The organism is Rhodococcus sp. NPDC003383, assembly GCF_053589115.1.
On sequence record NZ_JBSFRG010000009.1, the window covers coordinates 115,344 to 172,529 of the forward strand.

The 57,186-nt window shown below is 68.6% G+C and carries 52 protein-coding genes and 1 pseudogene (2 of these 53 running past the window's edge); 26 read left to right on the forward strand and 27 right to left on the reverse strand.

The window, feature by feature from the left end:
- Positions 1–605 carry the 3' end of an FAD-dependent oxidoreductase gene (locus tag ACWDTS_RS10850; protein WP_450118157.1) on the forward strand. Its footprint begins 1,024 nt before the window's first position, so the window shows 605 of its 1,629 coding nt (coding positions 1,025–1,629); its start codon lies off the left edge, out of view; the stop codon is at positions 603–605.
- Complete coding sequence (locus ACWDTS_RS10855) at positions 602–2,185, forward strand: class I adenylate-forming enzyme family protein (RefSeq protein ID WP_450108744.1); 1,584 nt, start codon at positions 602–604, stop codon at positions 2,183–2,185. Before ACWDTS_RS10850 ends, ACWDTS_RS10855 begins: the two co-directional genes overlap by 4 nt.
- A 47-nt stretch (positions 2,186–2,232) precedes the next feature.
- On the opposite strand, the gene ACWDTS_RS10860 is transcribed toward ACWDTS_RS10855, so the two are convergent.
- Positions 2,233–4,029, reverse strand: a complete 1,797-nt coding sequence (locus ACWDTS_RS10860) for an NAD(P)-binding domain-containing protein (RefSeq protein WP_450108743.1) — start codon at positions 4,027–4,029, stop codon at positions 2,233–2,235.
- 199 nt (positions 4,030–4,228) lie between these two features.
- Here ACWDTS_RS10860 and ACWDTS_RS10865 point away from each other — a divergent pair, with 199 nt between their 5' ends.
- Entirely contained in the window at positions 4,229–5,677 is a 1,449-nt protein-coding gene (locus ACWDTS_RS10865) for an alpha/beta hydrolase fold domain-containing protein (RefSeq protein ID WP_450118158.1), read from the forward strand.
- On the opposite strand, the gene ACWDTS_RS10870 is transcribed toward ACWDTS_RS10865, so the two are convergent.
- Both ACWDTS_RS10870 and ACWDTS_RS10875 read right to left on the reverse strand, forming a co-directional pair.
- The gene (locus ACWDTS_RS10870; RefSeq protein ID WP_450118159.1) at positions 5,674–6,633 is read right to left on the reverse strand and encodes an enoyl-CoA hydratase/isomerase family protein; all 960 of its coding nucleotides are present in this window, start codon (positions 6,631–6,633) and stop codon (positions 5,674–5,676) included. The two genes, ACWDTS_RS10865 and ACWDTS_RS10870, sit on opposite strands and share 4 nt — an antisense overlap.
- A 219-nt stretch (positions 6,634–6,852) precedes the next feature.
- Positions 6,853–8,451, reverse strand: a pseudogene (locus ACWDTS_RS10875) (bifunctional 3-(3-hydroxy-phenyl)propionate/3-hydroxycinnamic acid hydroxylase); the annotation flags it as partial.
- 175 nt (positions 8,452–8,626) lie between these two features.
- Here ACWDTS_RS10875 and ACWDTS_RS10880 point away from each other — a divergent pair.
- Positions 8,627–9,328, forward strand: coding sequence for an IclR family transcriptional regulator (locus ACWDTS_RS10880; protein ID WP_450108740.1), 702 nt, complete (start codon positions 8,627–8,629; stop codon positions 9,326–9,328).
- Between the two features lie 18 nt (positions 9,329–9,346).
- On the opposite strand, the gene ACWDTS_RS10885 is transcribed toward ACWDTS_RS10880, so the two are convergent.
- The 9 genes from ACWDTS_RS10885 to ACWDTS_RS10925 all read right to left on the reverse strand — a co-directional run bounded on the left by ACWDTS_RS10885 (position 9,347) and on the right by ACWDTS_RS10925 (position 18,904).
- Entirely contained in the window at positions 9,347–10,201 is an 855-nt protein-coding gene (locus tag ACWDTS_RS10885) for an alpha/beta fold hydrolase (protein WP_450108739.1), read from the reverse strand.
- Positions 10,198–11,154: a 3-carboxyethylcatechol 2,3-dioxygenase gene (locus tag ACWDTS_RS10890; RefSeq protein WP_450108738.1), complete on the reverse strand. Its 957-nt coding sequence runs from the start codon at positions 11,152–11,154 to the stop codon at positions 10,198–10,200. Before ACWDTS_RS10890 ends, ACWDTS_RS10885 begins: the two co-directional genes overlap by 4 nt.
- A gap of 172 nt (positions 11,155–11,326) precedes the next feature.
- On the reverse strand, positions 11,327–12,469 hold the full coding sequence (locus ACWDTS_RS10895; RefSeq protein ID WP_450118160.1) for a CoA transferase: 1,143 nt from the start codon (positions 12,467–12,469) through the stop codon (positions 11,327–11,329).
- Positions 12,466–13,701 (reverse strand): acetyl-CoA C-acetyltransferase, encoded by a 1,236-nt coding sequence (locus ACWDTS_RS10900; RefSeq protein WP_450118161.1) that lies wholly within the window; start codon positions 13,699–13,701, stop codon positions 12,466–12,468. Before ACWDTS_RS10900 ends, ACWDTS_RS10895 begins: the two co-directional genes overlap by 4 nt.
- The gene (locus ACWDTS_RS10905) at positions 13,694–15,397 is read right to left on the reverse strand and encodes an AMP-binding protein (protein WP_450118162.1); all 1,704 of its coding nucleotides are present in this window, start codon (positions 15,395–15,397) and stop codon (positions 13,694–13,696) included. Before ACWDTS_RS10905 ends, ACWDTS_RS10900 begins: the two co-directional genes overlap by 8 nt.
- Positions 15,394–16,269 carry an alpha/beta fold hydrolase gene (locus ACWDTS_RS10910; RefSeq protein WP_450118163.1) on the reverse strand — a complete coding sequence of 292 codons (876 nt, stop codon included), beginning with the start codon at positions 16,267–16,269 and terminating at the stop codon, positions 15,394–15,396. The genes ACWDTS_RS10905 and ACWDTS_RS10910 overlap by 4 nt, the downstream gene beginning before the upstream one ends.
- Complete coding sequence (locus ACWDTS_RS10915; protein WP_450118164.1) at positions 16,266–17,009, reverse strand: hypothetical protein; 744 nt, start codon at positions 17,007–17,009, stop codon at positions 16,266–16,268. Before ACWDTS_RS10915 ends, ACWDTS_RS10910 begins: the two co-directional genes overlap by 4 nt.
- On the reverse strand, positions 17,009–18,202 hold the full coding sequence (locus tag ACWDTS_RS10920) for an acyl-CoA dehydrogenase family protein (protein WP_450108732.1): 1,194 nt from the start codon (positions 18,200–18,202) through the stop codon (positions 17,009–17,011). The genes ACWDTS_RS10915 and ACWDTS_RS10920 overlap by 1 nt, the downstream gene beginning before the upstream one ends.
- A gap of 99 nt (positions 18,203–18,301) precedes the next feature.
- Entirely contained in the window at positions 18,302–18,904 is a 603-nt protein-coding gene (locus tag ACWDTS_RS10925) for a TetR/AcrR family transcriptional regulator (protein WP_450108731.1), read from the reverse strand.
- A gap of 143 nt (positions 18,905–19,047) precedes the next feature.
- Here ACWDTS_RS10925 and ACWDTS_RS10930 point away from each other — a divergent pair, with 143 nt between their 5' ends.
- Positions 19,048–19,581 (forward strand): nuclear transport factor 2 family protein, encoded by a 534-nt coding sequence (locus ACWDTS_RS10930; protein WP_450118195.1) that lies wholly within the window; start codon positions 19,048–19,050, stop codon positions 19,579–19,581.
- 50 nt (positions 19,582–19,631) lie between these two features.
- On the opposite strand, the gene ACWDTS_RS10935 is transcribed toward ACWDTS_RS10930, so the two are convergent.
- Entirely contained in the window at positions 19,632–20,168 is a 537-nt protein-coding gene (locus ACWDTS_RS10935; RefSeq protein ID WP_450118165.1) for a DinB family protein, read from the reverse strand.
- 116 nt (positions 20,169–20,284) lie between these two features.
- Between ACWDTS_RS10935 and ACWDTS_RS10940 the strand changes: the two genes are divergently transcribed.
- Positions 20,285–21,109 (forward strand): alpha/beta fold hydrolase, encoded by an 825-nt coding sequence (locus ACWDTS_RS10940; RefSeq protein ID WP_450118166.1) that lies wholly within the window; start codon positions 20,285–20,287, stop codon positions 21,107–21,109.
- A 9-nt stretch (positions 21,110–21,118) separates the two neighbouring features.
- Here ACWDTS_RS10940 and ACWDTS_RS10945 read toward each other — a convergent pair whose 3' ends face one another.
- A complete protein-coding gene (locus tag ACWDTS_RS10945; protein WP_450108728.1) occupies positions 21,119–21,301 on the reverse strand; it encodes a hypothetical protein in 183 nt (60 codons plus the stop codon).
- 61 nt (positions 21,302–21,362) lie between these two features.
- Complete coding sequence (locus ACWDTS_RS10950; RefSeq protein WP_450118167.1) at positions 21,363–21,842, reverse strand: TspO/MBR family protein; 480 nt, start codon at positions 21,840–21,842, stop codon at positions 21,363–21,365.
- Positions 21,843–22,011: 169 nt separating this feature from the next.
- Here ACWDTS_RS10950 and ACWDTS_RS10955 point away from each other — a divergent pair, with 169 nt between their 5' ends.
- The gene (locus tag ACWDTS_RS10955) at positions 22,012–23,016 is read left to right on the forward strand and encodes an MBL fold metallo-hydrolase (RefSeq protein WP_450118168.1); all 1,005 of its coding nucleotides are present in this window, start codon (positions 22,012–22,014) and stop codon (positions 23,014–23,016) included.
- A gap of 53 nt (positions 23,017–23,069) precedes the next feature.
- Here ACWDTS_RS10955 and ACWDTS_RS10960 read toward each other — a convergent pair whose 3' ends face one another.
- The 3 genes from ACWDTS_RS10960 to ACWDTS_RS10970 all read right to left on the reverse strand — a co-directional run bounded on the left by ACWDTS_RS10960 (position 23,070) and on the right by ACWDTS_RS10970 (position 26,326).
- Positions 23,070–24,179, reverse strand: a complete 1,110-nt coding sequence (locus ACWDTS_RS10960; protein WP_450118169.1) for a lipid II:glycine glycyltransferase FemX — start codon at positions 24,177–24,179, stop codon at positions 23,070–23,072.
- A gap of 361 nt (positions 24,180–24,540) precedes the next feature.
- Complete coding sequence (locus ACWDTS_RS10965) at positions 24,541–25,632, reverse strand: DUF475 domain-containing protein (RefSeq protein WP_450118170.1); 1,092 nt, start codon at positions 25,630–25,632, stop codon at positions 24,541–24,543.
- A gap of 118 nt (positions 25,633–25,750) precedes the next feature.
- Positions 25,751–26,326 carry a TerD family protein gene (locus tag ACWDTS_RS10970; protein WP_197251073.1) on the reverse strand — a complete coding sequence of 192 codons (576 nt, stop codon included), beginning with the start codon at positions 26,324–26,326 and terminating at the stop codon, positions 25,751–25,753.
- A gap of 228 nt (positions 26,327–26,554) precedes the next feature.
- Between ACWDTS_RS10970 and ACWDTS_RS10975 the strand changes: the two genes are divergently transcribed.
- From ACWDTS_RS10975 to ACWDTS_RS11035, 13 genes are all read left to right on the forward strand, one after another.
- A complete protein-coding gene (locus tag ACWDTS_RS10975) occupies positions 26,555–27,676 on the forward strand; it encodes a hypothetical protein (protein ID WP_450118196.1) in 1,122 nt (373 codons plus the stop codon).
- On the forward strand, positions 27,673–28,863 hold the full coding sequence (locus tag ACWDTS_RS10980; protein WP_450118171.1) for an HpcH/HpaI aldolase/citrate lyase family protein: 1,191 nt from the start codon (positions 27,673–27,675) through the stop codon (positions 28,861–28,863). The genes ACWDTS_RS10975 and ACWDTS_RS10980 overlap by 4 nt, the downstream gene beginning before the upstream one ends.
- The gene (locus tag ACWDTS_RS10985) at positions 28,860–30,176 is read left to right on the forward strand and encodes a phosphoribosyltransferase family protein (RefSeq protein ID WP_450108722.1); all 1,317 of its coding nucleotides are present in this window, start codon (positions 28,860–28,862) and stop codon (positions 30,174–30,176) included. The genes ACWDTS_RS10980 and ACWDTS_RS10985 overlap by 4 nt, the downstream gene beginning before the upstream one ends.
- Positions 30,173–31,279, forward strand: a complete 1,107-nt coding sequence (locus ACWDTS_RS10990; protein WP_450118172.1) for a cysteine protease StiP family protein — start codon at positions 30,173–30,175, stop codon at positions 31,277–31,279. Before ACWDTS_RS10985 ends, ACWDTS_RS10990 begins: the two co-directional genes overlap by 4 nt.
- Before the next feature lie 56 nt (positions 31,280–31,335).
- Complete coding sequence (locus tag ACWDTS_RS10995) at positions 31,336–32,112, forward strand: HAD family hydrolase (RefSeq protein WP_450118197.1); 777 nt, start codon at positions 31,336–31,338, stop codon at positions 32,110–32,112.
- A gap of 71 nt (positions 32,113–32,183) precedes the next feature.
- On the forward strand, positions 32,184–33,536 hold the full coding sequence (locus tag ACWDTS_RS11000) for a TerD family protein (RefSeq protein ID WP_450118173.1): 1,353 nt from the start codon (positions 32,184–32,186) through the stop codon (positions 33,534–33,536).
- Positions 33,537–33,539: 3 nt separating this feature from the next.
- Positions 33,540–35,051: a TerD family protein gene (locus ACWDTS_RS11005; RefSeq protein WP_450118174.1), complete on the forward strand. Its 1,512-nt coding sequence runs from the start codon at positions 33,540–33,542 to the stop codon at positions 35,049–35,051.
- Between the two features lie 88 nt (positions 35,052–35,139).
- Positions 35,140–36,753 (forward strand): AMP-binding protein, encoded by a 1,614-nt coding sequence (locus ACWDTS_RS11010; protein ID WP_450118175.1) that lies wholly within the window; start codon positions 35,140–35,142, stop codon positions 36,751–36,753.
- Entirely contained in the window at positions 36,750–37,811 is a 1,062-nt protein-coding gene (locus tag ACWDTS_RS11015) for an MBL fold metallo-hydrolase (RefSeq protein ID WP_450118176.1), read from the forward strand. Before ACWDTS_RS11010 ends, ACWDTS_RS11015 begins: the two co-directional genes overlap by 4 nt.
- Position 37,812: 1 nt before the next feature.
- Positions 37,813–38,574, forward strand: coding sequence for a crotonase/enoyl-CoA hydratase family protein (locus ACWDTS_RS11020; protein ID WP_197251068.1), 762 nt, complete (start codon positions 37,813–37,815; stop codon positions 38,572–38,574).
- Positions 38,571–39,350: an enoyl-CoA hydratase/isomerase family protein gene (locus tag ACWDTS_RS11025; RefSeq protein ID WP_450108716.1), complete on the forward strand. Its 780-nt coding sequence runs from the start codon at positions 38,571–38,573 to the stop codon at positions 39,348–39,350. The genes ACWDTS_RS11020 and ACWDTS_RS11025 overlap by 4 nt, the downstream gene beginning before the upstream one ends.
- Before the next feature lie 17 nt (positions 39,351–39,367).
- The gene (locus ACWDTS_RS11030) at positions 39,368–40,243 is read left to right on the forward strand and encodes a LysR family transcriptional regulator (protein WP_450108715.1); all 876 of its coding nucleotides are present in this window, start codon (positions 39,368–39,370) and stop codon (positions 40,241–40,243) included.
- Between the two features lie 6 nt (positions 40,244–40,249).
- Positions 40,250–41,128 (forward strand): LysR family transcriptional regulator, encoded by an 879-nt coding sequence (locus ACWDTS_RS11035; RefSeq protein ID WP_450118177.1) that lies wholly within the window; start codon positions 40,250–40,252, stop codon positions 41,126–41,128.
- A 19-nt stretch (positions 41,129–41,147) separates the two neighbouring features.
- Here the strand turns inward: ACWDTS_RS11035 and ACWDTS_RS11040 are convergent, their stop codons facing one another.
- Together ACWDTS_RS11040 and fabG are read right to left on the reverse strand one after the other, a co-directional pair.
- Complete coding sequence (locus ACWDTS_RS11040; RefSeq protein WP_450118178.1) at positions 41,148–42,359, reverse strand: acetyl-CoA C-acetyltransferase; 1,212 nt, start codon at positions 42,357–42,359, stop codon at positions 41,148–41,150.
- Positions 42,360–42,402: 43 nt separating this feature from the next.
- Complete coding sequence (gene fabG / locus ACWDTS_RS11045) at positions 42,403–43,143, reverse strand: 3-oxoacyl-ACP reductase FabG (protein ID WP_197251682.1); 741 nt, start codon at positions 43,141–43,143, stop codon at positions 42,403–42,405.
- Between the two features lie 202 nt (positions 43,144–43,345).
- Between fabG and ACWDTS_RS11050 the strand changes: the two genes are divergently transcribed.
- Positions 43,346–44,542, forward strand: coding sequence for an acyl-CoA dehydrogenase family protein (locus ACWDTS_RS11050; RefSeq protein WP_197251683.1), 1,197 nt, complete (start codon positions 43,346–43,348; stop codon positions 44,540–44,542).
- 213 nt (positions 44,543–44,755) lie between these two features.
- On the opposite strand, the gene ACWDTS_RS11055 is transcribed toward ACWDTS_RS11050, so the two are convergent.
- Both ACWDTS_RS11055 and ACWDTS_RS11060 read right to left on the reverse strand, forming a co-directional pair.
- On the reverse strand, positions 44,756–45,589 hold the full coding sequence (locus ACWDTS_RS11055) for a methyltransferase domain-containing protein (RefSeq protein WP_450118179.1): 834 nt from the start codon (positions 45,587–45,589) through the stop codon (positions 44,756–44,758).
- Positions 45,590–45,612: 23 nt separating this feature from the next.
- Positions 45,613–46,263 (reverse strand): ATP-binding cassette domain-containing protein, encoded by a 651-nt coding sequence (locus ACWDTS_RS11060; RefSeq protein WP_450118180.1) that lies wholly within the window; start codon positions 46,261–46,263, stop codon positions 45,613–45,615.
- Between ACWDTS_RS11060 and ACWDTS_RS11065 the strand changes: the two genes are divergently transcribed.
- Both ACWDTS_RS11065 and ACWDTS_RS11070 read left to right on the forward strand, forming a co-directional pair.
- Positions 46,249–47,286, forward strand: a complete 1,038-nt coding sequence (locus tag ACWDTS_RS11065) for an ABC transporter substrate-binding protein (RefSeq protein ID WP_450118181.1) — start codon at positions 46,249–46,251, stop codon at positions 47,284–47,286. The two genes, ACWDTS_RS11060 and ACWDTS_RS11065, sit on opposite strands and share 15 nt — an antisense overlap.
- On the forward strand, positions 47,283–48,077 hold the full coding sequence (locus ACWDTS_RS11070) for an ABC transporter permease (RefSeq protein WP_450118182.1): 795 nt from the start codon (positions 47,283–47,285) through the stop codon (positions 48,075–48,077). The genes ACWDTS_RS11065 and ACWDTS_RS11070 overlap by 4 nt, the downstream gene beginning before the upstream one ends.
- Here ACWDTS_RS11070 and ACWDTS_RS11075 read toward each other — a convergent pair.
- The 5 genes from ACWDTS_RS11075 to ACWDTS_RS11095 all read right to left on the reverse strand — a co-directional run bounded on the left by ACWDTS_RS11075 (position 48,040) and on the right by ACWDTS_RS11095 (position 54,159).
- Positions 48,040–48,819, reverse strand: a complete 780-nt coding sequence (locus tag ACWDTS_RS11075; RefSeq protein WP_450118183.1) for a hypothetical protein — start codon at positions 48,817–48,819, stop codon at positions 48,040–48,042. The genes ACWDTS_RS11070 and ACWDTS_RS11075 overlap by 38 nt on opposite strands.
- Positions 48,820–49,045: 226 nt before the next feature.
- A complete protein-coding gene (locus ACWDTS_RS11080) occupies positions 49,046–50,683 on the reverse strand; it encodes a class I adenylate-forming enzyme family protein (protein ID WP_450108708.1) in 1,638 nt (545 codons plus the stop codon).
- Positions 50,684–50,720: 37 nt separating this feature from the next.
- Complete coding sequence (locus ACWDTS_RS11085) at positions 50,721–51,485, reverse strand: SDR family NAD(P)-dependent oxidoreductase (protein WP_197251686.1); 765 nt, start codon at positions 51,483–51,485, stop codon at positions 50,721–50,723.
- Positions 51,486–51,519: 34 nt separating this feature from the next.
- A complete protein-coding gene (locus ACWDTS_RS11090) occupies positions 51,520–52,650 on the reverse strand; it encodes a thiolase family protein (RefSeq protein ID WP_450118184.1) in 1,131 nt (376 codons plus the stop codon).
- A gap of 174 nt (positions 52,651–52,824) precedes the next feature.
- A complete protein-coding gene (locus ACWDTS_RS11095) occupies positions 52,825–54,159 on the reverse strand; it encodes an MFS transporter (protein WP_450108706.1) in 1,335 nt (444 codons plus the stop codon).
- Between the two features lie 338 nt (positions 54,160–54,497).
- Here ACWDTS_RS11095 and ACWDTS_RS11100 point away from each other — a divergent pair, with 338 nt between their 5' ends.
- The 3 genes in view from ACWDTS_RS11100 to ACWDTS_RS11110 are tightly spaced (at most 34 nt apart) and all read left to right on the forward strand, a layout consistent with a single transcriptional unit that may run on beyond the window.
- Complete coding sequence (locus tag ACWDTS_RS11100; protein WP_450118185.1) at positions 54,498–55,742, forward strand: CoA transferase; 1,245 nt, start codon at positions 54,498–54,500, stop codon at positions 55,740–55,742.
- Positions 55,739–56,932, forward strand: coding sequence for an acyl-CoA dehydrogenase family protein (locus ACWDTS_RS11105; protein ID WP_450118186.1), 1,194 nt, complete (start codon positions 55,739–55,741; stop codon positions 56,930–56,932). Before ACWDTS_RS11100 ends, ACWDTS_RS11105 begins: the two co-directional genes overlap by 4 nt.
- A gap of 34 nt (positions 56,933–56,966) precedes the next feature.
- A protein-coding gene (locus tag ACWDTS_RS11110) for an acyl-CoA dehydrogenase family protein (protein ID WP_450108703.1) crosses the window boundary here: on the forward strand, positions 56,967–57,186 show its start. 938 nt of this gene lie beyond the right edge of the window; the window shows 220 of its 1,158 coding nt (coding positions 1–220); the start codon lies at positions 56,967–56,969; its stop codon lies off the right edge, out of view.

The window sequence follows — 57,186 nt, forward strand, 5'->3', positions numbered from 1 at the left end:
AGGCCGTGAGCTACAACGCCGTCGTGGGGGCCTTCCATCAGGAGGACGTCACCGCGTTCCGCTATGCCAACCTGCCCGCGTGGCTGATCTTCGACCACACCTATCTGACCACCTACGGATCGGCGGGCCGCCCCTACACGGGCACCACTCCTCCGTGGCTGGTGGAGGGCCCCACACTGCGCGATCTCGCGCTGGCACTCGGAATTCCGGGAGACGAGCTCGAGCGCACGGTCGAGCAGTGGAACAAGAATGTCGCCGCCGGGAAGGACCCGCAATTCGCGCGGGGTGAGAGCGCCCACGACCGGTGGTGGGGCGACCCGTACAAGAAGGGCAGCATCGAGGGCACGCTCGGTCCGATCACGGACGGGCCGTTCTACGCCATGGAGCTGACGAGCGGTGTCATCGGCACGAAGGGCGGGCCCAAGGTGAACGAGCATGCCCAGGTGATCGATCTGGACGGCAACGTCATCACCGGGTTGTACGCGGCCGGCAACGTCTCTTCCCCGACCGGCGCCTCCTACGGCGGTCCCGGTGGCACACTCGGTCCCGGCATGACGTTCGCCTGGATCGCCGGGCGGCACGCAGTCGGTGGGGAGAAGGAGTGAGTGTGTACACCTCGATAGTCGACGCGTGGCGCGCGCGGGTCGCCGCCGGTCCGAACCGCGCGGCGATCCGCTACTTCGACGGCACCATCGATGCCGCGACCCTCGACGCGCACTCCGACGCGCTGGCCGCCGAACTGCAGGCGCGGGGCGTGCGCCCCGACGACCGGATCGGGATCTACCTGCAGAACATCCCGTACTACCCGCTGACACTGCTGGCGGTGTGGAAGGCCGGAGCGATCGCGGTGCCGCTCAACCCGATGTATCGGGGCGAGGAACTGCGCCGGCTGATCGAGGACTCGGGCACGACCGGGATCGTCGTCACCCGCGGCACCGATGCCGCGACGCGCAGTGCCCTGTCCGGGACACACGTGCGATGGCTGATCTCGGCGTCCTCACGGGATTTCCAGACCCGCAACGACTCTCGCGTGTTCACCGAGCCCGATCCTGCGCCCTCTCCCGACGGCGATCTGGCCACCGTCCTGGTCGAACGACGCGGACAACGGCCGGATCCGGCCGAGCGGAACCTCGACGACATCGCCTTCATCACCTACACCTCGGGCACGACGGGTCCGCCCAAGGGCGCCCTCAACACCCATCGCAATTTCCTCTGCTCGGTCGCGGGTTACAGCGAGTGGGTCCGGCTGGCCCCCGGCGACGTGTCCTACGCGATCGCTCCGATGTTCCACATCACCGGGCTCTCGCTCAACGCCGGGATCGCGCTGCTGAACGACGCGACGTTGAGCATGGGCGGACGGTTCGAGGCGTCGGTGGTGCTCGACCTGTTCCGCGAGCACGGGGTCACCACGACCGTGGGGTCCATCACCGCTTTCAACGCGTTCTTCGGCGTCCCCGACGCCGGCGCCGACCATTTCGCGAGCGCCAAGTTCGTCTACTCCGGTGGCGCGCCGATCCCACCGGCGACGATCGAGGCCTTCCGCGATCGGTTCGGCGTCTACCTGCACAACATCTGGGGCATGACAGAGACGACCGGCGGAGGTATCGCGGTGCCACCGGGTGTCGCCGCTCCCGTCCACGGTCCCAGTGGAACGCTCTCGGTCGGAGTGCCCACGCGAGGTGTCGAGGTCTTCACGGTCGACGCGCAGGGACGGCGCCAGTCCCCGGGCGAGGAAGGCGAACTCGTCGTCACCGCACCGCAGGTGATCCCCGGCTACTGGCAGAACGAAGAGGCAACGGCGAGAACACTTCCGGGTGGGCACCTGCACACCGGCGACGTCGCCGTCATCGACGACGAGGGATGGGTCTATCTCGTCGACCGGATCAAGGATCAGATCAACACGTCCGGGTACAAGGTGTGGCCGCGCGAGGTCGAAGACGCGTTGTGCGAACATCCTTCGGTCCTCGAGGCGGCGGTCGTGGGTGCGCCCGACGACTACCGTGGCGAGGCGGTCGTCGCATACGTCGCACTTCGCGAGGGCGGTACCGCCGAGCCCGACGAACTGATCGCATTCGCCGGCGACCGCCTCGCCGCGTACAAGCGACCCCGCGAGGTCCACGTACTCGACGCGCTCCCCAAGACGATGACCGGCAAGATCCAGCGAAACGTCCTGCGCAACAGGTAGACCCGGGTCACCGCCTGCCCGGGCCCATCGAGCCCGGGCAGGATGGACTACCTCGCGCGGCTCTCCGGATCCACCGGCTCGATGCCTTCCTCGATCGCCTTGATCAACAGCGCCGTGAAGCGAGAGTAGAAGCGCGCCATGCGGATGAATCCGGTGCCGAACCAGAGTCCCGGCTGGGCCGAACGGCGCCAGGTGTTCGCGTACTCACCGTCGGCTGCACGACCGTAGGCTTTGTCGATCTTGGCGGCCGCCGAACCGAGGACCGGCCCGATATGACCCCAGAACTGGTGGTAACCGGTCGCGAAGACGATCAGGGCGACGTCGTGCATCTCCGACCCGTCGGTGAACACAACCGTTGTGCCGTCCTTGATCTCCTTCAGTTCGACGCCCTGCTTCAGGTGGATCCGCCCGTCGGCGATCAGCTGGGAGGCCCCGATGTCGATCTGATAGCTGTCCTTGCCCGACATGTGCGCACCGATGATGCCCGTGCCGTCCGGGCCCCAATTGAGCTTGAACCCACGGGCTTCGAGTGCATTCAGAAGTTCGCTGTCGGCTTCCTTGGCCAGCTGCACGAGTTCCTTGTTGAGCTCGTCCACCCGTTCGTTGGGGAGGGCGTAGGTCATCTGGTCCGCGAAGTCCGGCGACAGCGTCATGTCCTCGGTGAACAGTGTCGACCAGAACCTGTGGTAGGTCGGATAGGTCACGACGTAGGTCGACGTGCGCTGCACCATCGTGACGTCGGCGTCGTGTTCCCAGAGATCGTGGGCGATTTCGTGGCCGCTGACCCCGGACCCGACGACGAGGACCTTCTTGCCTGCGTAGCAGGCACCGTCCTGGAATTCGTCGGAGTGCACCGCGACACCGCGGTACTCCTGGAGTCCCGCGATCTCGGGGATCCGCGGCGCGCCGAACATGCCTCCCGCCACGATGAAGTGGCGCGGGTGCAGCTCGCGGATCGAGCCGTCGCCCATCTGCACGCGGATCGTCCACCGTTCCGTGGCCTCGTCGTAGTGGCCACCCAGGAACGTCGTGCTGGTCCACACGTTGAGGTCGAGCGTGGTCGCGTACGTCTCGAGCCAGTTCGCGAATTTGTCCTTCGGGGTGTGCGCCGGCCACGTCACGGGCAGCGGGAGATAGGGCAGGTGGTCGCCGTAGACAGTGCTGTGCAGCGCGAGCGACGCGTAACGCTTGCGCCAGGTGTCGCCGATGCGTGCCTCGCGGTCGATCACCAGCGTCGGAACGTCGAGCGCACCGAGGCGCGCCGCCAGCGCGAGGCCATTGTGGCCGGCGCCGAGCACGAGGACTGCGGGGTCGCAGTTTTCGAAGGACGATTCCTCGTTCCGGTCGTCGGCCCAGCGGGTGCGGCCCGGGACGACGCCGTAGACCTTGCCCTCGGGGCGGCGGTGACGAGTCCGCTCCGGAAACGCCGCAAGCGACACGACCTGGGTCTGCAGGGTGAAGGCGACGAATCGAGAGCCGTCACGCACGAGCCGGGCGAATCCGCGGTTGATCCGGTCGCTGGTCGTGAAGTCGAAGAATCCCATGATGTCGTCGCCGGAGACGAAGGGTTCCTGCTCGGCACTCACGGAGAATCCCGACGCGCTCCATTCCTTCGCCAGTTCGGTCAGCCGCGCAGCCGACTGCTCACGGCCGACAGCGTGGTGGAAGTCCCACGGGAAGGCCATGAAGTCGCGCCAGGTGGCATCGGGATGGAGGCATGCTTCGAGCTCGACCTCCGAGCCCGTGCCGAGCGCGGCAGCGAACTCCGTGAGCCAGGCGGCGAAGACTTCTCCCGCGTCTGCAACATCGATCTCACCGGCTGTGCTGTGCCGAGCGTCCGTCATCAGTTCCGGCTCCTTCACCGTCACACGACCCAGGATGTTGTAATTAACGAACGGTACGATTCTATATACACACATTCTGTCGGGAGGCTAGGTCGTCGTCAAGGCTCCGGCCGGGAGCCTTGTGGGGTACCACGCCGTCGGTTACCGTTTCTGTGTATTTTTCGAATCTCGGTGTTCATTATTTGATTCGGAGGTCGAGGTGGCGGACTGCGACTCCCACGACGTGGGGGCAGGACTGACCGTCCGCAGCTTCGCGCCGAGCCGGGCGGCAGCGTTTCCGGAGGACACCGCGCACCTGGCACTCGTCCTCCTCGACGGCACAGCCGATTTCGCGGACGTGTACCGGAAGCTCGCCGACGAAGGACTCGTGATCGTCGAGGTCCGCACCCGTCCCGGCAGCGCACTCGACGACTGCGATCGCGCCCTGCAGTGGGCTCGTTCGGTGGCCACCGACACCTTCGGTGCCGATCCGGGCCGCATCGGAGTACTCGGGGCCCCGGGGTCCGAACTCCTCGCCACCGAACTCGCGGAACGGGTGAGGGTCCGGAAGGAACCCCCCGTTCTCGCCCAGGCATTCACGCCCACCTCGGAGGCCGCCCGGACAGCGGCGAGCCTGCGCGCCTCGCTCGGGGCACTTCCCGCGGTCCGGGGTCCGATGGAACCGGCCATCGCGGTCCACCGCCGGGTCGAGCCGGCGACACTCGCCCGGCTCGACCTCCTGACCCGATGGGACACCACCGACATCGAGACCATCCGCGCCGGCTATTCCAAGGTCACCCCACCTCCGACCCCGGTGAGCGAGCACGTCGCACGCGTCGACGACGTCGTCCCGGGTACGGACGGACGGCCCGGTGTGCCCGTCCGGTGGTACCGGCCTCGCGCGGCCACGGGGCAACTCCCGGCGTTGATCTACTTCCACGGCGGCGCCTACATCATGGGCAGCCTCGCCGAGAACGACGACCGCCTCGATCGCATGGCTGCCGAACTCGGTTGCGCCGTCGTATCCGTCGACTATCGCCTGGCACCCGAGAATCCCTACCCGGCCGGACTCGACGATGCCGAAACCGTATGGCGCCACATCCACGACCACGCCGACGCCCTCGGCGTGGACCCGGACAGGCTGGTCGTCGGCGGCGCGAGCGCCGGCGCAGGGCTCGCCACCGCACTGTGCATCCGACTCGCCCAGGTCGGCCTGCCCCAACCCGCACTCCAGCTCCTGGTCTATCCCATGCTCGACGACCGTGAGCACGGATCCGTCCGGGCGCTCGAGGGCGGCGCCGGTCATTGGGGTCTGTGGCGGCTCGAGGCCGAGCGCCTCACGTGGCAGGCCTATCTCGGCGGGCTCGACGGCGCGACACCACCGGCAACGGCCGTACCCGGACGGGCGAGGCCCAGCGAATTGCGCGGCGTAGCACCCGCATTCATCGGTATCGGCGACGTGGACGCGCTGCTCGACTCCAACCTGCTCTACGCCGCACAGTTGTCCCGTGCCGGGGTCCCGGTCGAACTCCACGTCTACCCCGGGGTGATCCACGGCGGATTCGTCGCACAACCCCGCACGCCACAGACCCGGCGATTTCTCGACGACGTCCACGCCGCACTGCGCAGAACGTTCGACGCAACCGAAACAGACACAACCGAAAACTAGGGCCGCTTCCGGGCGGCCTTGCTGAGCCGGAACTCCGGAGGGAAGTTCTCGTCGTTGGCCTTGACCGATGTGGTCAGTCCCGCCTCCATCATCGCGGAATTGAGATGGAACTCGTGCTCGTCCGGACGGACCAGCCGCCCCATCGACTCGACCATGCCGGTGAGCAGACTTCCCATGTACTCCCCCTGATGCTGTTTCATCATCTGGAAGAACATCTTCTGGATGACCACCGTGTCCGTCGGACGGTTGCGCGCGCACGCCTGGGCGTACGTCTGCACCTCGGACTCGAGACGGTCGCGGGTCACGACCTTGTTGAGGAACCCGCACTCGTACATCTCGTCGGCGGTGAACGGCCGCCCGGTGAACACCATCTCCTGGAAGCGCCGGATCCCCATCGTCATCGCCCAGGTCCACATGCGCGGTCCCCAGCCCACATAGCGGAACGCGGCATGCCCGAACAGCGCGTCGTCGGAGGCGATCACGAGGTCGGCGTCGGCGGCCTGATAGAAGTGCCACCCGTAGCAGTACCCCTTGACCTCCACGATGCTGATCTTGCTGAACTCCTGCAGACTCCGGCAGCCGGAGCGGGCATTGGCGAACCACGGTCCGTAGTTACCCATGTTGCGGTACGAATCCTTCGGCGGATAAACGACATCGGGGTCGTCGATCTCGAACTCCTTGAGCCGCTCGGCGGAGTCCCCGTTCTCGACGCCTTCCATGAAGTCCGGCAAATCGACTCCACTTCCGAAATCGTCCCCCTCGCCCCGCACCACCAGCACCTTCACGTCGTCGTCGATGTTCGCTCGATGCAGGAGGTCGGCATACCGCAGGCGTGCCTCGACCGTCGGCGCATTCAGCCGGTCCGGTCGATTCAACGTGATCGTCGCGATCTTCGTTGCCGGGTCCTTCTCGTAGCGGACGATTTCCTCTGCCGACGGAGGTTCGCTCTTCGACATCCTCTTACTCCTCTTGTGGTCCGGTGATGCTGCTGTTCCGGTCGGCCGCGAGCCGGAAGCGCGACCGTCTCGAGCATCCTCACACCCGGCCGCGCAGACAGTTGGCCGATCCGCCGAAATCGTCAGGCGGAGAACGGCACCCGGCAGGTGCGGTGAGAGTTCCGGCCGTCAGCCTGCGGCCGCGTCCGAAACGTCGTCCACCAGGTACTTGTCCATGCCCAGAACGCTCAGCAGTTGCGCCGACAGCAGACCGGCGTCCTGGGCGATGCCCGCGGCAGCCACGAAACGGTCCGGGCGCAGGAACAGGACGGATTCGCTGTGGGCGTCGAACCACTTCTTCAGCTGCCCCGGGTCGCCGACCACGGTCACGTCGTCGCCGTACGAGGTCTGCCCGATCTGAGCTGCCGGCACAACGGCGACGAGTCGGGCGCCGATCGCGCGCCACGCCTCCACGCTGCGTTTGTCGAGGACCGCGGTGGGGTCGTTGTTCCAGCAGAGCACCGCGAACCAGCTCCCGAGCACCTCGTCGAGCAGGCATCGCCCGTTCTCGGTGACCACCTCGGGCTGGATGAACATCCGTCCTACCGGCGAGGTCTTGCCGGGGCGAGGGACGACGGCGCCGGTCTCGTACCGCGGCATCGGCTTGAACCGCATCTCCAGGATGTATCGCTTCAGCGTGGGGAGCGCGGACGCCGAGCGGAGCACCCTGTCGCGGAGCCAGGCGAGGCGCTCGTTCCGCACCGAGATCACCCGTCCGACCATGGTGGACAGGTCGATCATCGCTCGTGCGTGGCCCCGTCGCTCTTCGTCGTAGGTCCTCAGCAGATCGGATTCGGCCTGACCCGAACACACCGCCGCGAGCTTCCAGCCGAGGTTCACGGCGTCGCGCACGCCGCTGTTGTATCCCTGCCCCTGCCAGACCGGCATCAGATGCGCCGCGTCGCCCGCGAGGAAGATGCGTCCGCGACCGAACTCCCCCGCGATCCGCGAGTGGTGGGTGTAGATGCGGTACGCGATGATCTCGGCGTCCTCCGGGCGCGGGATGTGCCGGCCCAGGAGCTTCCGCACGAATCCGAGATCGTCGACCTCGGTGTCGGACTCGTCGTCCATCAGCATGAATTCGAAGCGCCGGATGCCGTGGGCGATCGAGATGGAGGCGTAGGGCCGCACCGGGTCGGCGCCGACGTAGCTGTTCGGCGAACCGAGGGGGTCGTGGGCGAGGTCCACGACGAGCCAGCGCGTCGACGACGTGACACCGTCGAACGACGTGCCGATGATCCGTCGGGTGCGGCTCCGGCCACCGTCGCAGCCGACCACGTATCGCGCGCGCACCCGGCGCGGACGATCGTCCTCGAGGAGTTCGACCACGACACCGTCGTCCACCTCCCGCATGGTCTGCATCGAGGTGGACCAGCACACCTCGACGGTGGCGAAGCGCCGAAGTCCGTCCAGGAGTTCTGCATCCACGAGCGGCTGGACGAATCCGTTGCGCCGCGGCCAGCCGAACTGCGCTTCACTCGGCGCCATCTCCGCGAGAAGCTCACCCCTGCCGTTGACGAACCTCAGGATTTGATTCGGGATCAGGTGTCGTTCAACATGTTTCGCCAGTCCGATGCTCTGGAACGCGCGCATGGACTCGTCGTCCAGACCGACGCCACGCGGGTAGTCGATGAGCACGTCCCGCGCTTCGACGACGAGAACCTGCAGCCCTCGCGCTCCCAGGATGTTCGCCAGGGTGAGCCCGACGGGCCCGGCCCCCACAACGAGGACGTCGACGGCGGCAGGCACCGCGGCGGATCGTTCTCGAGCGTCGGTCACGTCGCCCCCTGGATGAGTGTAGTAATTATCGAACGTGCCGCTTCTATATACACACAGACTATGGCGAACGCGAGGTAACCGTGTCAACAGGCGGAGCGGGAATGGTGTATATAATGAATTGCATGTTGCTTTATTCGCACATGCGCGGCTGTGTCTCGACCGGGTCCGGTCCGGCATGACGACTTCCGACGCACGCTCCCGGCCCCAGCCCCAGGTCGGAAGCCAGACGCTGGCTCGCGGACTCACCGCACTGCTCGCGGTGGTGGATTCACCCACCGGCATGACCGTTCAGCAGCTTGCCGCAGAGCTCGGAGTCCACCGTTCGATCGCGTACCGAATCCTGCAGACGCTACGCGACTTCGGATTCGTGACACCCGGCTCGGACGGCGTGTACCGCCCCGGCTCACGTCTGGCCTCGCTCTCGACAGCCTATCTGCCGGCGTTGCGCGAGATCGCCACCCCGGTGATGCGGCGTCTCGCCGACCATGCCGGATGCACCGTCCACCTGTTCGTCGCCGAGCGGGACGAAGCCGTCTCCATCGAGGTCGTCGAGCCGGTCACCGTCCCCCAGCACATCTCCTTCCGCGCCGGGATGCGCACGACGCTGGATCGCGGAGCGGCCGCCTACGCCCTCCTGTCGGCCGGCCCGGCGCTGCCCGACGAACCCGAGGCCGTCACCGAGGCGCGCCGACGCGGATACGCCACGAGCGCGGGCGAAATCGAATCCGGTGTCTACGCGGTCGCGGCGCCCATCGCGAACTCGCACCCCACCGCGTGCCTCACTCTCATGAGCCACCGCGAGGAGCAGCTGACCGCAGCCTCACCGGAAGTCGTACGGGCCGCAGAGGAAATCGCCCGAGCGATACTCGACGCCTGAGCGTCTGGCGTACGAGACTCACCGTCCCGCGTCGTCGCACAGGAACCCGATCACGGCCTTGTCGCAGGTCTCCCGCTGCTCCCACTGGGGCCAGTGCCCCGCGCCGTCGATGAAGAGGAACTGCCCGTCCGGCAGTTTGTCGGCCATGTCCATCCCGGCCGCAGCGGGTCCGGACGGGTCGTTGCTGGTCCAGATCACCAGCACCGGCACCGTCACCGCCGCCAGGTCGGCGTCGGTCACCATGTTGCGCCGGCGCACCTCGGGATCCTGCAGACACAGGACGTGGCGCATCGACTCCGCAAACCCCGGCTGCGAATAGATCGCCCGGCGACACCCGACAAGTTCGTCTGTGACACTGGCGGGATCGGCCATGAGCCACTCGAGACGCGCCCGGATGCGCTCGTGGGTCGGTTCGTCGGCGGCGGCCTGACTCAGGTCCCGGATCCGCGCCATCACCTCGGGGGCTGCCATGGTTCCCCCGGGTGTGTTGAGCACGATCCGGCGCAGCCGATCAGGATGCGCGACAGCGAATTTGATCGCTACCCAGCCGCCGAGCGACTCGCCGCACAGGTGCGCCCGCTCCAGACCGAGATCATCGAGCAACGCGGCGAGATGGTCGACGTAGGCGTCGAGTTCGAGGTCGCGATCGGCCGGAGTCGTGTAGCCCTGCCCCGGGAAGTCGTAGGCGACGACGGAGAAGTGCTCGGCGAGCGCCGGTATGTTGCGCGAGTAGGCCTCCAGGTGACCTCCCGTGCCGTGCATGAGCACCAGCGCAGGCCCGGATCCCGCCCGCAGCACACGGGTTCGCCATCCGTCGATCTCGCGGTACTCGATCGTATGAGCCACCGAGCCGAGGTCGTCCCACATCGTCATCGCGCACCAGCCTCCTTCTGCATTGCCGTGGTGACGGCGAACCCGGCGAACCATTCCTTGATCGGCCGGTAGTACCGGCTGGTCATCTCGTAGGAACCCTGCGTGGACAGGGCCGCGTAAGCCGCGATCCAGGTACGGATCTCGTGAGCGGAGCGGCCGGCCTCCCCGGTGAACCAGTCGTTCGGCTTCTCGTCGAACGCGGCGATGTCGCCCGACTCGAACGCATCGAGCACCAGGGCATCCCACTCCGGATTGAGGTCGTGGAAGTCCGCCGATCCCGCAGCGAACGCCCCGGCGGCGGCCACGGTACGAGACTCCCGCTCCCGCCGTTGCTCTGCAGTCGGGTTGCGCCCGTGCGTGATCCGCGCGGCGACCTCCGGAGTCGCACCCTCCAGCCGCGGAACAGGCGGATCGTGCGAGAGACCACCGGACCCGACGACGAGTACTCTCTTCCCGGATTCCCCCAGGACCCGCCCTGCCGCCTCCCCCAGCAGACGGGCTCGGCTCGCCGGGCCGAGCGGCTCGGCCACACAGTTGACGAACACCGGAACCACGGGCGGGATCTCGTCCACCGACCCGAACAGGAAGAGCAGGGGCTGGACGAAACCGTGGTCGACCTGCATCGCTTCGGACAACGCGACGTCGACACCCGAATCGAGAGCATGCCGCGCGATCGCATAGGCGGCGTCGCGGTCCACCGGGAGCGGCCCGCTCGGCAGGCCGTAGTCACCCACGGATGCCGCTGCTGCACCGACGCAGAACGACGGCATCAGGTCGTACAGGAATCCGTTGTAATGGTCGGGGGCGAAGACGAGCACGAGTTCGGGATCGAAGGCTTCCACGAAAGCCCTGGCTCCGGCTAGTTGTTCGCGCACTTCGCGCACGACGTCCGCCGCCGGATCGTGCAGGCCGATCAGCGGCGAGTGCGACGAGGCGCACAAGGCAAGCGGCATGGCAGCTCCGTCCGTCGACCGGCCTGTCCTTGCCGGTGATGCCCCGACCGTTGTTCTGTATATACACAAGCAACCTCGGTATATACACGCGTGACGGTAGCATGCGACACACAGACCCACAACGAGCCCGGAGGGCGAATCCGGTTCGATCCCAATCGAACCGGTGGGATCGTCAGTCCGACAGCGCTGCGAGGATCTCGTCGGTGTGCTGCCCGTGCCGAGGTGCCGGCCGCGCCTCGGTGTACCGACCGTTCCAGCGCAGTGGCGATCGTGCGGTCAGGACGGGCCCGATCCCGGGCTGGTCGACGTACTGCACCACCGCGTCCGGGCGGGCCGCGAGATCGGCGGCGACCTCGTCCATCGTCCGGTACGGCGCCCACAGCACTCGGGTGCCCGCAAGGTCCGCTTCGACCTGCGCGAGGGTGCGCGACGAGAACCACGGGGCGAGGATCGCGGTGATCGCATCCCGCGCCTCGAACCGATCACCTTCCGCGGTCAGATCGAGGCCGCGTTGCTTCTCGAGCGCCGCGAACACATCCGCGGTTCCGGTGACCTCGACCAGCGCCCGCCACTGCCCCGGCGTCAGGCCGACGATCATCACCGAACGACCGTCGCTCGTCGGGAAGTCGGAGCCGTAGCTGCCGAACAACGCGTTCCCGATCCGGTCGCGACCGGACCCACGCGCCTCGGCCTCGGCGAGCCAGCCCATGCTCGCGACCGCGGAGACCGCGACGTCGTCGAGGGCGAGTTCCAGGTAGCTGCCCTCACCGGTCCGGTCACGCCGGTGCAGTGCCGTGACGATGCCGAGCGCGGCGTGGACACCGGTGATCAGGTCCCACGCGGGCAACACGTGGTTCACCGGCGCGGTGTGCTCGGCCGGTCCGGTCATCGACGGCAGTCCGACGGCTGCGTTGACGGTGTAATCGACGGCCGGGCTTCCGTCCGCGTTGCCGGCGATGTGCAGGTGGATCAGGTCGGGCCGGCGAGCGGCCAGCGCCGCGTGCGCGAGCCAAGGGGCATGCGCGGCGTTCTCGAGGACGATGCCCGCCCGGACGATCAGATCGACGACCACCGCGCGGCCCTCGTCGCTGCGCAGATCCACCGCCAGGGACCGTTTCGCCTGGTTGAGCCCGGTCCAGTAGAGGCTCTCGCCGTCGTCGGTGAGCGGCCAGCGCCCACCGTCGACGGCCCCGCCGACCGGGTCGACGCGGATGACGTCGGCACCGAGTTCGGCGAGCATGCGTCCCGCGGTGGGACCGGCGACGAAACTCGACAGGTCGACGACCTGGACGCCGTCGAGGGGGCGCGCGGTCACGACACCCGCTCGAAGATCGCGGTCAGACCCTGGCCACCGCCGATGCACATCGTCTCGAGGCCGTAGCGGGCACCACGGCGGTCGAGTTCACGCAGCAGGGTCGCGAGGATGCGCACACCGGTCGCGCCGACCGGATGCCCCAGCGAGATACCGGAGCCGTTGACGTTGGTGCGATCGAAATCCGCTGCGGTGAAATTCCATTCGCGGGTCACCGCGAGTGCCTGCGCGGCGAACGCCTCGTTGAGTTCGATCAGGTCGATGTCGGCGAGGGACAGACCGGCACGCTTCAGCGCCTTCTCGGTGGACGGCACCGGACCGATACCCATCTCGGACGGGGCGACGCCCGCGGCAGCCCAGGTCACGAGCCGGCCCAGCGGCCGCAACCCGAGACGCTCTGCGGTGGCACGGCCGGTGACGACACAGGCTGCGGCACCGTCGTTCTGGCCACTCGCGTTGCCCGCGGTGACGGTCGCGTCGGGATCCTGCCTGCCCATGATCGGGCGCAGTTTCGCGAGGGTCTCGACGGTGGTGTCGGCGCGCGGGTGTTCGTCGCGATCGATCACCTTCGACTCGCCCTTGCGTTGCGGCACGGTGACCGGCACGATCTCCTCCGCGAACTTGCCGGAGTCGATGGCCGCGACCGCGCGGCGGTGCGATTCGACGGCGAGTTCGTCCTGTTCGAGGCGGGAGATGCCGTACTTGCGCCGCAGGTTCTCCGCGGTCTCGAGCATGCCGCCCGGGACCGGATGGTTGCGTCCGCCGGCTGTGACGCGCCCGCGGGCGAGCCGGTCGTGCAGGGCCGCGGGGGCACCCTTGGCGCCCCAGCGCATCGATTCGGTGTAGTACTCGGCGCGGCTCATGGATTCGACGCCACCGGCGATCACGATGTCGGCGACACCGGTCTGGACGCGCATCGCCGCGTCGAGCACCGCCTGCAGGCCCGAGCCGCAACGACGGTCGAGCTGCAGCCCGGGGACGGTGACGGGCAGGCCGGCGTCGAGCGCGGCGACCCGGCCCATCGCCGGAGCCTCCCCGTTGGGGTAGCACTGGCCGAAGATCACGTCGTCGATCTGCTCGGGGTCGATGCCGGTGCGGGACACCAACTCCGACACGACGCGGGCGGCGAGATCGGTGGCGGGCACGTCGACGAACATGCCGCCGTATCGGCCGACGGGGGTGCGCAGCGGTTCGCAGATCACCACATCGGTGGCGCTGGCGGTGGAATCAGTCACGGCGGTAGTCCCTTTCGCGATCGGTCCAGTTCTGCGCCCACTCGCGCAGCTCGACGGCCCTGATCTTCGTTCCGTTTCCGCCCACGGTGGTGGGCAGGTGATCGACGATGTGCACTGCCGACGGCACCTTGAACGCAGCGAGTTCCTCACGGCACCAGCGCTTCAGAACGTCGGCATCGGTGTCGGCGGACGCGTCGTCGGTGGGGACGACGAACGCGACGGCCTGTGTGTAGCCGCCGTCGCCGGTGATCCCGACGACCTTGACGATCCCCACGTCGGGGTGCTGCGCGAGGCGGTGCTCGATCTCCGCGGGATCGACGAGGAATCCACGCAGCCGCAGCACATCTCCCATGCGGCACACGAATCGATAAGCGCCGTCACCGGTCGCGACCGCAAGGTCGCCGCTCCGGAACCAGCCGTCGGCCGTGAACGCGCGCTGCGCTGCCTCCGGGTTGCCGAGATAGGCGTCGACGACGTTGGGGCCGCGCAACTGCAGCTCGCCCTGCTCGCCGTCGGGAAGGACGCGGTCGTCCACCGGATCGACGATCCGCGCTTCGATCCACGGTGCCACGGGCCGTCCGCCGCCGTTCCAGCGCACCGACTCCGGATCCTCGGCAGACCACAGCAGTGTGAGCGCGAAGACCTCGGACGAACCGAAGACACCGGAGGTGAGGGCACCGAATTCGTCGCGGGCCCAGCGGGCGACGTCGTGGGATCGACCCAGGAAGTCGGCGATACCGAGCCACTTCAGAGCCGACAGGTCGGAACGTTGCTCCGTGTGCCAGGTGTCGTACAGCCGTCCGAACAGGTCGTCGCCGCCCACCACGTGGGTGACCTTCAACTCCTGCATGCGGCGGAGCACCGCGGCGGCGTCGAACACCGGCTCCATGAGCAGGCTTCCACCACCGGCGAGCGTCGCCATGGCGGTGCTGAATCCGAACACTCCGGACACCGGCAGCACGCACAACGTCACATCGCCGGGGACCACTCCCATGATCGCGGCGTCGGCGCGACCGTGCCGCACCACCGCCGAATCCCGGTGCGCGGCAAGCTTGGGCGTGCCGGTGGACCCGGAGGTCGTGAACGCCGCCGCAAGCAGGTCCGACGGATCGGCGACCGCACCGGCGGCGGTGACCGTCGCGGTGACCGGGGTACGGGGTACACGGGTGCCGCGGATGTCGCCGCTGCCGACGAGCCATGCTCCGCCGCCGAGGTCGAATCCCGCCGGGTCGACGGGTGTGGCCGGTGCGGACGGACCGGTGACTACCGCGACGGCCGGGGTGGCGACCTCCGAAGCCGATTCAGCTGCGGCACTCAGTGTTCCGAACAGATCGAGACCGTGGAAGGACGCGGCCACGGCGACCACCGCCGGGCGGGCGGCGACGAGGATGTGCGCGACCTCGCCGGTGTTGTAGCGGGTGTTGACGCCGATGACGTGGGCGCCGAGCGACGACGCGGCAAACTGCCACACCAGCGCGTCGGACCAGTTCGGCAGCATCGCGGCGATGCACTGGCCGGATTCGATTCCGGCATCCGCGAGTTCGGTGCGCAGGGCATCGACCTGTTCACCGAAACGGGCGCGGGTGCAGGTGCGGATCTCGTCACCGACGACGTCGAAGGCGAGCGGCGCGTCCGGGTCGGTGGCGATCAACTCCGCGAGGAGTCCGGTCAGCGAGGTGGTGTCGGTGGTGGTCACAACGCGACCTCCTCGGAAATCCTTACTGGGGAAACAGTTTCGCCGAGTTCACGGAACCAGGTGTCGACGAGGGCAGCGAAGTCGTCGACTTCCTCCATCGGGTAGTGACCGATCCCGGCCAGCCCGGTGTACCGCGCGAGGCCGGGATGCGCCTCGTTGATGCGGACGGCCACCTGCTCGACCTCGGCGGCGCGGATCCACGGATCGTCGAGGCCGGCGACGAGATGGATGGGTGCGTCGATGAGGTGCAGACGGTCTCGGACGTCGTGGCTGCCCCAGCCGATCAGGTCGGACGAGGAGATCTCGGGGTCCTCGCGCTTGTGCATCGTCGCGATCACGCGTGCCTTGTCGTCGGGCACCGAGGTGCCCACCGACGCCAGGGTTCCGAGATAGGTGCGTTCGGCGCGGGCCGGGCCGGCGACGTCCTCGAGTTCCCGCCGTAGTCCGGCAACGTTGACGCGCCCCGGACCGGCCTCGGCCTCCATCGCGACGGCGCCGGCCAGCGGACGTTCCGGGCGGACGGACAGTTCGAGGGTGAGCTTGCCGCCGATGGAACAGCCGACCACATACGGGCGCTCGATCTCGAGTTCGTCGAGGACGGCGCAGAGCCAGTCGCCGTACGCGGTCAGCGACGTGACCGGTCCGCCCGGGGCCGGATCGGAGCGTCCGTGGCCCGGCAGATCGGGCACGATGACGCGGTATCCGCGGGCGGCGAGGTCGCGGGCGACGTGACGGTACTGCACGCCGCTCTGTCCCGCGGTATGGATGCAGAGCACGGTCGGCAACGTATCCGGCGCGGGATGCGCATCGGGAGTGACGATCTCGACGAACCCGAGGGCACCGGCGATCTCGAGGTAGCGCGCTTCGATCACGGCCGGACCTCCTGGACGAGTGCGCGCGCGTGCGCGATGACGATGTTGAGCGGTTTGGTGAGTCGCAGGTACTCGTATCCGTCTCCGCTGGAGGAGAATTCGCCGCCGATGGCACGGCGCATGAAGTCGTCGCGTTCGGCGAGCACCACCTCGACCCAAAGATGCGCCGGCGCAACGAAGGTGAAGGTCGCGCCGTGCGGGGTGCGCCGCGTGACGTCGACGATGCGGCCCTTGTAGATCCGCAGGTGCAGTTCCCGGTCGTCGCAGCGCAGGCCGATCGTGCCGTCCCAGCTCGACAACGACGACGCGAACTCCGCGTCCTCGTCGAGACGTGCGCGCAGCAGCTCACCCCACGCCGCGGTGCAGAAGTCCAGCTCCGGACGCGCCGGGGCGGCGGTCGGATCGTCGAGCCGCCAGGTTTCGGTTCCGCACTCCCGCACGGTCCCGGTGTCGTCGACGAGCCGGACGTACCGGTCGACGATGCCGTCGGCGATGCGCGTGACCAGCACGTCCGCGTGAACGGCGTCGTCGTGGGTGACCGGACGGCTCGTGGACCAGGTGATGCCGGTCCGGGTTGCGCCGGGGATGGGCGGTGTCAGCAGTTCGGCGGCGATCGCGCCCGCGAGCGCACTGCCGCCGGGCAGGGCGATGCCGGCTTCGGCGAGCAGCGGGGCGAGTTCCCGTGCTGCTCCGGCGATTCGGTCGCCGACGGTGACGAGATCGGATGTTGTGAGGGTCATCAGTCTTCGACCCTTCCGAGCAGTTCGTCGGAGATGATGCGCATCTGGATCTCGCTGGTGCCCTCGAAGATCTTCGTCAGGCGCGCATCCCGCCAGTGCCGTTCGACCTGGAAATCGGTGGTGTAGCCGGCGCCGCCGTGGATCTGCACGGCCTCACTGGTGACCTGCTCGGCCATCTCGGTGGCGACGAGTTTGCACATCGACGCCTCGAGCGAGCAGCGCCGCCCGGTGTCGATGTCGGTGGCGACCGAGTACATGAGCTGGCGGGCCGCTTCGATGTCGGCCGCCATCTTCGCGATCTTGAACCGGAGGTGCTGGAAATCGCCGATGGGGCGGCCGAACTGGCGGCGGGTGTGGACGTACGCGATGGAGTCCTCGAGCGCGGCCCGCGCCAGGCCGATCGCCCGCGCCGCGGTGTGCGCGCGGCCGACCTCGAGTCCCGACACGGCGAGGTAGAAGCCCTTGCCCTCCTCGCCGAGCATCGCCGACGCCGGGATGCGGAAGTTGTCGAACGACAGCTCCCACGTGTTCCACCCGAAGTAGCCGATCTTGCGGACCTTCGTACCGGAGATCCCTTCCGGGAATACGCCGCGTTCCTTCTCGACGAGGAACGCGCTGATGCCGCGGTGCGGCTTGGCGGGGTCCTTGTTCGGGTCGGTGCGGGCGAACAGAACCAGGTAGTCGGCTTCGTCGGCGTAGGTGCACCACATCTTGGTGCCGTTGACGACCCACTCGTCGCCGTCGCGGGTGGCGCGGCACGAGATGTTGGCGACGTCGGATCCGGCTTCGGCCTCCGAGAGCGCGTAGGCGCCGAGGTATTCGCCGCGGGCGACCTTCGGCAGCAGTGCCGCCTCCTGCTCCGGGGTGAAGCCGCCGCCCATGCCGTTGCCGCGGGCGAGCAGGCCCGACACGCTCATCCAGGCACGGGACAACTCTTCGGCGACGAGGCAGTACTCGAAGACGCCGAGCCCGAGGCCCCCGTGCTCCTCCGGGATCATGATGCCGAAGAAACCGATGTCGGCCATTTCCTTCTTCAGCGAATCCGGGATCGTGCCCTGGACGGGGTCGAGTTCGTTGGCGATGGGCAGCACCTTCGTCATCGCGAAGTCCCGCGCGAGGTCGCGGATGGCGAGGCGTTCCTCGGTGAGGTAGCGCGGGGTATCGGTGCGTGGCTGGGACGGCCGGTGGGTCATGGACACTCCCTCGATGGGCCGGGCAGGCGGGCAAGCAAGGCATTAACGCTTGTTCACCCAGTACAGCATGACCTCCGTCACCCCGTCAACGGCTGAACGCTACGAAGGCCGGTATCCGACGAGGTTGAGGGCGTAGACGCCGTAGTCGTCGGCGACCTGCTGGGCCGTGAGCGGACCCTCGGGCCGGAACCAGAGTGGGATGCCGGCGCACATCGTCAGCACCGCCGTGACGGCCTGGTGAACATGCGGAACCGAGAAAACACCCTGGTCGACGCCGTCTCGAGCAATGTCGACGAACAGCTGTTCCTGCGCGTCGCGGGAGCCGACGACACGCTTGCGGTCCACTTCGCCGAGGTAGCGCAGTTCGGAGTTGGCCACCAGGCAGGCGCGGGGATTGCGGGCGGTGTACAGGGCGTGCGCCACGACCGCGGCGCGCCAGCGATCGACCGGATGCGGGCCGGCCTTGCGCAGGGCATTGCGGGTGACGGTGAACTGTTCGTCACTGGCCCGTCGCAGGATCTCGACGAGCAGTTCGGACTTGTTCTCGAAGTGGTTGTAGACGTTCGCAGCGCTGCAACCTGCACTGTTGGCGATATTGCGCATCGTCGCACCGTGGAATCCGGACGCATAGAACTCGTCGAGCGCCGTCTCCAGAATGCGTTCGCGCACCCCCACCTGCACACCAACCGACCGAGTGTTCATGTATCGGAGCGTAGAGGTCGAACAAACGACCAGCAAGAACCCCGACTTGACCACCCGATAACCCCTGGAATATGGTCCACATCACATGAACGTGCGTTAATCACCGTCGATTATCGATCTCGGAGGATCACGCTGTGACCGCCATGGAGTTCACCGGCGAGGCCACTCTCGCCGACCGCATCGCCCGCCTCGAGGACCTCGAGGCAATCCGCTTGCTCGACGCCCGCTACTGCCGCCACCTCGACGACGGGGACTGGGACGCGCTGATGGACCTGTTCACCGACGACGGTGAATTCGACGGCCTGTCCCACCCGCGCGGGAAGGCCGAGATGCGCGAGTTCTTCGCCGGCCTCGCCGACGGCGGCCTGACCGCCTTCTGGCACTTCATCACCAACCTGGAGATCGACCTCGACGGCGACCGCGCGACCGTCCGCTCGTTCCTGTGGCAGCCGTGCGTCACCGACGGGGTCGCGAGCGTCGCCGCCGGCCGGTACACGGACGAGGTCGTCAAGATCGACGGCCGCTGGCTGTACAAGGTCAAGCAGGTGCGCTTCCACTTCTTCGGACCACTCGAATCCGGATGGGACGAAAACCTTTTCGCACTCGACTCCGCGCGCAGGGCGGCGGTGCGTCCCTCCCCCTCTTTTTCCGAGCGAGCGGTACATTCAGTCGATTGAAGGAGACGAGGGATACATTCGCTCGGAAAAAGGAGGGCGGGGAGGGACGGCTAGTCGAAGGTCATGCCGGCGTCGGCGCCGCGCTGCATGGTGCTGTTCGCGCCGTCGAGCGATTCGCGGATGATGTCCGCGTGGCCGCTGTGGTGTGCGGTCTCACGAATGATGTGCAGCAACACCTTTCGCGCACTCCACCACTCCCGCTCCGGCGCCCAGGGCGCGGTGGGCAGCGGCACCTGCAAGTCGAGATCGTCGAGTGCCAGGACGAACCGTTCGGTCTCCCGCGCGACCTCGGCGTACGCCTCGAGCAGGCCGGCGAGGGTCTCGTCGTCGTTCATGTAGTACTGCACCATCGCCGATTCCATGTCGAACGTGGTGGTGTCGTCGAGGTTGCGGATCGTCTCGATCCAGGTCTTCTCCGTCGCCGTGACGTGCTTGATCAAACCACCGACCGTGAGATCACTGACGGTGCTGCGCGTGCGGGCCTGTTCGTCGGTCAGGTTGCGGGCGGTGATCAGCAGCATCTCGCGCTGCTCCGCGAGGATGTCGAGGATGTCCGCGCGTTCTCCGGTTCGGGAATTGTCGGTCATGTCCACTGCCCTTCCGTCGTGGTGATGATGTAATCCACGGTAAGAGCGATTGCGGACAACTTCGGTCACCAATTGGCGGGCGATGAGAAACCACGTCCGCGCGGGTCTGTTCGTGCATGACCATCACACACACCGTTCCCGTGTCCGGCGGCCGGCTGCACTGCGAGGTTCGCGGCGCCGGCCCCCTGCTGATCCTGACCGGCGCCCCGATGGGCGCCGCGGCCCTGGCCCCGTTCGCCGAGGTCCTCGCGGACGACCACACCGTCGTCACCCACGACCCGCGCGGTATCGGGCGCAGTGTCCTCGACGACCCGCACTCCGATTCGACCCCCGACCTGCGCGCCGCCGACCTCGTCGCCGTCCTCGACGCCCTCGATGCGGAGGCCGCCGACGTCTTCGGCACCAGCGGAGGCGCGGTCACCGGTCTCGCCCTCGTGACACTGCACCCGAAGCGGGTACGCACACTGGTCGCTCACGAACCGCCGCTGCTCGAGCTGCTGCACGACGCCGCCGAGCGACGCGCCGCGGTGGATGCGATGGTCGACACCTTCCACCGTGACGGCCTCGGTGCGGCGTGGGCCGCGTTCATGGCCTTCGCCGGATTCGACTCCGGCGCTGCCGGACCCGACGAACAACCCTCCGGTCCCCCGCCGGGAGAGTCACCGGACCAGGACCTCGCCGACGGCGCCCGCTTCTTCGCCCACGAGATCCGGGGAACCACCCGCTATCTGCCCGACCTCGCCGCGTTGACGGCGACGCCCGCACGACTCGTGGTCGGCATCGGCACCGAGTCGCGGGGGCTCGTGACGTACGCGACGTCGATCGCCCTGGCCGAGGCACTTTCCTTGACACCGAAGGAGTTTCCCGGAGGTCACGCCGGATTCGTCGAGCAGCCCGAGAAGTTCGCCGCCGTGCTGCGCGATGCACTCACCCGGCCGTGAGACGTGCGGTCAGGCCGCGAATCCGACCGCACCGATCACCGGGATGATCGTCATGAACACGATCGCGACGGCGAACAGCGTGATCGTCACCTTCTTGTCCCACTTGCTCCGGGTTCCGGTCGCGGCAAGCATGAAGAACACGAATCCGATGCAGATGGAGACGATGCCGATCATCACGGGTGTTTCGAGCATGCCCCCATCATCGCGTATGCCGAAGTCACGGTCGCCGTGCACCTGCGCCGGGTGAAGCACGTCACCGGTTGAGCTGCGCGATCCGCCCGCTCAGCACCGTCGCGAACCCGGTCCACGCCGCATAGGGTGCCAGTGCCGCACCCGCGATGGGCACGGCGTCGGCGGTGCGTCGTACGAGGTCGGCACTGCTGGCGGCGAGCAGTGCCGCGACCACCGTCGCCGGGATGAGCCGTCCGCCCTTGAAGAACACCCACGACCACGAGCCGTTGAGCACGAGATTCGCGGCGAGCGCGGCGACGTACGCGCGTCGCGCATCGAGTTCGCGACGCCGGGTCAGTTCGTCGATCGCCGCTGCGGACGTGACCGCGATGTCGGCGTACAACGCGGTCCAGACTATGGGGAAAGCCGAGGCCGGCGGCTGGAACGACGGCTTACGGAGGCGGCGGTACCAGCGGGAATACGATCCCCGGGACGCGACGGACCCGACGAAAGCGGTGATCGCCGTCGCCGCTGTGGTTCCCAGTACCGTTGCTGGTCTCATGCCCCACACCCACCTCTCCTCGACACAGTTGCCCCGTGCGTCTCCGACACAGTTGCCCCGTGCGTCTCCGACACAGTTGCCCCGTGCGACTTACCCGTACACCCTCCGGCCGAAACCCACGCACTTCGGGCGGTAGCGTGGATGGTCCATACAGATCAGGGGGACGGATATGGAACACGGTGGTCTGACGCAGATCGGAGACGCGGTGTGGGCGTTCGTGCGCCCGGGCGGCGGATGGGGCGAAGCGAACACCGGGCTCGTCGTCTCCCCCGGCGCGGCATCCCTGGTCGTGGACACCGTCTGGGATGTGGCGTGGGCCCAGCGCATTTCCGACGTACAGCAACCGCTCGTCATCGACGCTCCCGTCACGGAAGCGGTCAACACCCATTCCGACGGAGATCACTGGTGGGGCAACGACACCCTGCCCCCGACGGCGCGGATCACCACCAGTGCGGCGGCGTTGGACGCGATGCACGAGGACCTGCCGCCCGCCGGCTTGAGGGCGCTGGCGACCGCGGGCGAGTTGATCGGCCGCATGCCGGGGCCGGTGAGTGCGGCTGTGGCCTACTCGGCACGGGTGCGAGCGGGGGCCCGATTCCCCCGTCGCACACCACGTTTGCCGGACCGCACCTTCGACACGACCCTCCGGCTGACGGTCGGCGATCGCACGGTGGACCTCGAGCGCCTGGGCCCGTGCCACACCGCGGGCGACGTCGTCGTGCACGTGCCCGACGCGGGCGTGGTGTTCACCGGCGACCTGTTGTGGGTCGGATCCACCCCGATCCTGTGGAACGGTCCGCTCGACAACTGGTTCGCTGCCCTCGACCGCCTCATCGGGTGGGACGCCGCGGTGTACGTTCCCGGTCACGGGTCGACCGGGACCGTCGACGACCTGCGCGCACTCCGCGACTACTGGTTGTGGCTGCGCGACGTCGGCCGCGTCCACTACGAGCGCGGGACCTCCGTGCGGCAGGCGGCGCGAGAAATAGTGCGCAGCAACGAATTCGGGCGATGGAGTTCGTGGCATGCGCCTGAACGGCTGGCGTTGAGCCTGAGCACACTGTTCGACCAGTGGAGCGGCAACCCGCCGGGCGCTCCCACCATCACGCGCCGCGCCCGCGCTTTCGCCGACGCGGAAACACTTCTGCGCGAGGGACTGTTCCGAACTCCCTGACTCCGAAGCGTTCCCGCGACCGACGGCCTTCCCGCGACGACGCCGTCACCCGGTCAGGTGAGGAACCTGCGGAACAGGGGGCGCTCCGCCGCCGCGATCAGCATCCGCTCGTAGCCGTACAGGAGGTTCGCCCGGATCCGCCGCGCCGGGACGTCGTAGGCACCGATGTAGTCGACGATGGTCTTGTCGAAACTCAACTTGAACTGACCGACGCCGTGCAGCGGATGCGCCGGATCGTCCGCCTCCCACGACGGCGGGGTCCCGCACATGTCGTACCGCACGGCCCCGTGTTCCCGCGCCCACCGCATCAGTTCCCACTGCACCGCATGGCCGACCCCGTGCGCGCCGAGACCGTTCTCCTCGGACCGCCCCGGCTCCTTCCGCACCGATGCCCCGGTCAGGTACAGCGCGTTGTCACCCACGAGCATCGCGTAGGCGCCGGCCACGACCTTCCCGTCGAGACGCGCGAGGAACAACTGGCCGTTGCCGCTGGCCTGCAGCCGCTGGTAGAGGCTGCGGACATGCTCGAAGGTCCGGATCGGGAACCGTCCGTCGGCCGTCGCGGTCAGCAGGTCGTAGAGGATGCGGCCGTTCTCGTCGGTCGCCTCGACCCGTTCGACGACGACACCGACCCGGGCCGCCTTGCGGATCCAGCGGCGTGCCCGCTGCCCGAACCGGGCCAGCACGTCGTCCTCCGATCCGGTGATGTCCACGACGATCGTGTGCGACGGCGCCCACCCGGGCACGCGCCGATACCCCGCCGCGAGCAGACGCTCCCGCTCGGCAGCATCGTCGCGGATCAGCGGTTCGATCCGCACGGTGAACACACCCTGCTCGGCCGCGAACTCCGCCAGCGCATCGGACACCCGCATGAGGGTGCTGACGTCGAGTACGCCCGGACCCGCCGGCAGATGCCACAACCGCCCCAACAGCGGGATGCGCCGCTCGAGCACGGTGCAGGCGATGTCGTCGACCATCAGATAGACCGGAGTGAAGCCCAGGACACGTTCGTGTTCGGAGTACTCCCGGCCACGCCAGACCGAACCCCCGTCGGGATTCGCGGCGACGAGTTCGTCCCACCTGGCCAGCTCGTGCGCCTCCGCCAGGCGCACTTCCGCTTTCCGCACTACGCCGAGGTCGTCGGCAACTGCATCCACAACCATCTGTCCCTCATCTCACTGCGATGCGCTCCGCCCCGCACGGCGGCAGCGCACCCCGATCCGGTTCGCGGGTTCGTAAGTGCCGCAGCCCTTCGGAGAACGCACACCACCACGCGTGACCCGGCTTTTCGGTGTCGCCGGCCGGACGGGCAACGAGTTGTACTCAGCAGCACTGTCGAGGCTCGTCCCGCCTCCGTTATCCGCGGGACAGGGTGAAACGAAGGGTGATACTCGTTGAAATAGCAACAATCATCTGTTCGTACGACACGCCGCAACGCCGCCCGCCCAGAAACGAGTGAAGGGCACGTTTCGACCGGTTGGACCGGTCGAACGTGCCCTTCACCGTGAGGTGCGGCAGCCCGGGTCAGGAAGTGACGAGGGCCTCCCGCGCCTTCAACTTGCGGTTGCGGTAGACGCTGGACGCGAAGGCCGCGCCGATCAGCGCGATACCGACGAGGCCGGTGACGATCTCGGGGACGTGCGTGCCGATCGAGTACAGCAGGATCAGCGCGAGCGCACCGATCGCCCAGTGGGCGCCGTGCTCGAGGTACACGTACTCCGACAGCGTGCCCTTGCGGACCAGGAAGATCGTGATCGAGCGGACGAACATCGCGCCGATGAAGCCGAGGCCCAGGGCGATGATGATCGGGTCGGACGTGATCGCGAACGCGCCGATGACGCCGTCGAACGAGAACGACGCGTCGAGAACCTCGAGGTAGAGGAACAGGAAGAAGCCGGCCTTACCGGTGGCCTTGGCCAGGGCGGACGGCCCGCCCGCGGACTCCTCGTCCTCCTCGGGGATGTGGAACATCTCACCGAGTCCGTTGACCGCGATGTAGGTGATCATGCCCAGCACGCCGGCGATCATCACCGTCGAGACCTTGTCGTCGGGCGCGATGACCGTCGCCGTGATCAGCAGCAGCGCCGACGCGACGACGACCTCGAGCTGGTCGAGCTTGCCGGCCTTCGCGAGGGGGCGCTCGATCCACTGCAGCCACTTGATTTCGCGTTCCTCGAAGATGAAGTGCAGGAACAACATCAACAGGAACATGCCACCGAACGCAGCGATCTGCGGATGTGCGTCGGTGATGAGCGTTTCGTAGCTGGGGCTGCCGTCGGGGAAGTACGCGGCGCCGTCGGCCGGCGGATTCAGGGCGAGTCTCAGCGCCTCGACGGGCCCGAGGCCCGACGCGGCCCACACGATGACCAGCGGGAACACCAGGCGCATGCCGAAGACGGCGATGAGGATGCCGACGGTGAGGAAGATCTTCTGCCAGAAATCGCTCATCCGCTGCAACACGGTCGCGTTGATGACCGCGTTGTCGAACGACAGCGAGACCTCGAGGACGCCGAGGATGGCGGCGAGGAACAGAGCTTGGGGGCCGCCGTACAGGAAGGCGACGACGAGGGAGACAACGGTGACGGCGAACGACGCCCCGAATATTCGCAGTATCACGACTGCGGCCTTTCTTGATCAGTAGTCAGGTCGATGCAGCGAGGTACTGCAAAAGCCAGGAAGACGAGTCCGGTCCCGGCTACGGACGGCCGGGACCGGATCGAGTTCATCGAACGAGCTAGACGTTGACGCCGTAGTCGCGGGCGATCCCCGCCAGGCCGGACGCGTATCCCTGACCGATCGCGCGGAACTTCCACTCGGCGCCGTGCCGGTAGAGCTCACCGAACACCATGGCGGTCTCGGTGGAGGCATCCTCGGTGAGGTCGTAGCGGGCCAGTTCGGTGCCGTTCGCGCGGTTGACGACGCGGATGTAGGCGTTGCGGACCTGACCGAACGACTGGCTGCGGGCCTCGGCGTCGTAGATCGACACCGGGAAGAAGATGCTGTCGATGTTGGCCGGGACCGCCGCGAGGTCGACGTTGATGACCTCGTCGTCGCCCTCACCCTCACCGGTGCGGTTGTCACCGACGTGCTCGATCGAGCCGTCGGGCGACTTCAGGTTGTTGAAGAACACGAAGTGCTGGTCGGACACGACCTTCTTGTCGGCACCGGTTGCGATCGCGCTGGCGTCGAGGTCGAAGTCGGTGCCTGTCGTCGTGCGGACATCCCAGCCGAGGCCGACGGCCACAGCGGTCAGGTTCGGCGCTTCCTTGGTGAGGGAAACGTTTCCGCCCTTGGTCAAGCTGACGCCCATGCGGGGTCCTTTCGATCGTGGGTCGGCGGGCCCGAACGGACCCGCCCGATTTGCGCGTGTTCTCTCCAGCCTAAACGGATACCCGCGGCTGCGCTCCCGCCCTCCTCGCCGACCCGCGGCCGAGTCGGACCGACCAGTACCATTCGGGTCGTGGCGAGCCGATTCACGCGCCGACTCTTCGGGGGTGGGCCTACCGAGGATCCAGCAGCCCGGCACGCCCACGACACGATGGTGGCCGCCTTCCTCGACATGGACCGGCGGCAGTCGGTCGCCGAGGCTGCGGTCACCGCGTCGCACGAACTGGAACCCGAGCGGGGCCTGATCCGCATGTGGACACCGATCCGCGAGGCGTGTTACGAGGCCGCCGAGATCTACCTGCGGCTCTCCCGTACCGAACCGGAGCAGCCCCTGGCGAGCGCCGCCGAGTACGAGCAGGCGATCCATCGGATCGGTTCCGCGACAAGAACTCTGGACGAGTTCTACGGCGCCCATCGCGCGCATCTCGAACACGCGATGGCCGTCGCTGCGGCCACTCCGCAACTCGCGCACCGTGCCCGCACCGAGGCGCATGCCGTCGCACAGGCACTGCAGTCGCCGGAGAATGCCGCGTTCGCCGACTATCCGTCGGTGCGGGCCGCGGCGCGCGCACTGGACGCCGCGCTGGACGCGCTCGGCGCCGCTGCCGGGGCAGGCGCGATCCGGAAGCAGGCCGGGCAGGTCGAACAGGCGACGGCGGCGCTGCGAGCGGCCCTGGACCAGGCACCCGCGCAGTCGGAGCGGGCCCGGAACACCCTTGCGTCCGTCACCACCCGGATAGGCGCGGTCCGTACCCGGCTCGAGGGTCTCGCACCGGCGTACTCGGCGCTGTTGCGCGAATTCAACGCGGCAAGTTCCGCCGACCTGACCGGCAACGACCGGCGCGCCACCGAAATGCTCGCGAAAGCCGAGGAGAGCCTGGCCGCGGCACGGGCGGCGTTGTCGGCAGGCCGACCCGAGGAGGCCCTCGATCACGCGAACGCGGCACGCTCGCAGTTGTCGGTCGCCGAACACAACGTCGACGCCGTCACCAGCCGACTCGCAACCCTGCGCGCCGTACGGGAGAATCCAGGAGCGAAAGTCGATGCCGTGCGCTTCCGACTGCGTGACGCGCAGCACCTCGCGGTGCAGCGTGGATTGACCGCAGAATGGGGCTCGGTACTCGACGCACAACTCGCCCGGATCGACAGAGCCGTCGATTCGCTGACAGGAATCCACCCGGACTACTGGGCGTACGTGCGCGATCTGGACGCGGTGACGGACTTCATCACCGGGGTGGTGCAACGAATGAGAGGACGGACGGACAGCCCATGAGCGGGGGGACCTTCACGCAGGTGCGTGGCACATGCCACTTCCGGCACCTGGATCCGGCCACACGGGACACCTTGTTCCTGCACCACCCCCAACCGTTCGACGACAGCGACGACCGTGAACGCCTGGCGCTCGCGCTCGGCGCAACCCTCTACGTGCCGGCAACCCGTCCGGATCTGGCCGCGACCGTGCTGCGCCGCGCCGCCGAGGGGGTCACCTCGATGGTTCTGGACCTGGAGGACGCCGTCGCCGACGACGAGGTGGAGGAAGGCCTGCGCAACACCGTCGGCACCCTCGACCGGCTGGCCGGGACGGATGCGGCGGGCATGCTGCTGTTCGTCCGGGTGCGCACACCCGACGGCGTCGACCGCATCGCCGCCGAGCTCGGCACGGGCGTCGGCGCCCTCACCGGCTTCGTGCTACCGAAGTTCGGGGCGAGCACCGGGCGCGCATTCCTCGACGCGGTCGCCGCGGCGTCGGAACGGCTCGGCAAACACCTGTATGCGATGCCGGTGCTCGAGTCCAGTGAGCTCGTCCATCGTCAGACCCGCGACGACGAACTGCAGGCGGTGTCGGCGCTGCTCGCCGAGCACCGGCAGCGGGTGCTGGCCGTGCGGATCGGCGCGACCGACATGTGCGGCACGTTCGGCATCCGACGCGACCGCGACCTGACCATCTACGACGTGCGGGTCGTCGTCGACGTCATCGCCGATGTCGTCAACTACCTGGGCCGCACCGACGGCACCGGGTTCGTCATCACCGGTCCGGTGTGGGAGTACTTCGCCGACCACGAACGCATGTTCCGGCCGATGCTGCGGGCCACCCCGTTCGAGGAACACGATGCGGTGCTGTTCCGCCAGCAGCTCGTGAGCCGCGACCTCGACGGGCTGCTCCGGGAGATCGCGCTGGACCGGGCCAACGGCATCCAGGGCAAGACGGTGATCCATCCGTCGCACGTGGCCGCGGTGCACGCACTGTCCGCGGTGACCCACGAGGAATACCACGACGCCGTCGACATCCTCGGCGGCGACACCGGCGGCGTCCGCGCCTCCGGATATCGCAACAAGATGAACGAACGCCGCCCGCATCGCACGTGGGCGCAGCAGACGGTGCTGCGCGCGTCGGTGTTCGGTGTCACCAACAAAGGAGTCACGTTCGTGGACCTGCTGACCGCACTGGTGGACCGGTGAGCGCCGCCGCTCCGGCCGGCGTCGCCGAGGACGTTCGGATTCCCTGGGCGACGCAGGAGTTCGGCCTGACGCTGCACCACCACGATTCGGCCACCGGGTACCGCGTGCCGGAGCTGGTCCACCCCGGGCTGCGCCGCAATCCGCGCCGCGCGCACCTGCTGGTGTCCACCGTGCTGGGCAAGCACGTGCCGACCGATCCCGCGGTCGTGATCGCCGCCGGCGACCGGCTCGGCGATCTGGTGGCCGAGCTGCTCGGCGAGGACGCGTCGACGGCGGTCGTCCTGGGCTTCGCCGAGACCGCGACGGGCCTGGGGCATTGTGTCGCCGCGCGTATCGGCGCGGCCTGCTACCTGCATTCCACCCGCCGCGACGTTCCGGGCGCCGACACGTTCGCCGGTTTCGAGGAGGGACACTCCCACGCGACCTTCCATCTGCTCCAGCCGACCTCCCCGGACCTGTTCGCGAACCCTGCCCCACTCGTCCTCGTCGACGACGAGATCTCGACCGGGACAACCGCGCTCGATGCCATTCGCGCGCTGCACCGGCACCACCCGCGCAGCCGGTACGTGATCGCCTCCCTCGTCGACATGCGCGCCGAGGAGCACCAGCGTGCGGTCGCGGAGGCCGCCGGTGATCTCGGCGCACGGATCGAGCACGTGTCGCTCGCGTCCGGACGGGCCGTGATTCCCGAGGGCACCACCGAACGTGTGACGGCACTGACCGATCCGGTGCTGAACCCCCGCGCGCCGCATCGCGGAACCGCGGAGTTCGTCGAACTTCCTTGGCCGGCAACGGTTCCCGACGGGGGTCGGCACGGATTCCTGAGCACCGACACCGCGGGTTTCGACGCTGCGATCGCCGTGGCGGCCGACGCCCTCGCGGCAGCGCTCGAACCCGGTCGTCCGGCCGTCGTCGTCGGGCACGAGGAACTGATGTACCTGCCGCTGCGGCTCGCCGACACCCTCGCGACCCGTGGCACGGCCACTCGATTCCAGACCACCACCCGCTCCCCCGGTTACGTCCTCGACGTCCCCGGCTATCCGCTGCGCCGCGGATTCACCTTCCTCGCACCGGAACACGTGCCGGAGACGCACGAAACCGAGGCACCCCGGTATCTGTACAACGCGCAGTGGCCGGACGCCGACCGGCGGCCCGCGCTCGTGCTGGTGGTCGACAGCCCCGCGGACACCGACCGGCTCCGCGCGACCGGAGGACTCGTCGACGTCCTCACCGCCGCCGGTGAGGACGTGCTCGTCGCGACGGTTCCCGCGACCGACCCGGTCGCGCTTCGTATCAGCAGGGAGGCACTGTGACGGCACCGTTGACCGGGCCCGGATTCGGGTCGTATGCGCCGGACGACGTGACCTGGCTGCTCAAGGACCTCTCGCACGTCGACCTCGAAGCCGACATCGCCGAGCGGGAGCAACGAATCCAGGCGGGGCTTGCGCACTACGCCGAGTCGCTGCCGGTGGAGTACCGGCCCGACGCGGCCTACCGCGAACTGTTCGACAAGGTGCTCGCCGAGACCTCCGGGCGGCTGGCGCGCGCGGTCGGCACCGTCACCGAACTCCTTCTGGCAGAACGCGGGCCGGACCTGACGCTCGTGTCGTTGGCCCGTGCCGGCACGCCCGTCGGCATCCTGATCCGGCGGTGGGCTCAGCACCATCACGGACTGTCGTTGCCGCACTACGCGGTGTCGATCGTGCGGGGCCGTGGCATCGACGCCGCCGCGCTCGACCACATCACCGCGCGGCACGATCCGGCGTCGGTGGTCTTCGTCGACGGGTGGACCGGCAAGGGTGCGATCGCCCGCGAGTTGTCCGCGGCGCTGGCCGAGTACGCGGCGGCCGGTGGCCCGGCGCTGTCCGACGATCTCGCGGTTCTGGCCGATCCTGGGCAGTGCGTGCGCACCTACGGCACCCGCGACGATTTCCTCATCGCCTCCGCGTGCCTGAATTCCACTGTGTCCGGGCTGATCTCACGCACAGTCCTCAACGACACCCTGATCGGGCCGGGTGAGTTCCACGGCGCGAAGTTCTACGCCGAACTCGCCGGCGAGGACGTGTCGACGACGCTGATCGACGCGGTGTGCGCGGAGTTCGGCGATCGCGAGAGCGCGGTCGCCGACGCCCGATTGGTCATGAACTCCGACCGCACCCCGACGTGGGCGGGCTGGGCGTCGGTGGAACTGATCCGGGCCCGGTACGGGATCTCCACCGTGAACTTCGTCAAACCCGGTGTGGGAGAGACGACGCGGGTGCTGCTGCGGCGTGTGCCGTGGAAGGTTCTCGTGCGCGAGGCCGACGCCCCCGAGCACGCGCACATCCGGATGCTCGCCGCAGCGCGCGGTGTCCCGGTCGTGGAGGTCCCCGACCTCGCCTATTCCTGCATGGGCCTGATCAAGGACCTGCCGTGACCACCGCGCTGATCGCCTCGGACCTCGACCGCACCCTGATCTATTCGCGGGCGGCGATGACGCGGGCCCAGTTCGACCGCGACGATCTGCTGTGCGTCGAGTACCACAAGGGCGCCCCGCTGTCGTACCTGACGGAAACGTCCGCGCAGCGCCTGCGGGAACTGAGCACGACCGCACAACTCGTCCCGACGACGACCCGCACCCCGGCGCAGTTCCGGCGCATCGCGCTGCCGGGCGGGCCGTGGCGGTACGCGATCACCAGCAACGGTGGCGCGATCCTCGTCGACGGCGAACCGGACCCCGCCTGGCGCGAAGGGCTCGACCGCGCGGTGCGGGCCGGCGGCGCCGGGCTCGACGAGGTGCTCACCGCGCTGCGGGCGCGTATCTCACCGGACTGGGTGCGCAAGCTGCGGATCGCCGACGACCTGTTCTGCTATCTCGTCGTCGACGTGGACGCGCAGCCCGCAGACTTCCTCGTCGAGTGGGACGAGTGGTGCCGCGCGCACGGCTGGGGTGCGTCCCAGCAGGGCCGGAAGATCTACACCGTCCCCGACAGCGTGTGCAAGAGCCACGCGGTCGCCGAGGTGCACCGTCGGCTCGTGGGCGACGGGGTGCTCAGCGAGGACTCGCCGGTGTTCGCCGCGGGCGACGGCGCACTCGACGCCCCGATGCTCGAGGCGGCCGACGCCGCGATCCGTCCGTGTCACGGGGAACTCGAGGCGCTGAACTGGCAGCATCCGACCGTCGCCGTCACCGAGGAGTCGGGTGTCTCCGCGGGCGAGGAGATCCTCGCCTGGTTTGCCGGTTCCACCCGGATCCCGTCCGGTTCGTAGAGTGGGACCGAACTCGACCGATCCCAACCGAGTGCCGCCTTCGGCACGCCTATCCAGTGAGGACGATTGACGTGACCACTTCGCTCGCCAAGGGCCAGAACGGCCCGATCACCGCCTCCGACGTGGTCGTCTCGCTCGAGCTGACCACTCCGGCCGACCTGTCTGCTCTGCTGGTGAAGGCCGACGGCAAGGTCCGGTCGGACGCCGACTTCGTGTTCTTCAACCAGCCCTCCGGTCCGGGCGTGCGTCTGGTTCCCGGTGCTCCGGGGCAGGCGGCGTCCCTGGCGGTGTCGCTCGGTGCGGTCCCCGCCGACATCGAACAGGTCCGTGCCGTGATCACCCTCGACGACGCGTCGAGCACCTTCGGGCAGTTCGCGCCGCCCACCGCGCGGGTCTCCGACGCCACCGGCGCGGTGCTGTACGAGTACCGGATCGAGGGCCTGAGCAGCGAATCGATCGTCATCGCTCTCGAGCTGTACCGCCGCCAGGGTGCGTGGAAGGTCCGGGCCGTCGGTCAGGGCTACGCCGGTGGTTTCGCCGCGCTGGTCACCGACCACGGGGTGTCGGTCGACGATGCACCCGCCGCCCCGGCCCCGGCACCGCAGCCCGTCCAGTCGGCACCGCAGCCCGCAGCTCCCCAGCCGTACGCCCAGCCGGCGGCGCCCCAACCGCAGTACGCGCAGCCCCAGTACACGCAGCCCGCACCTCCCCAGCCGTACGGTCAGCCGGCACCCGCGCCGCAGTACCCGCAGACCGCGCCTCCCCAGCCCTACGGGCAGCCCGCGCCCGCCCAGCAGGTCCCTGCGCCGGCCGCTCCCCCCGCCGAGGTGAGTCTCACCAAGAACCGCCCGGTCAGCCTGGTCAAGGGCCAGAAGGTGACCTTGCGCAAGGAGGGCGGCGTCGCGCTGACGTTCCTGCGCATGGGCCTCGGATGGGATCCGGTCGAGAAGCGCGGCCTGTTCGGCAACCGCTCGGTGGACGTCGACCTCGACGCCTCGGCGGTCCTGTTCGCCGACCACAACATCGTCGACGTCGCGTACTACGGACAGTTGACGTCGAAGGACGGATCCATCCAGCACCAGGGCGACAACCTCACCGGTGAGGGCGCCGGTGACGACGAGGTCGTGCTCGTCGACCTGACGCGGATCCCGCCGCACGTCAACACCGTGATGTTCATCGTCACCTCGTACAAGGGCCACACGTTCGAGCAGGTCAGGAACGCGTTCTGCCGCCTCGTGGACGGCACCACCAACGCCGAGCTGGCCCGCTACACGCTGCAGGGCGGCATGCCGTTCACCGGCATGGTGATGGCGAAGGTGTACCGGCAGGGACCGGAGTGGAAGCTGCAGGCGATCGGCGAGGGCATCCAGGCCAAGCATCCGGGTGAGGCCGCGCCGCAACTCGGCCGGTTCCTGGCGACGTAACCGATGGCCGTCGAGTTCCGGGCGGGGCAGAACGCCCCGCTCGCGGCGCCGTCGGTCCGCTTCACGGCGACCGCGTCGGTCCCGGTGGATCTGTGCGCCCTCGTCGTCGACACCCACCTGCAGGTCGCGTCGTCGCAGGACGTCGTGTTCTACAACCAGCCGCAGACCGCGGGTGTCCGGCTCGACGGTGACGCACTCGTCGTCGAACCGGGGCGGTTGCGGCCGGACGCCGACAGGGTGCTGTGTGCCCTCGGCACCGAGCAGGCCACCCCGGTGGACACCACCCTCACCGATACTGCGGGCACACCGCTGGCGACGTTCCGCATCGAACCGGTCGCCGGAGAGACGGCGCTGCTGTGCTGGGAGATCTACCGGCGCGGCGGCGACTGGAAGATCCGCGCGCTCGGGCAGGGCTATGCGGGTGGCCTGGCCGAGTTGTTCACCGCGCACGGCGTCGAGGTCGACGATCCCGAGCCGGCCACCCCGCCCGCGCCGCAGGAAGTGCCGCCCCTCGAAACCGGGGCGACGTGCGTTCGGATGTGGCAGATCTTCGAGGACGCCTCCCGGTCGGCCGCGGCATACGTCTCGGCGCACGAGTACGCGCATCACCGGCTGGACGAGGAACTGTCCGCCGCGGTCGCCGATCCCTCGGCCCGCACCGGTGACGCCGCCGAGCAGGCCCGGGCCCGGGCGCATCGGCGCTGTGACGAGCTGATCGCCGCGGCCGAGGTCCGCTACACCGACGATTCCGAGCAGCTGATCTCCGAGCTGGCTGCGCTCGAAGGGGCGCTGCCGGCGGCGCTCGCCTCGTGGGATGCACCCGTGTGGCGGCGGCCGGGTGAGGTCGCGGACGGCGTGCGGATCGGCGAGGTCACGGCACCCGACCGCGGACCGTTGCGGGTGCCGTTCTGTGTCCCCGTGCCGCTGGGGCGGCCGTTGTGGGTGGACGGTGACGCCGAGGCCGCTGCCCCGGTGGCGTCGGCGCTCGCGCTCCGGCTGCTCGCATCGCGGCCGGGTTCCCTCCTCCACGTCGTCGATCCGGCGGGTGCGATGCGGCAGCTCACCGACCTCGCCGGCTCGCTCCTGGCCGGTCCGCCGGTCCACGAGGTCGCGGGTGTCCGTGCGAAGCTGAAGGGTCTCGCCGACGCCGCGGACCTGGATGCGCTGGCCGCGTCCGCGGGCGACGCGCACCACCCCGAACCGCGGGTGCTGGTGGTCTCCGGTCTTCCCCACGGATACGGCAGCGACGACCTCCTGCACCTGGTCCGCCTGACGCAACTCGCTGCCGCACAACAGATTTCGCTTGTCATGACGGGCACGGAGGACGAGGGCGTCGACAGCCCGGCGTATCGGATCCTCGCCGAGGCCGCCCAGCACGTCCCCTCGGACGAAGGCCGATTCGTCGATCCGTGGACCCGGACCGACTGGCAGTTCGTGTCCGACACCGGGCCGTCGGATCCGGAACGGATCCGGGCCGTGGTGCGGTCGCTGGAATGCCGCCGGCAAGAGATATAGGTCTTCCCTAACGGTTCGTGCGGCGCCCCGTCTTTGTGGTCGAGGCCACCGTGATGGTCGACTGGGCTGTGCGGGCCCGGCCGGGTTCGTGACAAATCACGGGGACCGGGAGCTTCCTTTGTCAGGTGGACTGCTGTCGAGTGGGCTGCATCTTCCCAATCGCATTCGGCACTTCGCGGCCGAGCGCCCGAACCGTCCCGCGTTGACCGCCGGCGGGACGACCCTGACGTACCGCGAGTTCGACGAGTACACGAACAAGGTCGGCTCGGCACTCGCCGCGATCGGGTCCGCGTCGGGGCGCGTCGGAGCGCTGCTGCGCATGAGCCTGCCCGGCGCTGCCATGTTCGTCGGGTGCACGAAGGCCGGCTTGGTGTTCACCCCGCTGAACTGGCGGCTGACGCCGGACGAGGCCGCCGCCATCGCCGAGGACGCACAGCTGGGCATCCTCGTCGTCGACGCCGACTTCGCCGACGCCGCCCGGGCGGTCGCGCGTGTGCTGCCCGACGTGCACATCGTCGTCGTCGGTGACCCCTCGGTCGTTCCGGGCGCACAGTCCTGGGAGCAGTTCGTCGAATCCGGCGACGGAATCGACCCCGGTTTCGGCGACGACCCGGAGTGCGAAGCACTGCAGCTCTACACCTCCGGCACGACCGGTCGCCCCAAAGGCGTTGTGTCCGTGCATCGCAATCTCTACAACGTGCCCGAGAACTTCGAGCTCTACGAGTTCGCCGAGGACTCGGTTTCGCTGAATGCGCTGCCGCTGTTCCACATCGCGGGCGCCGGATGGATGAGCACGAGCCTGTCCGCGGGGCTGCACCTGGTACTGCTCGGCGAGATGCGCCCGGCGCTGGTCGCCGCGGCGATCTCCGACTACGGCGTCACCCACGCGTTCCTCGTCCCGTCCGCGATCGGCATGCTGCTCGAGATGCCGAATCTCGCGGACTACGACCTGTCGAGCCTGCACCTCGTCGCGTACGGCGCATCCCCGATCACGCCGGCACAGCTCGCCCGCGCGATGGACACCCTGGGTTGCCGGTTCGTCCAGCGCTACGGGATGACCGAAACCACCGGTGCGCTCACCGCCCTGCGCGCCGACGACCACGATCCGCACGGTCCCCGCTCCTACCTGCTGCGTTCGGCCGGTACCGCGCTGCCCGGGGTCGACGTGCAGATCCGGGACATCGCCACGGGGGAGATCCTGCCGATCGGAGCGACCGGTGAGATCGTCTGCCGCTCGCGCAACAACACCGTCGGATACTGGCGGCGGGACGCCGAGAACGCCGAATTGTTCACCGAAGACGGCTTTCTGCGTACCGGGGACGCCGGCCATCTCGACGAGCACGGCTATCTGTTCGTCACCGACCGCGTGAAGGACATGATCATCACCGGCGGGGAGAACGTGTACCCGATCGAGGTCGAATCCGTTCTGGCCGAACATCCTTCGGTTGCGGAGGTCGCCGTCGTCGGTCTGCCCGACGACAAGTGGGGCGAGGCCGTCACCGCCGTCGTCCGCATCGCCGAGGGCGCCCCCGTCCCCACCGAGGCGGAACTGCTGCAGTTCACCGTCGAACGCCTCGCCTCCTACAAGAAGCCGCAGCACATCCATTTCGTGCCGGAACTGCCGCGCAACGCGAGCGGCAAGATCCTCAAGCGCACCCTGCGCAGCACCTTGGGTACGCGCGTCCCCGGAGCGCAACCATGAGCGTCACCGACGACATCGGCGTGCTGCAGCGCGAGGCGTGGGCGGCCGGAATCCTTCCGCCCGTCGAGCAGGTCCGGGACGGCCTGTGGTCGATTCCCGTTCCCATGCCCCGCAATCCGCTGCGGTACGTCCTCGTCTACGCCTTTGCGATCGACGACGGTCTCGCCCTCGTCGATGTCGGCATGGACACCGAGGAATCGTGGAACGCCCTGGTCGACGGCATCGCCGAAACCGGTCACCACATCTCCGACGTCCGCTATGCCGCGATCACCCATCTGCATCCGGATCATTTCGGTCTGGCTCCGCGCCTGCGCGAGACGACCGGTGCCGTCCTCGCGATGCACGCTGCCGAAGCCGCAGCGCTCGGACACTTCACCCCGGCCGATGTCGCTGCGGAAGCCGAAGCGTGGCGGGTGGACATGACCGAACTCGGCGCACCTGACGAGGTCGCCGAGGCACCGCGCTTCGAGATCGTCCGGTTCCCGGCCGGTGAGTCCGCCGACGTCGTGCTGTCCGGCGGGGACCGGCTCGACCTGCCCGGATGGAACATCGAAGCGGTCTGGACGCCGGGCCACACCCCAGGTCACCTGGCGTTCCTGGACCGCGACCACGATCTGCTGTTCAGCGGCGACCACATGCTGCCGCGGATCAGCCCGAACATCTCGTCCGGTCCCGGCGAGCTGGAGAATCCGCTCCACCGCTACCTGCTGTCGCTGCACGCGACCACCGCGCTGCCGGAATGCGAGGTGCTGCCCGCCCACGAGTACCGGTTCCGCGGTGTCGCCGACCGCGCGCGCCGGCTGATGGCACACCACGACGAGCGGCTCGACGAGATCCGTTCGGCCGTCGACGCGCACCCGGAATCCACCGCGTGGGAGGTCACCACGCGCATCACGTGGTCGCGACCGGTCGACGTGATGTCCCCCCGCCTGCGGCGTCTCGCCGTCCGGGAAACGCAGGCGCACCTCATCGTTCTCGCCGACCGCGGTGAGATCCGTTCCGACGGCGGTGTTCCCGCACGATGGTCACTCGTCCGCACAGACACGAAGGAAATCTGACATGAGCGTTGTCCTGACCGAATTCTCCGACGGTGTAGCCGTTTTCACGCTGAACCGGCCCGAAGCGAAGAACGCCGTCGACCTGGAGGTCTCGAAGGCGCTCGCCGCCGCGATCGACGAGTTCGAAGCTCGCCCGGACCTGACCATCGGCATCCTCACCGGTGCCGGCGGAACATTCTGCGCCGGAATGGATCTGAAGGCGTTCGCTCGCGGTGAGCGTCCGTCGATCCCGGGTCGCGGTTTCGGTGGTCTCACCGAGGCACCCCCGACCAAGCCGCTGATCGCTGCCGTCGAGGGGTGGGCGCTGGCCGGTGGCTGCGAGCTCGCCCTGTCCGCCGACCTGATCGTCGCCTCCCGTGAGGCGAAGTTCGGAATCCCCGAGGTCAAGCGCGGTCTGGCGGCCGCCGCGGGTGGCCTGCTGCGCCTGCCGAAGATCCTCCCCTACCCGCTGGCCATGGAGATGGCGATCACCGGCGATCCGCTCACGGCAGAGGTCGCCCACCAGCACGGCCTCGTCAACCGACTCACCGAACCGGGCGAGGCCCTGGCCGTGGCGAAGGAACTCGCCGCGCGCGTCGCCGCGAACGGACCGCTCGCCGTGCGCGCCACCAAGCAGGTCGTGGCGATGTCCGCCAATTACACCGACCCCGACGCGTTCGTCGCGCAGCGCAAGTTCATCGAGCCGGTCTTCGCCTCCGCCGACGCCCAGGAAGGTGCCCGCGCGTTCGCCGAGAAGCGTGCACCCGTCTGGAAGGGCGAGTGAGTTTGCCCGGCATCGCGGTGGAGCGGGACGGCGCGGTCGCGACCGTCGCGCTCCACCGTCCCGATCGCAAGAACGCGATGACGCTCGACTCGTGGACCGCGCTGCGGGATGCCTTCCACGAGCTTCAGCGCGACGACTCGGTGAGGGCGGTCGTCCTCACCGGCGCGGGCGGCAACTTCTGCAGCGGCGCCGACATGGACCGGCGCGACAGCATGCATCCCCTCGAGCGCATGCGGGAGGTCAATTCGGCGGCACTGGCGGTCGCGGAGTTCTCGAAACCGGTGATCGCGTCGGTCGAGGGCTATGCGGTCGGCGCCGGCTGGAACCTGGCGTTGCTGTGCGATGTCGTCGTGGCGTCCCGTACCGCGAAGTTCAGCCAGATCTTCGCTCGGCGCGGCATGTCCGTGGACTTCGGCGGCTCCTGGATCCTGCCGCGCCTCGTCGGCCTGCACCAGGCGAAGCGGCTGGTCATGCTCGCCGACATCGTGGACGCCGAGGAGGCGTTCGCGCTCGGGCTGGTGACAGAGCTGGTCGAACCCGCCGACCTCGGTACCCGAACGATCGAGCTGGCCGTCCGGCTGGCCGAGGCGCCGCCCGTCGCGGTGAGTCTGTCGGCACGTCTGCTGGAGGAAGGCTCGACGTCGACGCTCCGCGAAGCCCTCGACAACGAGGCCCGATCCCAGGCCGTAAACCTCGCGACCGACGCGCCCGGCGCGATCCGCGCGTTCGTCGAGAAGCGTCCTCCGGCGTTCACCGGTAACTGGCAGGTTACGTGATCGCATAGGATAGCCGCGTGGACCTGCATCTCGTGACCTACTTCGTCGCTGTCGTCGACCACGGTGGGATCACGAAAGCCGCGCAGTCCCTCTACATCTCGCAACCGTCGCTGTCCCAGGCGATCCGCACGCTCGAGCGCCGCCTGGGCACGACGCTGTTCGACCGCACCGGTCGCCGCCTGACACTGACCGACGAGGGTAGATCCTTCGAGGTCGCCGCACGCCGCATCCTCGCCGACGTGGACCGCGCGAAGAGCAAGGTCGCCGCGGTCCGCGAACTCGCCGCCGGCCGCATCGAGATCGTCACCTATTCGGCGTTCTCCATCCACCCCGTCATCGAGCTGGTGCGTCGCTTCCGCAGCCGCTATCCCGGCATCCTCGTGCGGGTCGTCGCCACCGACGGCCCGGCCGGCGTGCACACCGCGCTGCGGCGCGGGGAGGCGGAGATCGGTGTGACCGACCTGTCCGTCGAACACGCGGGCATGATCACCGTGCCGGTGGTCGAGCAGGAACTGGTGCTCGCGGTACCGCCGAACCTCGCCGACGGCCTCCCGAATCCGGTGCCTCGTTCGCTGCTCCCCTCGATCCCCCTGGTCGTCGACCTCACGAACCGGACCGACGCGATGCAGTCGGGGGAACTCACCGACGGCAAGGACCTCGACATCGCGGTCGACTGTGCGCATCCCTCGGCCACCTGGGAACTGGTGATGCGGGGAACCGGCGCGACGATCGCTCCCCGGCAGGTCGCCGAAGCACAGATGCCCACGGCCGAAGTGCGGTCGCTCGATCCGCCGATGTCGCGGCCGGTGGGCCTCGTGCTGCGCGCCGGGGAACCGTCACCGGCGGCCGCCGCGTTCGTCGCGATCGCCACCAACGGGACGACGGGAGCGTAGTCGCACATGGAATTCCGACAGGTCGAATACTTCCTCGCCGTGGTGGAGAACGACGGCATCAACGGTGCTGCGGCCGCGCTCGGCGTCGCACAGCCGACGGTCTCGCAGGCGCTGCGCAGCCTCGAACGCGAACTCGGCGTGCAGTTGTTCCACCGGATCGGACGCGGGATGGTGCTCACCGCGGCCGGGCACAGCCTCATCGGCCCGAGCCGCCAGATCCTGCGCGATGTGGGAGGCGTGGAAGACCTGTTCACGTCGCTGGAAGGGGAGATCACCGGCCGTCTCGACATGGCGGTGTTCCCGGCGCTGGCGATCGACCCGCTCGTCGATCTCGTCGCCCAGTTCCGCAAGGCCCACCCGAAGGTGGCGGTCCGGTTCGGGGAGTTCCGCGCCGAGGAGACCGCCGCCTCGCTCATCCGGGACGGTCACTGCGAGTTCGTGGTGTCCCACCTCCCGATCGAAGGGGGCTACGGACTCGAGGTGATCGAGCTCGGCGAGCAGGAGTACTGGCTCGCGTATCCCCCGGGCACCGACCTTCCGGAAGGCCCCGTGCCGCTCGCCGCCATGCCGGACATTCCGATGGTGCTCGTTCCCCGCGGCGGCGGCGCGATGGGTGACAGCATCGACTCCGCGATGCGGCGGGCCGGTGTGCGTCTCGACGTCGGCGTGGTGACCGATCATCGCGAGGCCCGGCTGCCGATGGTGCTGGCCGGTCTCGGTGGTTCGCTCGTCGAACGGCAACTCGCGGAATCCGCGCGGGACCACGCGGTGGTGCGGCCCTGCGACCCCACGTTCACCCGCGCGTTCGGGCTCGTGTTCGATCCCGATTCGTTGTCGGCGGTGGGTCAGGCGTTCGTCGACCTGGTGCGGTCGGCGAACGCCTGACCCGGCTGCCTGCGTCGGATCAGGCCACGCGCTCGAAGATCGCGGCCAGGCCCTGCCCGCCGCCGATGCACATGGTCTCGAGCGCGTAGCGGCCGTCGCGGCGGTGCAGCTCACGCGCGAGGGTCGCGAGCATGCGCCCACCGGTCGCGCCGACCGGGTGGCCCAGCGAGATGCCGGAACCGTGGATGTTGGTGCGCTCGAAGTCCGACTCGACGAACTTCCACTCGCGGGTGCAGGCGAGCGCCTGGGCCGCGAAGGCCTCGTTCAGCTCGATGACGTCGACGTCGGCGAGGGTGATGCCCGCCTTTGCGAGCGCCTTCTCGGTCGCCGGGACCGGGCCGATGCCCATGATCTTCGGTGCGACGCCGGCCAGACCCCACGAGACGATCCGCACCAGCGGGGTCAGCCCCAGCTCGGCGGCCTTCTCCGGGGTGGTGACGATCGCCATCGACGCGGCGTCGTTCTGGCCGCTGGCGTTGCCGGCGGTGACGGTCGCCTCGGGGTCCTGCTTGCCCATGATCGGCTTGAGCGCGGCGAGCGACTCGAGGCTGATGTCGGCGCGCGGGTGCTCGTCGGTGTCGATGACCTGGTCGCCCTTGCGGCTGGTCACGGTCACCGGGACGATCTCCTCGGCGAGGATCCCGTTCTTCTGGGCGGCGACGGCCCGCAGGTGCGAGTTCAGGGCGAGCTCGTCCTGCTCGGCGCGGGAGATCGAGTACTCGCGGCGCAGGTTCTCCGCGGTCTCGATCATGCCGCCGGGCACCGGGTAGAACTTGCCGCCGGCCGTCTCGCGAGCACGGACCAGACCGTCGTGCATCCGCACACCGGTGCGGGCGCCGCCCCAGCGCATGTCGACGGAGTAGAACGCGGCGTTGGACATCGACTCGGCGCCACCGGCGACCACGACGTCGTTGTCGCCGTTGCCCACCTGGAGCGCGGCCTGGATCACGGCCTGCAGACCCGACCCGCAGCGGCGGTCGATGTGCATGCCCGGCACGGTGATCGGCAGTCCGGCGTCGAGCGCGACGACGCGACCGATCGCGGGGGCCTCGCTGTTGCCGTTGCAGTGGCCGAGGATGACGTCCTCGATCACGTCCGGTGCGATCCCGGTCCGGTCGAGCAGACCCTTCAGCGCCGCAACGCCGAGGTCGACTGCGGTGAGGGACTTGAACATTCCGCCGTAGCGGCCGATCGGGGTACGAACCGGTTCGCAGATGACTACGTCGCGCATGATGACCTTTCGAGAGGGAGATGGATGGCGTCGCGGGACGCGATCACATGAAGCGGCCGCCGGTGACCTCGAGGACCGTGCCGGTCATGTAGGAGGACATGTCGGACGCGAGGAACAGTGCGACGGAAGCGATTTCGTCGACCTCACCCGGGCGGCCCATCGGGATCTCGCTCATCTTCTGGTCCCATGCCTTCTGCGGCATGGCCTCGGTCATCGCGGACCGGATCAGGCCGGGCTGGATCGCGTTGACACGCACGCCGTGGTGCGCCATCTCCTTGGCGGCGGCCTTGGTCAGGCCGACGATGCCGGCCTTCGCGGCCGAGTAGTTGGTCTGGCCGACCATGCCGACCTTGCCGGACAGCGACGAGATGTTCACGATCGCACCGCGCTTGGCTTCACGCATGATCGCCGACGCCTTGCGGGTGCCGTGCCAGGTGCCCTTCAGGTGCACCGCGATCACCAGGTCGAAGTCCTCTTCGGTCATCGTCCGCATCGTCGCGTCGCGGGTGATGCCCGCGTTGTTGACGACGACGTCGAGCGAACCGAATCCGTCGACGGCCTCGGCGAGGAGCGTGTCCCAGTCGGAGGACTCGACGACGTTCGCCTTCACGGCACGCGCGACGTCACGGCCACCGAGCTTCTCGGCCGCGGCGGTCGCGGCATCGAGGTCGAGGTCGCCGATGACGACCTTGGCTCCCTGCTCGACGAAGGACTGGGCGATCGCGAAACCGATGCCCTGGGCCCCACCGGTGATGACGGCAGTACGGTTCTCCAGCAAAGACATGCGAATCCTTTCGGCATGCGACCTTCCGAGAGGATCGGTGGAAGGCACACGAGCGGCAGGTGCGGACAGTCCGCACGAGTTGATGATCCGAATATAACGGCGGAACCGTGCCGTCGACCCCGTCGGAACCATCGACAGTGCCTATGTGGAGATACCCCATTCGTATTGGACAGGCCGCCCGGAACGATCGATCGTTGTTGCCATGACCACTTCGTCGACAGCCACCAAGTCCGTTCCGGCCCCCGAGGTCGACGACGACGACTTCCAGGAGATCCTCGCGCAGACGCGTGCCTTCGTGCGCAATGTGGTGGTGCCCCGTGAACAGGAGATCGCCGACACCAACGCGATCCCGGACGACATCCGCCAGGCGGCCAAGGACATGGGCCTGTTCGGATACGCGATCCCCCAGGCGTGGGGCGGCCTCGGCCTGAACCTGCAGCAGGACGCGGAACTGGCCATGGAACTCGGCTATACCACCCTGTCGCTGCGCTCGATGTTCGGCACCAACAACGGCATCGCCGGGCAGGTCCTCGTCAACTTCGGTACCGACGAGCAGAAGGCACAGTGGCTCGAGGGCATCGCCTCCGGCGAGGTCGTCGCGTCGTTCGCGCTCACCGAGCCCGGCGCCGGATCCAACCCGTCGGGCCTGCGCACCAAGGCCGTGCGCGACGGTGACGACTGGGTGATCAACGGCGAGAAGCGTTTCATCACCAACGCGCCGCTGGCGAACCTGTTCGTCGTGTTCGCCCGCACCCGTCCGGCCGACGAGAACGGCACCGGCATCGCGGTGTTCCTCGTGCCCGCGGACACTCCGGGTGTGCAGGTCGGCAACAAGGACGCCAAGATGGGCCAGGAAGGCGCCTGGACCGCGGACGTCGCGTTCACCGATGTGCGCGTGCCGAACTCCGCGCTCGTCGGCGGCAGCGAGGACGTCGGCTACAAGGCCGCGATGGTCTCGCTCGCCCGCGGTCGCGTGCACATCGCCGCGCTGTCCGTCGGTCAGGCGCAGCGCGCGCTCGACGAGTCGGTTGCCTACGCGGCCACCGCAACCCAGGGCGGCACCCCGATCGGCAACTTCCAGCTGGTGCAGGCGATGATCGCCGATCAGCAGACCGGAGTGATGGCCGGTCGCGCGCTCGTCCGCGACGCCGCGAAGGCGTGGGTCGAGGAGACCGACCGCCGCATCGCTCCGTCGGTCGCGAAGCTGTTCTGCACCGAAATGGTCGGCAAGGTGGCCGATCTCGCGGTGCAGATCCACGGCGGCACCGGCTACATGCGCGAGGTTCCGGTCGAGCGCATCTACCGCGACGTGCGTCTGCTGCGCCTGTACGAGGGCACCAGCGAGATCCAGCGCCTGATCATCGGCGGCGGGCTCGTCAAGCAGGCTCAGCGCGGCTGAATCCTGCTGTAACAGAACAACACACAGCCCCGGCGCTGTCCGCTCACGCGGATGGCGCCGGGGCTGTGTCGTGTAGGGAAGGTTCGTCTCCGGTGACATGAGAGTCCACCGAGAGGGAGGTTGTGTGCGATATTCCCGAAGATTTCGCGCACAACCTCCCGCTCGGTTCACCGGCGCCGGTCACCGGGCAGGTGCGCTGGAGTTAACGATCTGCTAGAGAGAGCGCCAGGCGGCCTTCTTGCGGGCGACGACCTCGATCGCGACGAGATGGTTGCGGTACTTGGTGAACGTGGACCGCATCTGCAGCACCCGGGCACGAGCGTCCGAGTCGCGCAGCACATTCGAAACGAACTTCAGCGTGCCGAGCAGGCCCTCGTCGGCGACGATCCGGGACGGGTCCAGCAGCTTCATGGGGGCGAAGCCGACGACGTCGACCTCGAAGCCGGCCTCGACGAGCAGGTCCTTCCACTCCTGCGCGGTCAGCGGGCGGGCGTTGACCTTGATGGAACGGGCCAGCGCCCTGCGGATCTCGGTCTTGACCTCGTCGTCGACGTTGTCCGGTTCGATCGCGAGTTCGTGGATGACGTAGCGGCCGCCGTCGCGCAGCACGCGATGCGCCTCGGCGGCGATCTCCGCCTTGTGCTTGTCGGTCTGCATGGTCAGCATGGCCTCGCCGACGACGACGTCGGCCGAGGCATCGTCGAGACCGGTTTCTGCGGCGTCACCGGACACGACCGTGCCGTTGCCGGCGATCGCGCGGCGCGTGAGATCGGCTGCCTTGGGGTCGGATTCGATGCCGACGTAGCTCTTCGGTCCGGCGGCGACGATGTCCTGAGCGGTGCGGCCGAGACCGGGAGCGAGCTCGACGACGTCGGCGCCGGCGAGTTTCGCGTCGGCGAGCATCCGCTCGGTCAGTTCCTTGCCACCCGGGCGCAGAACGCGCTTGCCCAGACGGGCGAGCAGCCAGTGCCCCGGCACGTGCGCGGCGTCGCGTTCGGCGAGGGGGAGTTCTCCCGAGGATCCTGCGGTGCTCTTGTCGTCGCTCATGTCGTCCTCAAATCAGCTAAGGCTTACTTTAGAGGAATAATGTACGGTAATTTCCCATGAGTGGGAACACGGCGGTCTCCTCGTGGGCTGTGATCAGCACCGCAGCACCCGAATCCGCGAGGCGGCGCAATGCCGACGCGACGAGACCGGCCGACTGCGCATCGAGATGCGCGAACGGTTCGTCCGCCGAACACCACCTGCGGTTCGCTGTACAGAACCCGGGCCAGCGCGGCCCTGCGTTGCATCCCGCCGGACAACCGGGACGGCGCCGACCCCGCATGGCCCGCCAACCCGACCTCGGCGAGGGCCTCGTCGACACGTGGGCACGGGCGCAGCGAATACACCGAGCGGTCCCGCGCGCCCAGGCGCACGTTGCGTCCCACACTCATCCACGGCAGCAACCGGGCCTCCTGGAACAGCACGGACTGCGCCTCGGTGCGGCGCTCCACCGTCCCGGACGCCGGGCGCAGCAGGCCGGCACCGGCGTGCAGCACGCTGGTCTTGCCGCGCCCGGACGGACCGAGCAGCGCCAGAATTTCTCCCGCGGCGACCCGAAAGGTGAGCCGCTCCACGATCTTCCGGCCGCCCCGGACGATCGTCACGTCGTCGAACCCGATCCGGGGTTCGTTGCGCTCCCCCGCCTCGATGGAAGGATCCGCGTGAACCGACCCCATGTCCGCCTCCTGTTCCGTCCGCTCGTCGCGGCTGCTGCCGCCGGTGTACTGACCGCCGGGCTCGTCGCGTGCGGCAGCGACGAGGCCGCGACCGCGTGCGGCACCGCCCCGGCCGCGGGTGATCCGGTCCCGGGCCTGCCCGACACGCTGAACGTCGGGGTCGCCAACAACATTGCGATGGCCGTGCCGCTGACCCGGCTCGACGAACTGGGCATCGCGGAGACGACCGTCTCGACGGCGAGCACCCCCGAGGAGTTGCGGACCAACTTCATCGCCGGCCGATACGACCTGGCCGCGATGCCCGTGAACGTCGCGGCGAACCTGTGCGCCCAGGGTATCGATCTTGTGCTGGTCGGCACCGTGAGCGGCAACAACGTCCAGCTCATGGGCCCGGAAGGGACTACGCTCGACGACCTGCGCGGCCAGGTCGTGCACATTCCCTTCCCCGGGGACATCCTCGACCTGACGATGCAGCAGATCCTCGACTCCGCGGGATTGACGTACGACGGCGAGAACCCGGACGTCACGCTCGAGTACCACCCCACACCCCTGGACATCGCCACCGGCCTGACCAGCGGGTCCATGACGTACGCGGTGCTGCCCGAACATTTGGCGACGGTCGTCGCGGACACCTCCGACTCGGTCGGCAAAGCGGTCGGGCTCGAACAGCTGTGGACCGAACGCACCGACGCGACGGCGCTGCCGTTCGCCGGGTTCGTCCTGCGCGGCGAACTGGCCCGCACCCGTCCCGACCTGGTGGCGGCACTGCAGGCGAACCTCGTCTCCTCGGTGGTGTCCGTCGTCTCCTCGCCCGCCCGGGGGGCGGCGGAGGTCGCCGCGCGGATCCCGGTGCCCGCGGACGTCGTGGGCCGGGTCCTGCCCGGTCTGCGTCCGGTGTACCTGCCGGCCGCGGAGGGTCGCGCCGACACCGAACTGCTGTACTCGTCGCTGCTCGAGAACGTGCCCGCATCCGTCGGAGGTGAACTGCCCGCGGACGGGTTCTACGCGGGCTCGGCGGGGTGAGCACGCCGCGGTATCTGCTCGGCGCGACGGCGTGCATCGTCGCCCTGGTCGCGGGCTGGCATCAGCTGTCACTGGGCCGCTCCCCCGCCGTGATGCCGAGCCCGGCCGAGACGCTCACCGCGTGGTGGGACCTGCTCGTCGACGGAACGCTCGCCGTGGAACTGGCGATCACCCTGGGCCGGGCGGCGGCGACCGGCGCGGCACTGGTCGTGGGAGTGCTGATCGGCTGGGCCGCCTCGGTGTCCGCCGTCGCGGACGGATTCCTGGCGCCGCTGCGCGCGATCCTGCAGGGCCTGCCACCGATCGTGCTGATCGTGTGCCTGGTGCTGTGGTTCGGCAGCGACCCCGCCATCACGATCGTGGTGACCGCGACCGTCATGACACCGGTGGTGGCCGCCGCGACCACCGCGGCACTGCGCGCCGTCGACCCCCACCTGAGGGAACTGGCTGCGGGACTGCGTCTTTCGCGGACCCGCCGGATCGTGTTCGTGATAGGCCCGGCGGTGCTGCCGCCGATCGTGGGTGCGGCCGGCGCGGTCGCGTCCGGTGCCGTGCGCGTCGCGGTGATGGCGGAGCTGCTGTCCGCGCCCGACGGTGTCGGCGCGGCGATCGCACAGGCTCGGACGTTGCTGCAGACGCCCGAACTGTTCGCGTGGGCCCTGACGATCATCGGCGCCGCGCTCGTCGTGGACGTCGCGATCCGCTTCCTGGTGGGACGGTGGAGCGCATTGTTCTCGCCGGGTGAGGGTGCCGTCAGCGCGCGTACCCCGACGGACACGAAAAACCGTTGAACGACGCGACGTCGCACACGCTGCGCGCGGACAGCTTCCACCCGGAGCCGTCGTTCACGAAGGTCAGACGCAGCGGGGTCTGCGGACCGGCGGCACCGGCGAACATCACCTGCAGACGTCCGGACGCGGTGTTGCCGTCGACCGAGATCGGGTCGACGACGGTCGGGTTCACGACCGCGAGCATCTGCCCGGCCCGGCCGCTGATCTGTTCGAGCACGCCCGCCGCTTCCGAGCCGCGCTCGACGTACGACTGGCGGACCGATGCGGGGTTGGCCGGATCGACGGCGGACCGCAGGACAGCGGTCAGTTCGGCGCCCGACGGGGCCGCGACCGCGGCGGGAGCCGCCGGCGCTTCGGCGACCGGTTCGGGTGCCGCGGCAGGGGCGGGAGCGGCAGCCGGTTCCGGGAGTGACGCGGCCGGGGCCGGTGCGATCGGCGCGGGAGCCGCTTCCGCAGGCGCCTCGTCCGCCGGGACCCCGGGCTCGGCGGGCGCCGGGGCCGGAGCGGCACCCGCGCCGACGTCGGACGCGTTCGCCTGCAGGGCCGCGAGAATCGCCGCACTCAGCGACGGATCGGCCTCCCGCTCACCCGAATCACCGGGAAAGCGCACCGCGACGACGACGGCGGCGATCGCCACGATCACCGCGCACACCGATACGATCACCGACGCCGCGACCACCGCCGCTCCCGTGCGGCTCCGCGATGTTTTCCCCGTGTCGTGCGTAGCGGTCGACTCGTACATGATCACGAGAATAGAGGAAAAAACTCCGTTAATTAAGCCTTACCTCACCAACGGTGCCCGAAGACGCCGAGTGGCGGCGTCCCATCGAGGGACGCCGCCACCGGTCTGCATCGTCGGGTAACCCTCCCCCGTGACCGAGCGAATGTACCGCTCGTCTCCTTCAACCGACCGAGCGTGCCGTTCGCTCGGATACACGGGATCGGATACGAGGGAGGGGTTTCGCCTGTCAGCTCGGCTGCGACACCTCCGCCAGCCGCGACCGCAGATCCGTCTTGAGGATCTTGCCGGCCGCCGACGTCGGCAGCGCATCGACCACCACGACATCGCGAATCTTCTTGTACGGCAACACCTGTTCGGCGACGAACGTCATCAGTTCCGCCTCGTCGACGTCGGCGCCGTCACGCGGGACCACGAACGCGATGGGCTCCTGCCCGACCGCGCCGGCGTCGCGGCCGATCACCGCGGCCGTCGACACCGACGGGTGCGACACCAGGATCTCCTCGAGCTCACGCGGATACACGTTGTAGCCCTTGTAGATCAGCATGTCCTTCGCGCGGTCCGCGATGAACACGTAGCCGTCCTCGTCCTTGTAGGCGATGTCACCGGTGTCGAGCCATCCGTCGACGTACTGCTGCGCCGTGATGTCGGGATGGTTCAGGTAACCGTCGGTGACCTGCGGTCCGCGGACCCACAGCACACCGTGCTCCCCGGGACCGACCTCGGTCGTGGTGCCCTGCGCGCGGATCTGCACTTCGGTGTCGAAGATCGGGATCCCGACACTGCCGAGGCGGTAGTCCGTGCCGACGCCCAGCGGGTTGGCCGTGACCACACACGTCGCCTCGGTCAGGCCGTAGCCCTCGGTCACCCGCGCATTGGGGAACGCCGTGACCAGCGCGTCGAGCGTGCCGCGGTCGATCGGCGCGGCACCGGACGAGACGACCCGCACCGTCGAGGTGTCGCGGGTGGCGACATCCGGATGGGTGGCCAGCGAATGCCACATCGCGGGGCTGCCCGTGATGTAGCTCGCCTCGTGCTTCTCGATGAGCTCGAGCATGCGCGCGGGATCGAAGCGACCGGCCATCACCTGCGTCAACCCGCACATCAGCAGGAACGACGTGTTGATCAGCGCGTGCGCGTGGAACAGCGGCGACACCACGACCGTCGAACCCGTGCCGGGCTGGACGCCGTAGATGTCGAGCTCCTCGATCGGGTCGAGCGTGACCAGGCCGTCGGGGGTCTCCCGGACGGCGTGCCCCGCGCGCCACGCGCACATCTGGGTGACGTTGCCGACGACGTTGCGGTGCAGTACCCGCACGCCCTTCGAGATGCCGGTCGTACCGCCGGTGAAGGCGAGGTGCGCGACGTCGTCGCCGGTGACCTCGGCCGCCGCGAACTCGGTGGGTTGCCCGGCGAGGAACGCGTCGAACCCGACGACCGGGCCGTCCGCGACGACCCCGTCACCAGCGACGACCACCGTCGTGAGCGACGTACCGGCCGCGGCGTCCCGCAGGGTCTGTGCCTGCGCGGGCTGGCTGACACCGACGACCGCGCCGGTCTCCTCGATCTGGCGACGCAGACCCGGCAGCGGCTGCAGCGGGTTGACCGGGGTGACGGTCGCACCGGCCCGCAGCGTGCCGTAGTAGGCGACGACGAACTCGATGCAGTTGCCGATGTGCAGCAGCACCACATCTCGCGGCCGCACACCGGACGCGGCGAGCGCGCTCGCGAACTGCGCGGACCGCTCGTCGAGTTCGCGGTACGTGCAGGTGCGGTCACCGTCGACGATGGCGAGCCGGTCCCCGTAGCGAGCACCCATGCTCTGCGCCCACACGGCCATGGACACCTGCGGGTAGGTCAGGTGCATCTGGGTAAGAGTGCTGAGATCCATTGCGATACAGCCGTTACCGCGGTGCCATGCGGATGGCACCGTCGAGGCGGATGGTCTCGCCGTTGATGTAGCCGTTCTCGAGGATCGACGCCGCGAGGCGGCCGAACTCGTCCGGGCGGCCCAGGCGGGACGGGTTCGGGACGGTCGCCTCGAGCGACGCGCGCACGTCCTCGCGCAGGCGGGCGAGCAGCGGGGTGTCCATGATGCCGGGGGCGATCGTGTTGACGCGGATGCCCTTGCTGGCCAGGTCGCGGGCGGCGACGATCGTCATGCCGACGATGCCGGCCTTCGACGCCGAGTAGTTGATCTGCCCGATCTGGCCCTCGAACGCCGCGACCGAAGCGGTCATGACGACCGCGCCACGCTCACCGTCGATCGGCTCGAGCTGCGCCATGCGCTCGGCGCCGAGGCGCAGTGCGTTGAACGAGCCGATGAGGTTGAGACGGATCACGAACTCGAAGTCCTCGAGCGACCCGGCCTTGCCTTCCTTGTCGAGCACGCGCATCTTGCGGCCGGCACCGGCGCAGTGGACGACGCCGCGCAGCCCGCCGCGCTCGTGCGCGACGTCGAGGGCGGCGGCGAACTGGTCGGCGTCGGTGACGTCGGCGGGGGCGAAGACCGCAGCGTCACCGAGTTCGGCCGCGACGTCCGCACCGTTGGAGGTGGGCAGGTCGATGAGGGTGACGGTGCCGCCCGCGTCGAGGACGCGGCGCGCGGTGGCGAGGCCGAGGCCCGAGGCGCCACCGGTGATCGCGATCGAAAGTCCCTTGAGTTCCATGGTGTTCGATTTCCTTCGGTCGATGCGGGTCAGGTCAGAGGAGTTCGAGGATGGTGGCGTTGGCCATGCCGCCGGCCTCGCACATGGACTGCAGGCCGTAGCGGATTCCGTTGTCGCGCATGTGGTGCACGAGACGCGTCATGAGGATCGTACCGGAGCCACCGAGCGGGTGACCGACGCCGATGGCACCGCCGAGCGGGTTGAGACGGTCGAGCTTGGCGCCGGTCTCGGCCTGCCACGCGAGCGGCACCGGGGCGAACGCCTCGTTGATCTCGAAGGCGCCGATGTCGTCGATCGACAGACCGGAACGCTTCAGCGCCTTCTCGGTCGCGGGGATCGGGCCGGTGAGCATGACGACCGGGTCGTCGGCGGCGACGACGGCGGTGTGGATGCGGGCGAGCGGGGTCCAGCCCTGCGCCGCGGCGTATTCGCTGGTGGTGATGAGCAGGGCGCCGGCACCGTCGGAGATCTGCGAGGAGTTGCCGGCGTGGATGACGCCGTCCTCCTTGAACACGGTCTTGAGCTTGCCGAGCGATTCGAGGGTGCCGCCGCGGCGGATGCCCTCGTCCGTGGCGAAGTCGCCGACGGGGGCGATCTGGCCGGTGAAGGCGCCCGCGTCGGTCGCGGCGGCGGACAGCTCGTGCGAGCGCAGCGAGAACTCGTCGAGCGCGGTGCGCGAGAAGCCCCACTTCTCGGCGATCATCTCGGCGCCGATGCCCTGGCTGAAGCCCTCGACACCGAAGCGGTCGCGCACGTTCTGCGGGAAGTGCTGGCCGTCCTTGCTGGCGCTGCCCATCGGCACGCGGCTCATGGACTCGACACCACCGGCGACCACGACGTCGTTCTGGCCGGAGATGACGGTCGCGGCGGCGAAGGACACGGCCTGCTGGCTGGAGCCGCACGCGCGGTTGATCGTGGTGGCGGGCACGGTGACCGGCCATCCTGCCGCGAACACCGCGCTGCGCGAGACGATTCCGGCCTGGTCGCCAACCTGGCTGACGCAGCCCCACTGGACGTCGTCGATGGTGGCGGGGTCGAGGCCGGTCCGCTCGGCGAGCGCCGTCAGCACGTGTGCGGACAGGTTGACGGGGTGGATCTCGGACAGTGCGCCACCGCGACGCCCGATGGGGGTCCGGACGGCGTCGACGATCACGGCATCGCGCATGCGAATCGGTCCTTTGCTGTTGCGGGGACACGGTTGCCGGGCAACCGTGGCGAAGGGAAAACGATGACCGGCCGGGTGGTGGTCCTCACATTCGAGGAGACCACGCACCCGGCCGGTGAGGGAAAGTCTTTCGGCGGAAGCTTCCGTTAGGTGGAAGCTATGCCACTACTTTCGTCAGGCCTCGCTGCGGATCAGCTTGCGGTCGCGATCGGGGTTCGCGAGTGCCAGCACCAGCACCGCGGCGATCACACCGAGCACACCGATGACCTGGAACGCGGTGGCGTAACCCTCGGCCGGAGTCGCGGCGTTGTCGACGATGACACCGGTCGCGTACGGGGCGACCAGGCCACCGATCGCCATGAGCGCGAGGAACACACCCATGGTGCCCGCGGTCTGCTGCGGCGGGCACAGCTCCGAGATCGCGGCGTTGATCAGCGGGAACACGATCGCACCGAAGCCGTAGCCGATGGAGACCGCGGCGACAGCGAGGGCCGGCGTCCCGATGTACGGGAGGAAGACCAGCACGGCACCGCAGATGAGCACGCCGACGCACGGCACGATGATGCGGACGACCCGGGAGCTGGTGCCCTTGCCGGCCAGGCGGTCGGTGACGGATCCGGAGACGATCATGAGGAACAGGCCGACGATCGACGGGAAGGCGAACATGGAACCGGCCTGGAGCTGGCTGTAGCCGAGGCCGTCCTGGAAGTACGAGGGAAGCCAGGTCAGGACGACGGTGGTCAGCGCGTAGACGACGATGATCAGAAGTGCGCAGCTCGCGAATGTGCGGTTGAGGAAGATCTTGCTCCACGGCACGGACGGCTCGGTGGATGCGCTCGCGGCGTCACCACCCTTGACGACCTTCGCGGTGTAGGGACCTTCCTTCCAGCCCGACAGCCACGACAGGACCCACACGCCACCGAGGACCGAGAGCGCGATCAGCGCCATCTTCCAGCCGTACTCGACCGTGATGTACGTGAGCACGGGCGCGAGGGCGATCTTCGCAACCGACGCCGAGCCGGCGAGGAACGCGCCCGGCAGACCACGCTTGGCCGGCGGATGCCACGAGTAGGTCGCGGCATGCATGAGTGCCGAGCTCGGTCCTTCGGCCAGACCGAGGAGCATGCGGCACACGATCAGCAACACGAGCGACGCCGAGACGACGAGCGGGAGCATGACGACCGACCAGATCACGCCGAGTGCCAGCAGCGCCCACCGCAGGGTCAGGTACTTGTTGAGCGGGCCTGCGAGGAACCCGCCGATCGTGAACGTCACGAAGAAGAGCGAACCGACCAGGCCGATCTGCGACGAGGTGAGGCCGAGGTCTTCCTTCAGCGGCTTCGCGATGATGCCGAGGACGGCCTTGTCCGCGTAGTTGACGACGTAGAGGAAGATGACCAGCCCGGTCATCCCCCATGCGCGGCCCGCGGTCACCTTGAAGGCGGGGGCTTTCGCCCTCGCGGCATCAGGAGTGTCAGATCTGCCGTTGACGATTTCGCCTGTAGTCACTGGGGAGTCCCTTCAGAACTCGGAGGGTGAGAAGCGGGGACCTACCCCGGCCTCTACGTGGAACATCACGCCTGGCGTCCGTACACATTGAACGTGACCCATCTCACGGACCGCAAAGAGCCGTATGTGAACGGATCGATCACTCGTACCTATGAAAGATCACAACCGGACCGAAAGCAGTTGTGACCCGCGCTCAGTTCGACGATCAGCTCATTGGTGTGCGCTAACCGTCCGATAGCCGAACGGTCCTGGTTCCGTAGGTGAGATGTGTTGCATTCTGACGTGGCAATCGGTTCGGGACAGGTGTGCCCGGACCTCGTGACGAGGACAGGCAACGCATGAACTCCACCGCTTCCACCGACGAGCTCCCTTCGTCCACGGCACCCCTGGCCGGTGTGCGCGTGATCGAGGTGTCGAGCTTCGTGGCCGCGCCGTTGTGCGGAATGACCCTCGCCGCCCTCGGCGCCGACGTGATCCGCATCGACCCGATCGGTGGAGCCGCCGACTACAAGCGGTGGCCGCTGACCGAGGACGGCGAGTCGATCTACTGGGCGAACCTGAACAAGGGCAAGCGCTCGTTCGCCGCGGACTTCCGTGATCCGAACGCGCACAAGCTGATCCGCGACCTGATCATCGACGCCGGGATCGTCGTCACCAACGCCGCCGGCCGCGACTGGCTGGACTACGACGCCCTGGCCGCGATCCGTCCCGACCTGATCCACGTGCAGGTGCTCGGACGTGCCGACGGCACCGGCGCCGTCGACTACACCGTCAACGCCGCCGCCGGCTTCCCGCAGGTCACCGGTCCGGAGAATCTCGACGGCCCGGTCAACCACGTGCTGCCCGCATGGGACGTCTCGTGCGGTCTGTACGCCGCGCTGTCGGTGGCGTCCGCGGTGTACCGCCGCGAGGTCACCGGAGCCGGCACCAAGATCGTTCTGCCGCTGGAGGATGTCGCGTTCGCGACGGTGGGCAATCTCGGCTACATCGCCGAGGCGCAGCTGGGCCTCACCGGCCGCGGCCGCGTCGGCAACGCCGTCTACGGCACCTACGGCTGCGACTTCGCCACCTCCGACGGTGCCCGCTTCATGATCGTCGCGCTGACCCCGCGACACTTCCGCGACCTGACGGAACTGACCGGCACGACCGCGGCCGTCACCGCCGTCGAAGCCGCGATCGGCGCCGACTTCCGCATCGAGGGCGAACGCTACAAGCACCGCGCGGTACTGAACGGCCTGTTCGCCGGGTGGTTCGGTGCCCGGACCGCAGCCGAGGTCGAGGCCGCGCTCGACGGGACCTCCATCCTGCACGAGCGCTACCGCACGTTCGCCGAGCTCGCCGCCGACCCGCGCGTGACGGACAATCCGATGTTCCAGCAGCTCGACCAGCCGCGTATCGGCACCTACTCCGCGGCCGCGGTCCCCATGTCGTTCGACGGCGGGTACCCGGCCGTCCGCCCTGCTCCCGCCAACGGTGACGACACCGCCGACGTGCTCGTCGAGCACCTCGGTCTCACCGGCGACGAGGTCGACGCCCTCGCCGCAGCCGGCACCGTCCGCATCAACCAGAAGGATCACGCATGACCCGCCTCGCCCAGACGATCGGCCTGACCGAGTTCCAGACCGAAATCCTGGACACCGTCCGCACATTCGTCGACCGCGAGATCATCCCGAACGCGCAGGAACTCGAGCATTCGGACACCTACCCGCAGGCGATCGTCGACCAGATGCGGGAGATGGGCCTGTTCGGCCTGATGATCCCCGAGGAGTACGGCGGCCTCGGCGAGTCGCTGCTCACCTACGCGCTGTGCGTCGAGGAACTCGCCCGCGGCTGGATGAGCGTCTCCGGCGTCATCAACACCCACTTCATCGTCGCGTACATGCTGCGCCAGCACGGCACCGACGAGCAGAAGAACTACTACCTGCCGAAGATGGCCACCGGTGAGACCCGCGGTGCCTTCTCCATGTCCGAGCCCGAACTCGGCTCGGACGTCGCCGCGATCCGCACCAAGGCCAAGCGCGACGACAGCGGCGACTACGTCATCAACGGCCAGAAGATGTGGCTGACCAACGGCGGCAGCTCGACGCTGGTCGCCGCGCTGGTCAAGACCGAGGAGGACGCCGAGAAGGCGCACCAGAACCTGACCACCTTCCTGGTCGAGAAGCCCGCCGGATTCGGCGAGGTCGTCCCCGGGGTCACCATCCCCGGCAAGATCGACAAGATGGGCTACAAGGGCATCGACACCACCGAGCTCATCTTCGACAACTACAAGGCCAAGGCCACCGACATTCTCGGCGGCGTCCCCGGCAAGGGCTTCTTCCAGATGATGGACGGCGTCGAGGTCGGCCGCGTCAACGTCTCGGCCCGCGCGTGCGGTGTCGCGATCCGCGCGTTCGAGCTCGCCGCGCAGTACGCCCAGCAGCGCACCACCTTCGGCAAGCCCATCGCACAGCACCAGGCGATCGGGTTCTCCCTCGCGGAGATGGCCACCAAGGTCGAGGCAGCCCACCTGATGATGGTCAACGCTGCGCGCCTGAAGGATTCGGGCGAACGCAACGACGTCGCGGCCGGCATGGCCAAGTACCTCACCAGCGAGTACTGCTCGGAGGTCACCCAGGCCAGCTTCCGCATCCACGGCGGCTACGGCTACTCCAAGGAATACGAGATCGAACGGCTCATGCGCGAAGCGCCGTTCCTGCTCATCGGCGAAGGCACCAGCGAGATCCAGAAGACGATCATCAGCAAGGGTGTACTGCGTAGTTACGCACTGTAATTCGACCAACCGGACAACCAGAGGGAGTTCGACCGTGCAGCGTACGGTGTACAACGAGGATCACGAGGCGTTCCGCGAGACGGTGCGCGACTTCATCGCGAAGGAAGTCGCGCCGGTGTACCACGAGTGGGAGGCCGACGGGCATCCCCCGCGCAAGTTCTACAACCGTCTCGGCGAGCTGGGCATCCTCGGCATCCAGGCACCGGAGGAGTACGGCGGCGGCGGCGAGTCGTCCATCAAGTTCAATGCCGTTG

What these genes read in the sequence shown, in the direction of transcription:
- ACWDTS_RS10860 (WP_450108743.1), bottom strand. Translation starts at nt 4,029, where the DNA reads ATGACGGACGCTCGGCACAGCACAGCCGGTGAGATCGATGTTGCAGAC.
- ACWDTS_RS10870 (WP_450118159.1), bottom strand. Translation starts at nt 6,633, where the DNA reads ATGTCGAAGAGCGAACCTCCGTCGGCAGAGGAAATCGTCCGCTACGAG.
- ACWDTS_RS10880 (WP_450108740.1), top strand. Translation starts at nt 8,627, where the DNA reads ATGACGACTTCCGACGCACGCTCCCGGCCCCAGCCCCAGGTCGGAAGC.
- ACWDTS_RS10885 (WP_450108739.1), bottom strand. Translation starts at nt 10,201, where the DNA reads ATGACGATGTGGGACGACCTCGGCTCGGTGGCTCATACGATCGAGTAC.
- ACWDTS_RS10890 (WP_450108738.1), bottom strand. Translation starts at nt 11,154, where the DNA reads ATGCCGCTTGCCTTGTGCGCCTCGTCGCACTCGCCGCTGATCGGCCTG.
- ACWDTS_RS10915 (WP_450118164.1), bottom strand. Translation starts at nt 17,009, where the DNA reads ATGACCCTCACAACATCCGATCTCGTCACCGTCGGCGACCGAATCGCC.
- ACWDTS_RS10920 (WP_450108732.1), bottom strand. Translation starts at nt 18,202, where the DNA reads ATGACCCACCGGCCGTCCCAGCCACGCACCGATACCCCGCGCTACCTC.
- ACWDTS_RS10925 (WP_450108731.1), bottom strand. Translation starts at nt 18,904, where the DNA reads ATGAACACTCGGTCGGTTGGTGTGCAGGTGGGGGTGCGCGAACGCATT.
- ACWDTS_RS10930 (WP_450118195.1), top strand. Translation starts at nt 19,048, where the DNA reads ATGGAGTTCACCGGCGAGGCCACTCTCGCCGACCGCATCGCCCGCCTC.
- ACWDTS_RS10935 (WP_450118165.1), bottom strand. Translation starts at nt 20,168, where the DNA reads ATGACCGACAATTCCCGAACCGGAGAACGCGCGGACATCCTCGACATC.
- ACWDTS_RS10940 (WP_450118166.1), top strand. Translation starts at nt 20,285, where the DNA reads ATGACCATCACACACACCGTTCCCGTGTCCGGCGGCCGGCTGCACTGC.
- ACWDTS_RS10945 (WP_450108728.1), bottom strand. Translation starts at nt 21,301, where the DNA reads ATGCTCGAAACACCCGTGATGATCGGCATCGTCTCCATCTGCATCGGA.
- ACWDTS_RS10950 (WP_450118167.1), bottom strand. Translation starts at nt 21,842, where the DNA reads ATGAGACCAGCAACGGTACTGGGAACCACAGCGGCGACGGCGATCACC.
- ACWDTS_RS10955 (WP_450118168.1), top strand. Translation starts at nt 22,012, where the DNA reads ATGGAACACGGTGGTCTGACGCAGATCGGAGACGCGGTGTGGGCGTTC.
- ACWDTS_RS10960 (WP_450118169.1), bottom strand. Translation starts at nt 24,179, where the DNA reads ATGGTTGTGGATGCAGTTGCCGACGACCTCGGCGTAGTGCGGAAAGCG.
- ACWDTS_RS10970 (WP_197251073.1), bottom strand. Translation starts at nt 26,326, where the DNA reads ATGGGCGTCAGCTTGACCAAGGGCGGAAACGTTTCCCTCACCAAGGAA.
- ACWDTS_RS10975 (WP_450118196.1), top strand. Translation starts at nt 26,555, where the DNA reads ATGGTGGCCGCCTTCCTCGACATGGACCGGCGGCAGTCGGTCGCCGAG.
- ACWDTS_RS10980 (WP_450118171.1), top strand. Translation starts at nt 27,673, where the DNA reads ATGAGCGGGGGGACCTTCACGCAGGTGCGTGGCACATGCCACTTCCGG.
- ACWDTS_RS10995 (WP_450118197.1), top strand. Translation starts at nt 31,336, where the DNA reads ATGACGCGGGCCCAGTTCGACCGCGACGATCTGCTGTGCGTCGAGTAC.
- ACWDTS_RS11005 (WP_450118174.1), top strand. Translation starts at nt 33,540, where the DNA reads ATGGCCGTCGAGTTCCGGGCGGGGCAGAACGCCCCGCTCGCGGCGCCG.
- ACWDTS_RS11015 (WP_450118176.1), top strand. Translation starts at nt 36,750, where the DNA reads ATGAGCGTCACCGACGACATCGGCGTGCTGCAGCGCGAGGCGTGGGCG.
- ACWDTS_RS11020 (WP_197251068.1), top strand. Translation starts at nt 37,813, where the DNA reads ATGAGCGTTGTCCTGACCGAATTCTCCGACGGTGTAGCCGTTTTCACG.
- ACWDTS_RS11035 (WP_450118177.1), top strand. Translation starts at nt 40,250, where the DNA reads ATGGAATTCCGACAGGTCGAATACTTCCTCGCCGTGGTGGAGAACGAC.
- ACWDTS_RS11040 (WP_450118178.1), bottom strand. Translation starts at nt 42,359, where the DNA reads ATGCGCGACGTAGTCATCTGCGAACCGGTTCGTACCCCGATCGGCCGC.
- fabG (WP_197251682.1), bottom strand. Translation starts at nt 43,143, where the DNA reads ATGTCTTTGCTGGAGAACCGTACTGCCGTCATCACCGGTGGGGCCCAG.
- ACWDTS_RS11050 (WP_197251683.1), top strand. Translation starts at nt 43,346, where the DNA reads ATGACCACTTCGTCGACAGCCACCAAGTCCGTTCCGGCCCCCGAGGTC.
- ACWDTS_RS11055 (WP_450118179.1), bottom strand. Translation starts at nt 45,589, where the DNA reads ATGAGCGACGACAAGAGCACCGCAGGATCCTCGGGAGAACTCCCCCTC.
- ACWDTS_RS11060 (WP_450118180.1), bottom strand. Translation starts at nt 46,263, where the DNA reads ATGGGGTCGGTTCACGCGGATCCTTCCATCGAGGCGGGGGAGCGCAAC.
- ACWDTS_RS11075 (WP_450118183.1), bottom strand. Translation starts at nt 48,819, where the DNA reads ATGTACGAGTCGACCGCTACGCACGACACGGGGAAAACATCGCGGAGC.
- ACWDTS_RS11080 (WP_450108708.1), bottom strand. Translation starts at nt 50,683, where the DNA reads ATGCACCTGACCTACCCGCAGGTGTCCATGGCCGTGTGGGCGCAGAGC.
- ACWDTS_RS11085 (WP_197251686.1), bottom strand. Translation starts at nt 51,485, where the DNA reads ATGGAACTCAAGGGACTTTCGATCGCGATCACCGGTGGCGCCTCGGGC.
- ACWDTS_RS11090 (WP_450118184.1), bottom strand. Translation starts at nt 52,650, where the DNA reads ATGCGCGATGCCGTGATCGTCGACGCCGTCCGGACCCCCATCGGGCGT.
- ACWDTS_RS11100 (WP_450118185.1), top strand. Translation starts at nt 54,498, where the DNA reads ATGAACTCCACCGCTTCCACCGACGAGCTCCCTTCGTCCACGGCACCC.
- ACWDTS_RS11105 (WP_450118186.1), top strand. Translation starts at nt 55,739, where the DNA reads ATGACCCGCCTCGCCCAGACGATCGGCCTGACCGAGTTCCAGACCGAA.